The organism is Providencia sp. PROV004, assembly GCF_011045615.1.
Taxonomy (GTDB): domain Bacteria; phylum Pseudomonadota; class Gammaproteobacteria; order Enterobacterales; family Enterobacteriaceae; genus Providencia; species Providencia rettgeri.
Genome location: NZ_CP042859.1, coordinates 2,072,304 through 2,129,974 on the forward strand (window position 1 = coordinate 2,072,304; position 57,671 = coordinate 2,129,974).

At 40.6% G+C, this 57,671-nt stretch carries 53 protein-coding genes and 2 pseudogenes (2 of these 55 cut by a window edge); 38 read left to right on the plus strand and 17 right to left on the minus strand.

Going from position 1 to position 57,671, the window contains the following annotated elements:
* The 3 genes in view from FVA69_RS09090 to FVA69_RS09100 are tightly spaced (at most 2 nt apart) and all read left to right on the plus strand, a layout consistent with a single transcriptional unit that may run on beyond the window.
* Positions 1-306 carry the end of a molybdopterin-containing oxidoreductase family protein gene (locus FVA69_RS09090; protein WP_004911861.1) on the plus strand. It extends 2,025 nt beyond the left edge of the window, so the window shows 306 of its 2,331 coding nt (coding positions 2,026-2,331); its start codon lies off the left edge, out of view; it ends in the stop codon at positions 304-306.
* Between the two features lie 2 nt (positions 307-308).
* On the plus strand, positions 309-857 hold the full coding sequence (locus FVA69_RS09095; RefSeq protein ID WP_004911860.1) for a 4Fe-4S dicluster domain-containing protein: 549 nt from the start codon (positions 309-311) through the stop codon (positions 855-857).
* A gap of 2 nt (positions 858-859) precedes the next feature.
* Entirely contained in the window at positions 860-1,675 is an 816-nt protein-coding gene (locus FVA69_RS09100) for a dimethyl sulfoxide reductase anchor subunit family protein (RefSeq protein ID WP_196719448.1), read from the plus strand.
* A 349-nt stretch (positions 1,676-2,024) separates the two neighbouring features.
* Here FVA69_RS09100 and FVA69_RS09105 read toward each other — a convergent pair whose 3' ends face one another.
* Positions 2,025-2,315, minus strand: a complete 291-nt coding sequence (locus FVA69_RS09105; RefSeq protein WP_004253191.1) for a putative quinol monooxygenase — start codon at positions 2,313-2,315, stop codon at positions 2,025-2,027.
* Positions 2,316-2,513: 198 nt separating this feature from the next.
* A complete protein-coding gene (rne, locus tag FVA69_RS09110; RefSeq protein ID WP_164528738.1) occupies positions 2,514-5,801 on the minus strand; it encodes a ribonuclease E in 3,288 nt (1,095 codons plus the stop codon).
* 543 nt (positions 5,802-6,344) lie between these two features.
* Between rne and rluC the strand changes: the two genes are divergently transcribed.
* Entirely contained in the window at positions 6,345-7,304 is a 960-nt protein-coding gene (rluC, locus tag FVA69_RS09115; RefSeq protein WP_109911596.1) for a 23S rRNA pseudouridine(955/2504/2580) synthase RluC, read from the plus strand.
* 43 nt (positions 7,305-7,347) lie between these two features.
* Here the strand turns inward: rluC and FVA69_RS09120 are convergent, their stop codons facing one another.
* Complete coding sequence (locus FVA69_RS09120; RefSeq protein ID WP_164528739.1) at positions 7,348-7,935, minus strand: Maf family protein; 588 nt, start codon at positions 7,933-7,935, stop codon at positions 7,348-7,350.
* Positions 7,936-8,078: 143 nt separating this feature from the next.
* On the opposite strand from FVA69_RS09120, the gene yceD reads away from it, so the two are divergent.
* The 22 genes from yceD (at position 8,079) to umoD (ending at position 29,323) form a co-directional block, all read left to right on the plus strand.
* Complete coding sequence (yceD, locus tag FVA69_RS09125; RefSeq protein ID WP_004911841.1) at positions 8,079-8,603, plus strand: 23S rRNA accumulation protein YceD; 525 nt, start codon at positions 8,079-8,081, stop codon at positions 8,601-8,603.
* 12 nt (positions 8,604-8,615) lie between these two features.
* Entirely contained in the window at positions 8,616-8,786 is a 171-nt protein-coding gene (gene rpmF / locus FVA69_RS09130) for a 50S ribosomal protein L32 (RefSeq protein ID WP_004253223.1), read from the plus strand.
* A 12-nt stretch (positions 8,787-8,798) separates the two neighbouring features.
* On the plus strand, positions 8,799-9,839 hold the full coding sequence (plsX, locus tag FVA69_RS09135; RefSeq protein ID WP_004911832.1) for a phosphate acyltransferase PlsX: 1,041 nt from the start codon (positions 8,799-8,801) through the stop codon (positions 9,837-9,839).
* 9 nt (positions 9,840-9,848) lie between these two features.
* Entirely contained in the window at positions 9,849-10,799 is a 951-nt protein-coding gene (locus tag FVA69_RS09140; RefSeq protein ID WP_164529340.1) for a beta-ketoacyl-ACP synthase III, read from the plus strand.
* An 18-nt stretch (positions 10,800-10,817) separates the two neighbouring features.
* Positions 10,818-11,750 carry an ACP S-malonyltransferase gene (gene fabD / locus FVA69_RS09145; protein ID WP_117162363.1) on the plus strand — a complete coding sequence of 311 codons (933 nt, stop codon included), beginning with the start codon at positions 10,818-10,820 and terminating at the stop codon, positions 11,748-11,750.
* A 7-nt stretch (positions 11,751-11,757) separates the two neighbouring features.
* Entirely contained in the window at positions 11,758-12,492 is a 735-nt protein-coding gene (gene fabG, locus FVA69_RS09150; RefSeq protein ID WP_109911597.1) for a 3-oxoacyl-ACP reductase FabG, read from the plus strand.
* A 155-nt stretch (positions 12,493-12,647) separates the two neighbouring features.
* Positions 12,648-12,884 carry an acyl carrier protein gene (gene acpP / locus FVA69_RS09155; protein WP_004253236.1) on the plus strand — a complete coding sequence of 79 codons (237 nt, stop codon included), beginning with the start codon at positions 12,648-12,650 and terminating at the stop codon, positions 12,882-12,884.
* A gap of 78 nt (positions 12,885-12,962) precedes the next feature.
* Positions 12,963-14,213 (plus strand): beta-ketoacyl-ACP synthase II, encoded by a 1,251-nt coding sequence (fabF, locus tag FVA69_RS09160; RefSeq protein WP_004911823.1) that lies wholly within the window; start codon positions 12,963-12,965, stop codon positions 14,211-14,213.
* A 150-nt stretch (positions 14,214-14,363) separates the two neighbouring features.
* Complete coding sequence (gene pabC / locus FVA69_RS09165) at positions 14,364-15,194, plus strand: aminodeoxychorismate lyase (protein WP_109911598.1); 831 nt, start codon at positions 14,364-14,366, stop codon at positions 15,192-15,194.
* Between the two features lie 52 nt (positions 15,195-15,246).
* On the plus strand, positions 15,247-16,269 hold the full coding sequence (gene mltG / locus FVA69_RS09170; protein ID WP_004911817.1) for an endolytic transglycosylase MltG: 1,023 nt from the start codon (positions 15,247-15,249) through the stop codon (positions 16,267-16,269).
* A gap of 5 nt (positions 16,270-16,274) precedes the next feature.
* On the plus strand, positions 16,275-16,904 hold the full coding sequence (tmk, locus tag FVA69_RS09175; protein WP_164528740.1) for a dTMP kinase: 630 nt from the start codon (positions 16,275-16,277) through the stop codon (positions 16,902-16,904).
* Between the two features lie 24 nt (positions 16,905-16,928).
* Positions 16,929-17,921 (plus strand): DNA polymerase III subunit delta', encoded by a 993-nt coding sequence (gene holB / locus FVA69_RS09180; RefSeq protein ID WP_004911812.1) that lies wholly within the window; start codon positions 16,929-16,931, stop codon positions 17,919-17,921.
* A 12-nt stretch (positions 17,922-17,933) separates the two neighbouring features.
* On the plus strand, positions 17,934-18,725 hold the full coding sequence (locus FVA69_RS09185) for a metal-dependent hydrolase (protein WP_109911601.1): 792 nt from the start codon (positions 17,934-17,936) through the stop codon (positions 18,723-18,725).
* A gap of 40 nt (positions 18,726-18,765) precedes the next feature.
* A complete protein-coding gene (gene hinT, locus FVA69_RS09190; protein ID WP_004911802.1) occupies positions 18,766-19,116 on the plus strand; it encodes a purine nucleoside phosphoramidase in 351 nt (116 codons plus the stop codon).
* 19 nt (positions 19,117-19,135) lie between these two features.
* Positions 19,136-19,528 (plus strand): YcfL family protein, encoded by a 393-nt coding sequence (locus FVA69_RS09195; protein WP_004911800.1) that lies wholly within the window; start codon positions 19,136-19,138, stop codon positions 19,526-19,528.
* Between the two features lie 2 nt (positions 19,529-19,530).
* Complete coding sequence (gene lpoB, locus FVA69_RS09200) at positions 19,531-20,109, plus strand: penicillin-binding protein activator LpoB (protein ID WP_004911798.1); 579 nt, start codon at positions 19,531-19,533, stop codon at positions 20,107-20,109.
* On the plus strand, positions 20,072-20,974 hold the full coding sequence (locus tag FVA69_RS09205; protein WP_226537901.1) for a phosphotransferase: 903 nt from the start codon (positions 20,072-20,074) through the stop codon (positions 20,972-20,974). The genes lpoB and FVA69_RS09205 overlap by 38 nt, the downstream gene beginning before the upstream one ends.
* Before the next feature lie 64 nt (positions 20,975-21,038).
* Positions 21,039-22,058 (plus strand): beta-N-acetylhexosaminidase, encoded by a 1,020-nt coding sequence (nagZ, locus tag FVA69_RS09210; protein ID WP_004911794.1) that lies wholly within the window; start codon positions 21,039-21,041, stop codon positions 22,056-22,058.
* Between the two features lie 1,347 nt (positions 22,059-23,405).
* Positions 23,406-24,758 (plus strand): OprD family outer membrane porin, encoded by a 1,353-nt coding sequence (locus FVA69_RS09215; RefSeq protein ID WP_004911792.1) that lies wholly within the window; start codon positions 23,406-23,408, stop codon positions 24,756-24,758.
* 36 nt (positions 24,759-24,794) lie between these two features.
* Positions 24,795-26,414: a bifunctional metallophosphatase/5'-nucleotidase gene (locus FVA69_RS09220; RefSeq protein ID WP_110731989.1), complete on the plus strand. Its 1,620-nt coding sequence runs from the start codon at positions 24,795-24,797 to the stop codon at positions 26,412-26,414.
* A gap of 424 nt (positions 26,415-26,838) precedes the next feature.
* Positions 26,839-28,143, plus strand: coding sequence for an NAD(P)/FAD-dependent oxidoreductase (locus tag FVA69_RS09225; RefSeq protein WP_004911786.1), 1,305 nt, complete (start codon positions 26,839-26,841; stop codon positions 28,141-28,143).
* A gap of 583 nt (positions 28,144-28,726) precedes the next feature.
* Positions 28,727-29,323, plus strand: coding sequence for a UmoD family flagellar biogenesis regulator (gene umoD / locus FVA69_RS09230; protein WP_004911784.1), 597 nt, complete (start codon positions 28,727-28,729; stop codon positions 29,321-29,323).
* Positions 29,324-29,393: 70 nt separating this feature from the next.
* On the opposite strand, the gene mfd is transcribed toward umoD, so the two are convergent.
* Positions 29,394-32,837, minus strand: a complete 3,444-nt coding sequence (gene mfd, locus FVA69_RS09235; protein ID WP_164528741.1) for a transcription-repair coupling factor — start codon at positions 32,835-32,837, stop codon at positions 29,394-29,396.
* Positions 32,838-33,113: 276 nt separating this feature from the next.
* Between mfd and lolC the strand changes: the two genes are divergently transcribed.
* From lolC to lolE, 3 genes are read left to right on the plus strand one after another with little or no spacing between them, the layout of a single operon-like run.
* The gene (lolC, locus tag FVA69_RS09240) at positions 33,114-34,316 is read left to right on the plus strand and encodes a lipoprotein-releasing ABC transporter permease subunit LolC (protein ID WP_004911780.1); all 1,203 of its coding nucleotides are present in this window, start codon (positions 33,114-33,116) and stop codon (positions 34,314-34,316) included.
* On the plus strand, positions 34,309-35,010 hold the full coding sequence (gene lolD / locus FVA69_RS09245; RefSeq protein WP_004911778.1) for a lipoprotein-releasing ABC transporter ATP-binding protein LolD: 702 nt from the start codon (positions 34,309-34,311) through the stop codon (positions 35,008-35,010). Before lolC ends, lolD begins: the two co-directional genes overlap by 8 nt.
* Positions 35,010-36,257 carry a lipoprotein-releasing ABC transporter permease subunit LolE gene (gene lolE / locus FVA69_RS09250; RefSeq protein ID WP_117162358.1) on the plus strand — a complete coding sequence of 416 codons (1,248 nt, stop codon included), beginning with the start codon at positions 35,010-35,012 and terminating at the stop codon, positions 36,255-36,257. Before lolD ends, lolE begins: the two co-directional genes overlap by 1 nt.
* A 67-nt stretch (positions 36,258-36,324) precedes the next feature.
* On the opposite strand, the gene FVA69_RS09255 is transcribed toward lolE, so the two are convergent.
* Both FVA69_RS09255 and FVA69_RS09260 read right to left on the minus strand, forming a co-directional pair.
* Positions 36,325-36,870: a class IV adenylate cyclase gene (locus FVA69_RS09255; protein WP_109911608.1), complete on the minus strand. Its 546-nt coding sequence runs from the start codon at positions 36,868-36,870 to the stop codon at positions 36,325-36,327.
* A gap of 140 nt (positions 36,871-37,010) precedes the next feature.
* Positions 37,011-37,499, minus strand: coding sequence for a TIGR00645 family protein (locus tag FVA69_RS09260; protein ID WP_004911769.1), 489 nt, complete (start codon positions 37,497-37,499; stop codon positions 37,011-37,013).
* A gap of 420 nt (positions 37,500-37,919) precedes the next feature.
* Between FVA69_RS09260 and cobB the strand changes: the two genes are divergently transcribed.
* Complete coding sequence (gene cobB / locus FVA69_RS09265; protein ID WP_042851854.1) at positions 37,920-38,753, plus strand: Sir2 family NAD+-dependent deacetylase; 834 nt, start codon at positions 37,920-37,922, stop codon at positions 38,751-38,753.
* Between the two features lie 51 nt (positions 38,754-38,804).
* Here cobB and FVA69_RS09270 read toward each other — a convergent pair whose 3' ends face one another.
* Positions 38,805-39,515, minus strand: coding sequence for an SDR family oxidoreductase (locus FVA69_RS09270; RefSeq protein WP_110731988.1), 711 nt, complete (start codon positions 39,513-39,515; stop codon positions 38,805-38,807).
* A gap of 386 nt (positions 39,516-39,901) precedes the next feature.
* On the opposite strand from FVA69_RS09270, the gene pepT reads away from it, so the two are divergent.
* Positions 39,902-41,137: a peptidase T gene (pepT, locus tag FVA69_RS09275; RefSeq protein ID WP_004911762.1), complete on the plus strand. Its 1,236-nt coding sequence runs from the start codon at positions 39,902-39,904 to the stop codon at positions 41,135-41,137.
* Between the two features lie 50 nt (positions 41,138-41,187).
* On the opposite strand, the gene FVA69_RS09280 is transcribed toward pepT, so the two are convergent.
* The 9 genes from FVA69_RS09280 to rluE all read right to left on the minus strand — a co-directional run bounded on the left by FVA69_RS09280 (position 41,188) and on the right by rluE (position 50,226).
* Positions 41,188-41,787: a LysE family translocator gene (locus tag FVA69_RS09280; RefSeq protein WP_164528742.1), complete on the minus strand. Its 600-nt coding sequence runs from the start codon at positions 41,785-41,787 to the stop codon at positions 41,188-41,190.
* Positions 41,788-42,117: 330 nt separating this feature from the next.
* Positions 42,118-43,242, minus strand: coding sequence for a cupin domain-containing protein (locus FVA69_RS09285; protein ID WP_004911758.1), 1,125 nt, complete (start codon positions 43,240-43,242; stop codon positions 42,118-42,120).
* Between the two features lie 251 nt (positions 43,243-43,493).
* A complete protein-coding gene (phoQ, locus tag FVA69_RS09290; protein ID WP_181937042.1) occupies positions 43,494-44,951 on the minus strand; it encodes a two-component system sensor histidine kinase PhoQ in 1,458 nt (485 codons plus the stop codon).
* A gap of 1 nt (position 44,952) precedes the next feature.
* Positions 44,953-45,627 carry a two-component system response regulator PhoP gene (phoP, locus tag FVA69_RS09295; RefSeq protein ID WP_004911754.1) on the minus strand — a complete coding sequence of 225 codons (675 nt, stop codon included), beginning with the start codon at positions 45,625-45,627 and terminating at the stop codon, positions 44,953-44,955.
* Positions 45,628-45,867: 240 nt separating this feature from the next.
* Entirely contained in the window at positions 45,868-47,238 is a 1,371-nt protein-coding gene (gene purB, locus FVA69_RS09300) for an adenylosuccinate lyase (RefSeq protein ID WP_164528743.1), read from the minus strand.
* A gap of 17 nt (positions 47,239-47,255) precedes the next feature.
* Positions 47,256-47,882 carry a high frequency lysogenization protein HflD gene (gene hflD / locus FVA69_RS09305; protein ID WP_004911750.1) on the minus strand — a complete coding sequence of 209 codons (627 nt, stop codon included), beginning with the start codon at positions 47,880-47,882 and terminating at the stop codon, positions 47,256-47,258.
* 2 nt (positions 47,883-47,884) lie between these two features.
* A complete protein-coding gene (gene mnmA, locus FVA69_RS09310) occupies positions 47,885-48,988 on the minus strand; it encodes a tRNA 2-thiouridine(34) synthase MnmA (protein ID WP_117162510.1) in 1,104 nt (367 codons plus the stop codon).
* A 139-nt stretch (positions 48,989-49,127) separates the two neighbouring features.
* Positions 49,128-49,577 (minus strand): NUDIX hydrolase, encoded by a 450-nt coding sequence (locus FVA69_RS09315; RefSeq protein WP_117162357.1) that lies wholly within the window; start codon positions 49,575-49,577, stop codon positions 49,128-49,130.
* On the minus strand, positions 49,570-50,226 hold the full coding sequence (gene rluE, locus FVA69_RS09320) for a 23S rRNA pseudouridine(2457) synthase RluE (RefSeq protein ID WP_004911743.1): 657 nt from the start codon (positions 50,224-50,226) through the stop codon (positions 49,570-49,572). Before rluE ends, FVA69_RS09315 begins: the two co-directional genes overlap by 8 nt.
* Positions 50,227-50,760: 534 nt before the next feature.
* On the opposite strand from rluE, the gene icd reads away from it, so the two are divergent.
* Positions 50,761-52,014 (plus strand): NADP-dependent isocitrate dehydrogenase, encoded by a 1,254-nt coding sequence (icd, locus tag FVA69_RS09325; RefSeq protein ID WP_004911741.1) that lies wholly within the window; start codon positions 50,761-50,763, stop codon positions 52,012-52,014.
* A gap of 121 nt (positions 52,015-52,135) precedes the next feature.
* Here the strand turns inward: icd and FVA69_RS09330 are convergent.
* Positions 52,136-52,642: pseudogene (locus tag FVA69_RS09330) on the minus strand (tyrosine-type recombinase/integrase); the annotation flags it as partial.
* Between the two features lie 92 nt (positions 52,643-52,734).
* Here FVA69_RS09330 and FVA69_RS09335 point away from each other — a divergent pair.
* The 6 genes and pseudogenes from FVA69_RS09335 to FVA69_RS09360 all read left to right on the plus strand — a co-directional run.
* On the plus strand, positions 52,735-52,881 hold the full coding sequence (locus tag FVA69_RS09335) for a hypothetical protein (RefSeq protein ID WP_164528744.1): 147 nt from the start codon (positions 52,735-52,737) through the stop codon (positions 52,879-52,881).
* A gap of 63 nt (positions 52,882-52,944) precedes the next feature.
* Positions 52,945-53,361, plus strand: coding sequence for a translesion error-prone DNA polymerase V autoproteolytic subunit (gene umuD / locus FVA69_RS09340; protein WP_164528745.1), 417 nt, complete (start codon positions 52,945-52,947; stop codon positions 53,359-53,361).
* Positions 53,361-53,588 (plus strand): annotated as a pseudogene (locus FVA69_RS09345) (translesion error-prone DNA polymerase V subunit UmuC); the annotation flags it as partial. The gene umuD and the pseudogene FVA69_RS09345, both read left to right, overlap by 1 nt.
* A 177-nt stretch (positions 53,589-53,765) precedes the next feature.
* The gene (locus FVA69_RS09350) at positions 53,766-55,175 is read left to right on the plus strand and encodes a tyrosine-type recombinase/integrase (RefSeq protein ID WP_024008851.1); all 1,410 of its coding nucleotides are present in this window, start codon (positions 53,766-53,768) and stop codon (positions 55,173-55,175) included.
* Positions 55,176-55,179: 4 nt separating this feature from the next.
* Complete coding sequence (locus FVA69_RS09355) at positions 55,180-57,648, plus strand: hypothetical protein (protein ID WP_109938055.1); 2,469 nt, start codon at positions 55,180-55,182, stop codon at positions 57,646-57,648.
* A gap of 11 nt (positions 57,649-57,659) precedes the next feature.
* Positions 57,660-57,671: the start of a hypothetical protein gene (locus FVA69_RS09360; RefSeq protein WP_024008854.1), read on the plus strand. The gene runs 2,178 nt beyond the window's last position; 12 of the gene's 2,190 nt are visible here — the first part of the coding sequence; the start codon lies at positions 57,660-57,662; the stop codon falls past the right edge of the window.

Genomic DNA, 57,671 nt, shown 5'->3' on the forward strand with positions numbered 1-57,671 from the left:
CATGGAATGAATGAATGGATCCTTGAAGTACAACGAAACCAGCCGAATGTCTTGATTCACCCTGAAGATGCTAAATCCAGAGGTATTAAGAATGGGGAATGGGCAATCACCTTTAATGACCGAGGAGAACACCGAGCCATTGCTGTCGTGACAACGCATATTAAAAAAGGCGTAATTTCACTGGATAACGGCTGGTGGGAACAACAGGGGGGGAGCAGCAGTCATGTCACGAATGACCAAGTTGAACATTTGGGAACGGGACACTGCTGTAATAGTACGTTAGTTGATGTAAGAAGGGAGGCTTAATCATGGTCAAGCAATATGGTTTCTTAATAAATACAAAAGATTGCTATGGTTGCCGCACTTGTTCAATGGCTTGTAAATCTGAGAATGTGACCCCGCCGGGCGTCTTGTGGCGTCGAGTTCGTGAATTCAATGATGATTCACCGAATACTCAAGCATTTATTACGATGTCTTGTAACCATTGTGATGACCCACAGTGTTTAAAAGTTTGCCCAGCAGACACCTATACCAAACGGGCGGACGGTATTGTCGTTCAAGATCATGAGAAATGTATTGGTTGCCAGATGTGTATTATGGCTTGTCCATATCATGCTCCTGTCTTTGACCCAGCAGAAGGGAAAACCAGCAAGTGTAATATGTGTGCGGAACGGTTAGATGAAGGCCTACTGCCAAGGTGTGTGGAGTCTTGCCCTACGGGTGCCATTGAGTTTGGTGATATCACTGAACTACGTAAAAAGCACACGACGAACTGGGCGGTACTAGAACAGCGTTACAACATGCCCGATCACACAATCAGTCATCCAAATATTGTGATCATTGGGATGGAGGATTAATTATGGATATTAAACATATGGAACTCCCACTAGTATTTTTTACAGTGATGAGCCAATGGGGGATTGGTGCTGTTCTCGCATTAACCATTTACCAAATGAAAGCCTGTCAGGGCTCCTTATTATCAGGCTCTGTATTACGTCGCGCAGTGCTATTGATATGGCTGATTGAAGTTATTGGTTCATCTATGTCAATGGGGCATTTAGGTGTGCCTCTCGAAGCATACCGTTCCGTTCTGGGGCTAAGTCATTCATGGCTAAGTCGCGAGGCTGTGACATTTGTATTATTAAATGGTGTTATCACTTTGTGGGCTCTATCTTGCTGGTTGCAACCCACAGTAAACACGCGCAATACGATATTAGGCTGGATCAGTGGGATTGGTGGATTAGCCGCTATACTTGTCACAGCACAAGTCTATTATCAAATGGTTGCTCACCCATTATGGCATACACCGGCAACCCAAATCGCGTTTATAGGCAGTGCAATTGTCCTTGGTTTTAGTCTAGTAGCCTTATTTGTTATTGGGCAAGGCAAGTTATTACCCTCGACCATTAAAGTTGGCGTGCTGATAGGCGTTGCATTGGTATTAATTGCACAGATTATTCGCTTACAATTACCTGCAAGCCAAGGCGGGAGCTACTTGCTATGGTGGCAAGTAGTGATGAGTATGATATTGCCTTGCATTATGGTGATAAAAGCATACAAGGAGCGACCATCCGCCGTCTTACTTGTATTGATAATGTTGGCGATGTTTAGCGGAGAGTTAGCTGGCAGAGCCTTGTTTTATGGTTCGGTGATGACCCAAGCTCCTTGGTTCTAAAAATCCTCGTCATATTTCGCCCTGTCGCGTTGTTGGCATCGCACACTCGCCCTAGTCACATACTCGTGTATGCTCCTAGGGTCTTGTTTAGCTCGCCGCCTAGCGACAGGCCGAACTATTTAGAGGATTATGTATTCATCATATTTCAGTCTGTCGTGTTGCGGGCGTCGCACACTCGCCCTAGTCACATACTCGTGTATGCTCCTAGGGTCTTGTTTAGCTTGCCGCCTAGCGACAGGCAGAAATATTTAGAGGATTATGTAGGTTTTTTTGTCGATATCAGAATTCGGCCTGTAGTGTTGTGTATGGGTACTAGTTATATGCTTGGGGGCACGTTTAGTTAATGTGCTTATTCAAAAGCACCATTCATCAGTTTGATAATAGGGTCCGAACGCTTATAGCTGTTGATTAGAGGAACGAGGCGTTTGAAATGTTCGCTGGCACAGTGAATATCGAGCGCTTCTTGATTCGGCCACTCCTCGATAAAAATAAAGTGCCCAGGATCTTTTTGGTCAACGTAAAGGTCATAACTGATACACAATGGTTCTTGTTTAGTTGCAGCGACCAATTCACGGTATAGCGGCATAACAATCTCAATCGCTTCGCTTTGAATAAAATCTTCCGCAATGACTTTTAACATATATTTCCCTTTTCTTTATAAAATAACTGTGTATAAACACAGCAATACAAACACAAATTCGTTGAGAGCTCAATGTAAAAAACTGGCGAGATGATGAGTTTTTTTTAATTAAAAAATTTATTATTCATGAAATGTATTGTAATAAAAAAGCCCTGATAGTTTCCTATCAAGGCTTTTATGTTTACAGCTAGCGAGTTGTTAGAAATCAGCAGGTTTTGCCATTTCAGAGGTTGCGACGTTTGAAGCAACGTGGCCACCTGCGCCACCTTTACCTTCAAAGGTAGAGGCTTCACGCTGGAATTCTGTTATCTCAAATGGTGCAGCAGCAACTGCAGGGGCTGGTGCTTTTGTCATTGGAGAATAAGCATGACGTTTATGTAAGCTGACCGCTGGGCTGCTTGCTACCGTTGCTGGTTCAGCTACGGCAACAGGTTCGATAACTTCCTCGACACTGACTACTTCAGTTGAAGCCGTGATAGTAACTTGAGGAAGCTGCGTTTCTTCAACGACGTCATTAACCTCTTCATTGACAATAACAGGCGCCGTTTGTTCGTCTACGATAGTAACGCTTTCAACCGTTTCTGTTTGAGCTATTTCAACTTGCGGTTCAATAATCTCAGCCGCTATTTCTACAGTCTCTTTTATTACTTCGACGGTTTCAACTTCCTGTGTACCGTTAGTTTCATCGATGGCAATTGGTGCTGATTCAACCATGTGATCGACAGTGGTTGCTTCGTTAACTAAAGATGTTTCTTCAGTATTAACGGTTTCCACTGGAGTGTCATGCGACTCTTGCTTAACTTCCTCAGCCACGACAGGAGTGACGGCCACGCTACTTTGTGACGGGGTAACATTTGTCGTTTCTGCTACAGGAGCATTATTAATACTTTGTTGTTCAAGCATTTCTTCATTAGTGATGATTGCCATGCTTTCTTGTTGAGGCTGGGCAATTGGGTAATGAATAAATACTTTGCCAGACGCCAGCTCAGGTGAGGCAACGGCAGCGATTAATGGCATTGGTGATTTAGTTAGATGGCGTTCATCACGATAACGACGGCGACGTTGCCCACTGACACGTAAGTGACGTGGTGAACGACGTGAGCGTCGTGGAATGATGGTGTCTTGCTTTTCTTCGCCTTCTGCTTGAGTGTTTAACTCTTGCAGGTCGTCAGTTTGTGCGTCACTTTCAACTGGGGTAGTAGGGGCAACGAGTGCTGGTAATGCAGCAACAGGCATTGCCTCCGCGACTTCAGTCACTTCAGCCACTTGTTCGTTGTCTGTTACACGGATTTTTTGTGTCAATTGACGACGTTGGCGACGTGGCGTAACAGGACGTTGTTCTTCTTCCTTTTCAGCCGCATTCTCTACATTGTCTTGCTGAACATCTTGTTGTGATTTAGCAACTTGCTGTTGACGTTTTTCATCTTGACGACGGCGACGTTCAGCGCGTTGTTCACGACGTTGTTGCTGATTATCACGATTCGCATTGTCAGTTGTTTGCTCGTCTTGCGTGTTCGTATTCTTATTGTTGCGACCTTTATTGCGATTATTCGTTTCATCCGCTGATGCATTACGATTATTGCGATCATTACGGTTGTCGCGATTATCACGGTTATCACGATTATCAGTATCATCGCGGTCACGACGATTATTATTACGACGGTTATTGTTGCGACGATCATTATTCCGACGGCGCTCATTATTATTGCGGTTTTTCGGCGCTGGTTTCTCAACCACTTTTTCTTCTTCGCCAAACAGGCCTTTAAAGAATGCCGCAATTTTGCTGAACAAACTAGGGGATGCAGGTTCAGCCGCCGCTGATTTAACAGGTGCTTTTGTTACAGTTTCTTTTGGTTTCACTGTAGACATGTCTACAGGCTCTTGCAGTGCAAAAGCAGAAATTGCAGGTTGCTCAGGTGTTTTACGTTCAGATGTCGTTTCATCAATCTGATTTAACGTCTCTGTTTCGTGATATTGCGCTAAGTTATAGCTTAACGTATTGACTTCTTCACCTTTACGAATGCGGATCACATGGAAGTGAGGCGTTTGCATTTGGTCATTAGGAACAACAACAACACGGACATGGCTTTGACGTTGTTCGATATCACTGACCGCTTTGCGTTTTTCGTTCAGCAGGTAAGAGGCGATTTGTACGGGGACAATGGCATGCACTTCATGGGTATTTTCTTTCAGTGCTTCTTCTTCAATAAGACGAAGAACGGACAGAGAAAGTGATTCGTTGTCACGAATGGTTCCGGTTCCTGAACAGCGAGGACACACATGGTGGCTTGACTCACCTAAAGAAGGGCTCAAACGTTGACGAGACATCTCCAATAACCCAAAGCGTGAGATGCGTGCAATTTGAATGCGTGCACGGTCTTGACGTACCGCTTCACGTAGGCGGTTTTCAACTTCACGTTGATGCCTAACGGGTGTCATATCGATAAAGTCGATAACAATCAAACCACCCAAGTCGCGAAGACGCAATTGGCGTGCAATTTCATCAGCCGCTTCTAAGTTAGTGTTGAACGCAGTTTCTTCGATATCGCCACCACGTGTTGAACGTGAAGAGTTGATATCGATAGCGGTCAATGCTTCAGTGGTATCAATTACTAATGCACCGCCTGATGGCAAGCGAACTTCACGTTGGAACGCAGATTCGATTTGTGATTCAATTTGGTAGTGGCTAAAGAGTGGAACATCACCACTGTAGTGTTTGATTTTGCTTGCAAAATCACCACGGCCGATAGCTTCGATATGGTTGCGTGCCATTTCGACAACTTTTGGGTTGTCAATCAAAATTTCGCCGATATCTGGGCGCAGATAATCGCGGAATGCGCGGACAATAACGTTACTTTCTTGGTGAATCAAGAACGGTGCAGGGCGATTTTCAGCGGCTTTTTGGATCGCTTCCCAGTGACGTAAACGGTAGAGTAAATCTTGTTGCAGCGATTCTGCAGATTTACCCACACCTGCGGTACGAACGATTAAGCCCATGCCGTCTGGAATTTGTAAAGAAGACAGTGCTTCTTTTAGTTCAGTTCGATCTTCGCCTTCGATACGACGTGAAATGCCCCCCGCACGTGGGTTATTTGGCATTAAAACGAGGTAACTTCCTGCCAAGCTAATGAAGGTGGTTAGCGCCGCACCTTTATTGCCACGCTCTTCTTTATCCACTTGAACGATAACTTCTTGGCCTTCTTTTAACACATCTTTGATGTTAGGACGGCCTTGAGAGTGATAGTTGCTTGGGAAATATTCACGAGCGATTTCTTTGATAGGAAGGAAACCGTGTCTTTCAGCGCCGTAGTCAACAAAAGCAGCTTCAAGACTAGGTTCGATACGAGTGATTTTACCTTTATAGATGTTGGCCTTTTTTTGCTCATGACCGGGACTTTCAATATCCAAATCATAGAGACGTTGCCCGTCAACAAGGGCAACACGCAACTCTTCCTGTTGAGTTGCGTTTATTAGCATTCTTTTCATGTTATTACTTACTCATTATTTTCTTTTAAATAAAGAGCAGCGAAAGAAAGAGCTACTGTAAACCGATGGCCTCGTGATTTTTACAAAACCGTCTGCCTCGCGGCAGTCGTTCGTATAGAGACGCGCAGTATTCGGTGAACCTGATTTTTAGATTAAAAATTCAGCGTTCTTAATCAGGATGCCGTAAGTTATTAAAGAAAACGGAAGTTCCTAACCCAATAAGCCAAAATTCGTTGCTCGCTAATTTATTTGATGTTGCTAAATGTCTTACGCCATTGCTGCATTGTTACGCCATCAAATAAGAAATCCTATAAAACGTTAACTTTCGTTTTTTAAACATCTCAGCAACTTCATATTATTCCATTGCCATAGCTATTATAGCAAGTCGATACGGAAGTTATATGGAAATTTTATTTAGAAATAGGATAAATCATGCAGAAAATAACCAAATTAAAAAAAAACATAAAAAATTTTGTGGAGTCGGTATGATAGGGAAAGCAAATAAGCGCATATTTTAATCAATTAGAGTTAACGCATTCCCGAATGAATACACAAAATCAAGTTCAATTTATTGACATCAGCGATGACGAAGCTGGGCAACGTATCGATAACTTTTTGCTCACTAAACTTAAAGGTGTGCCAAAGAGTATGATTTATCGCATTATCCGCAAAGGGGAAGTGCGTGTTAACAAGGGGCGGATAAAGCCTGAATATAAATTAGTCGAAGGGGACCAAGTGCGCGTTCCTCCCGTTAGGGTTGCTGAGCGTGAAACCGCACCGGTTTCAGCCAAACTGGATAAAGTCGCTGCATTAGCGAATTGCATTTTATTTGAAGATGACGTTCTTTTAGTACTGAATAAACCATCGGGAACTGCTGTTCATGGTGGGAGTGGTTTAAGCTTTGGTGTTATTGAAGGTTTAAGAGCACTACGCCCAGAAGCGCGTTTCCTTGAGTTAGTTCATCGTCTTGATAGAGACACCTCAGGTATTTTATTGGTGGCTAAAAAGCGCTCAGCACTTCGAGCGTTACACGAACAATTGCGTTTGAAACAAATGCAAAAGGATTATTTAGCACTCGTAAGAGGCAACTGGCAGTCGCACATGAAAGTTATTCAAGCCCCTTTACTTAAAAACATTCTACAAAGTGGCGAGCGAGTCGTTAAAGTGAGCAGTGAAGGAAAACCGTCAGAGACGCGTTTTAAAGTGGAAGAACGGTTTGATAATGCAACTTTGGTAAAAGCGAGCCCTGTCACGGGGCGGACACATCAAATACGTGTTCATACACTTTATGCAGGGCATCCTATTGCATTTGATGACCGGTACGGTGACAAGCAATTTGATAGCCAACTGGCAGGGACAGGTTTAAATCGCTTATTTTTGCATGCGAGTGCATTGAAATTTACGCACCCTAAAACGGGTGAAGAGATGCGTTTGCAAGCCCCTTTAGATAACCAATTGAATCACTGCCTAAAAATATTACGTAGCCGTAAAGCAGAAAAGTAAGTCATTTGATTAACTGGCAGGTTTTCCCTGCCAGTATAAAGGATTAATTATCAAATAATGGGCTAACTTGGTGTGGACGTAACATTTCGAGTAATAAAATAAGCGGAAGCCCAACTAACGTATTGGGGTCACGCCCTTCTAAACGCTCAAATAAACTAATTCCTAGTCCTTCTGATTTAAAGCTCCCTGCGCATTGATAAGGTTCATCTTTAAGTAGGTAATTCGTTATTTCTGCATCAGATAGTTGCCTGAAATGAACGTGAAACAATTCACACTGCACATTAAATTTATCTGTTTCAGTATCAAGCAGGCATAGTCCAGTATAAAAAGTGACCTTATTACCTGACGCGGATTTAAGCTGCTGAAAAGCGTTTTCAAAATTATGTGGTTTCCCCATAATTTTATTATCAATAACACAAACTTGATCAGAGCCAATAATCAAGTGCTGAGAGTATTGAGCTGAGAGTGCGTTAGCCTTTGCATGAGATAAACGCATAACTAAAGCCTGAGCCGACTCATTCAAAATGGGGGACTCATCAATATTGGGGGCCACTGCTAAAAAAGGTAATCCCAGTTTTTTTAGTAGGGCTTGTCGGTAGGTTGAAGTTGACGCCAAAATAATCGATTTCATGATTTTTCTCGAAACTCGTAGCCAAAAGGGTTAACTCATTTTAAACTATAAAACGTAAAACCTACGGTTTTTTGGTGAAAAGGCGAGTTTACCCCGCCTTTTTCTTTGACTATAGCTCATTACAAAGTTAATATGCGCGCCTTATGCAAAAGGTAAAATTACCCCTGACTATCGATGCGCAGCGTGCAGCTCAGAAAAACCTCGACTATGTCGGGAGTTATACACCTGAGCAAGTTGCACGTCTTGCAGAATCAGTAGTCAGTGTAGACAGTGATGTAGAAACCGAATTATCATTTAATATTGATAAACAACGTCTCACGGTTATCGAAGGGAAATCCGATGTGGATCTCACCCTCCAATGCCAACGTTGCGGAAAAAATTTCAAGCATCATGCCTACGTATCGTATTGTTTTAGTCCTGTCGTCAATGACGAAAAGGCCGAAGCATTACCGGAGCTCTACGAACCGATTCAAATTGATGAATTTGGTGAAATAGATTTGCTGGGAATGATAGAAGATGAAATAATTCTATCCTTACCAGTTGTTCCGGTTCATGATTCTGAACACTGTGAAGTGTCCGAAGCGGACATGGTGTATGGTGAACTGCCTCCCGAGGCAGAAAAACCAAACCCATTTGCCGTATTAGCCAGTTTAAAGAAAAGTACTTAAGGAGTAAGGTCAATGGCCGTACAACAGAATAAACCAACTCGTTCAAAACGCGGTATGCGTCGTTCACATGATGCACTGACTGCTACCCTAGTTTCTGTAGATAAAACTTCCGGTGAAACTCACCTGCGTCACCATGTGACTGCAGATGGTTACTACCGTGGCCGTAAGGTTATCAACAAGTAATTTGTTGTTACCTTGGCTAATCTAACCATTGCGTTAGATGCTATGGGCGGGGATGTTGGTCCCCGCGTCACGGTGCCTGCTGCATTGCAGGCACTGGCATCTAATCCAGCACTCAAATTACTGCTTGTCGGTCAACCCGAAGCCATTCAACCTTTGCTTGCACACCAAAGTGCTGAGCAAATTTCGCGTGTCGAAATTATTCCTGCGGACGGTATTATCGCAAACGATGCAAAACCATCAAATGCGATAAGACAAAGCAAAGGAACCTCGATGCGAGTGGCCTTAGAGTTAGTGAAGACAGGGCAGGCACAAGCGTGCGTGAGTGCGGGGAATACGGGTGCGCTGATGGGGCTAGCAAAATTAATGCTAAAGTCTATAGAGGGGATTGAGCGCCCAGCGCTAATGACCATCTTACCTAATCAGCAAAAAAGCCAAACAGTTGTGCTAGATTTAGGCGCTAATGTTAACTGTAGTAGTGATATGCTAGTCCAATTTGCCGTAATGGGTTCCGTGATGGCAGAAGAAGTGGTTAACATTTCTAAACCGAGAGTCGCGTTACTGAATATTGGCGAAGAAGAGAGTAAAGGTCTGGATAATATCCGCGAAGCCGCCTCAGTATTAAAAGAAACATCATCAATTAATTACATTGGTTATGTAGAAGGTAACGAATTACTGACAGGTAAAACCGATGTGTTAGTGTGTGACGGCTTCGCAGGTAATGTCTCATTGAAGACGATGGAAGGCGTAATACGCGTCATCCTTTCATTGATAAAATCGACCGGTGATCAACATAAAAAAAGCAGTTGGTTTATGCAACTGGCGAAAAAATGGTTAAAAAAACGTTTAATGAAACGTTTTGGGGACATGAACCCCGACCAGTATAACGGTGCGACTCTGTTAGGATTAAAAGGTATTGTCATCAAGAGTCATGGTGCAGCGAATGAAGGCGCTTTCAAAGCGGCTATTGACCGCGCAGTACAAGCTGTTGAAAAACAAGTCCCAGAAAGAATAACAGCGCGACTAAATATTGTTTTACCCAGGAGTGATCAATAACCTATGGCTATGTACAGTAAAATCTTAGGAACAGGCAGCTACTTACCAGCACAAGTACGTACCAATGCTGATCTGGAAAAAATGGTTGATACTTCTGATGAGTGGATTGTAACACGCACTGGCATACATGAAAGAAGAATTGCCAACGAAGATGAAAGTGTCTCAGTGATGGGTTTTCAAGCTGCCAAAAATGCGTTAGACATGGCGCAAGTCGATGCAACTGACATTGGTTTGATTATCGTTGCAACCACATCAGCAACTCACGCTTTTCCTAGCGCTGCTTGCCAAATTCAACAGATGCTAGGTATTCAAGATTGTGCGGCATTCGATGTCGCAGCAGCATGTGCAGGTTTTACCTATGCGATTAGTATTGCTGATCAATTCGTCAAAACAGGTATGACCAAAAAAGCATTAGTTATTGGTGCTGATGCTTTATCTAAAACATTAGACCCAGCAGATCGTGGCACGATTATTTTATTTGGTGATGCGGCAGGGGCTGTTGTTATCGGCGAATCTGAAGAGCCGGGTATTATTTCGACGCATTTACATGCCGATGGCCGTTATGGGGATTTACTCACATTACCTAATCGTAGCCGTTGCTCTGAAGCCCCTGCCTATTTGACCATGACAGGTAATGAAGTCTTTAAAGTTGCAGTGCGCGAATTAGCACATATTGTTGATGAGACACTGGCACAAAGCGGTATAGCCAAAGAAGAACTTGATTGGTTGGTCCCACATCAAGCAAATTTAAGAATTATCTCTGCGACGGCGAAAAAATTAGATATGACAATGGATAAAGTCGTTGTCACATTAGACCGTCACGGTAATACTTCAGCAGCATCAGTTCCTACAGCGTTGGATGAAGCGGTGCGTGATGGTCGTATTCAGCGTGGTCAACTTGTGCTTTTAGAAGCCTTCGGTGGCGGTTTCACTTGGGGCTCTGCATTGGTTCGTTTTTAATTAACTGAGAAAATAGACATGACACAATTTGCTATGGTATTTCCCGGACAGGGTTCTCAGTCTTTAGGGATGTTAGCGGCATTGGCTGAAGAAAATCAGCTTGTTGAGCAAACATTCGCTGAAGCATCGGAAGCATTGGGTTACGATCTCTGGGCGTTAGTACAAAATGGGCCAGAAGAAGAATTAAACAAAACATGGCAAACACAGCCTGCTTTATTGGCAGCTTCTGTGGCTATTTTCCGTGTTTGGAAAGACAAAAATGGCGCGATGCCTACGATCATGGCGGGTCACAGCCTTGGTGAATATTCTGCTTTAGTTTGCGCGGGTGTTATCGACTTTAAACAAGCGATTAAACTGGTTGAATTGCGCGGAAAACTCATGCAAGAAGCCGTTCCTGAAGGCACTGGTGCGATGTATGCCATTATTGGTTTGGATAACGAATCAATTGAAAAAGCTTGCCAAGAAGCTTCTCAAGGCCAAGTTGTTTCACCGGTTAATTTTAACTCACCGGGCCAAGTCGTGATTGCGGGTGAAAAAGCCGCAGTTGAACGTGCGGGTATCGCATGTAAAGAAGCGGGGGCTAAACGTGCGTTGCCATTATCTGTTAGCGTCCCGTCTCATTGTGCATTAATGAAGCCAGCTGCTGATAAATTAGCCGAAGCGTTAGAAAAAATTGATTTTTGTGAGCCAGACTATCCAGTTATTAACAATGTTGATGTTAAAATTGAGAAATCGGCACAAAATATTCGTGATGCTTTAGTCCGTCAACTGTATAATCCAGTACGCTGGACGGAAACAGTAGAATTAATGGCAGATCAAGGTGTTGAACATCTTATTGAAGTAGGCCCAGGAAAAGTATTGACTGGTCTTACCAAGCGAATTGTCTCTAATTTAACTGCCGTCGCAGTCAATGATCCTGTATCATTAAGCACTGCTTTAGAAAATAGCTGAGGACGACATGGGCTTTGAAGGAAAAATTGCACTGGTAACAGGCGCGAGTCGTGGAATTGGTAAAGCTATTGCTTTAACATTAATTGCTCGTGGTGCTACCGTTATCGGAACAGCAACCAGCGAAAAAGGCGCAGAAGCCATTACCGCTTATCTTGATGGTAAAGGTAAAGGTTTAGCGTTAAACGTGACTGATGCAGCATCAATCGAAGAAACTTTGACCAAAATCCGTGAAGAATTTGGTGAAATTGATATTTTGATTAATAATGCAGGTATCACTCGTGATAACCTATTGATGCGTATGAAAGAAGATGAATGGCAAGATATTATTGACACCAATCTTTCATCCGTTTACCGTTTGTCTAAATCCGTTTTGCGTGCCATGATGAAAAAACGTTGTGGACGTATTATTTCAATTGCATCCGTTGTCGGTGTGATGGGAAATGCGGGGCAAACTAACTATGCAGCAGCGAAAGCAGGGTTAATTGGTTTTAGTAAATCATTGGCTCGTGAAGTCGCTTCTCGTGGTATCACTGTCAACGTCGTTGCACCTGGTTTTATCGAAACTGATATGACTAAAGCATTGACAGATGAACAGCGTGCAGGCATTTTATCTCAGGTTCCTGCGGATAGACTGGGTGATGCACAAGAAATTGCCAGTGCTGTAGCGTTTTTAGCTTCTGATGAAGCTGCTTACATCACAGGTGAAACATTGCATGTCAATGGTGGCATGTACATGATCTAAAGAAATGATGGAACTATTTGCATTATTAGTGTTATCTAACGCTAAATAATGCAAAATAATAGTTCCAACAGCCGGGATTGGGTTGTATCTTTTCCTGTATTTCATAAACTACGAAAACCATCGCGAAAGCGAGTTTTGATAGGAATTTTAATAGTATGAGCACTATCGAAGAACGCGTTAAGAAAATCATCGTTGAACAACTGGGTGTTAAAGAGGAAGAAGTTGTAAATACAGCTTCATTTGTTGATGACTTGGGCGCTGATTCTCTTGACACAGTTGAGCTGGTTATGGCTCTGGAAGAAGAGTTCGATTGCGAAATCCCTGACGAAGAAGCTGAAAAGATCACAACAGTACAGGCTGCGATTGACTACGTCGAGAACGCATCTAAATAATTGTACGAAAAACTTATCTAGGCGATCACTCGATCGCCTATGTTCCTTTTGTAACTTTTCCCTCCTTGGAGGAAATACGTGTCTAAGCGTCGTGTAGTCGTAACCGGACTGGGCATGTTATCTCCTGTCGGCAACACAGTTGAGTCATCATGGAAAGCTGTTTGTGACGGACAGAGTGGTATCAGCCTAATCGATCATTTTGATACTACTAACCACGCAACTAAATTTGCTGGCTTAGTAAAAGATTTCAATTACGAAGAATTTGGCATCTCCCGTAAAGATGCTAAGAAAATGGACCCATTTATCCAATATGGTATCGCCGCGGGCTTTCAAGCCTTTAAAGATGCTGGATTGGAAGTAACAGAAGCCAATGCTACTCGAATTGGTGCAGCGATTGGTTCTGGTATTGGTGGGTTAGGCTTAATTCAGGACAACTGTGAGTCATTACTGCACGGTGGACCTCGCAAGGTAAGCCCATTCTTCGTACCATCGACCATCATTAATATGGTGGCTGGTCATTTAAGCATTATGTACGGTTTCCGTGGCCCAAGTATTTCAATTGCAACAGCCTGTACATCAGGTGTGCATAATATTGGCCATGCAGCACGTATGATTGCTTACGGTGACGCCGATGTAATGGTTGCAGGCGGTGCTGAAAAAGCGACTACACCACTCGGTGTGGCCGGTTTTGGTGCAGCGCGTGCATTATCGACTCGCAACGATGACCCGCAAGCGGCAAGTCGCCCATGGGATAAAGACCGTGATGGTTTTGTTCTGGGAGATGGCGCAGGTATTATTATTCTTGAAGAATATGAACATGCGAAAGCGCGCGGTGCAAAAATTTATGCTGAAATTGCAGGGTTTGGGATGAGCAGTGATGCTTATCATATGACATCACCACCTGAAAATGGTGCGGGTGCTGCACTTGCGATGGAAAATGCACTGAAAGATGCAGGCATTAAAGCCAGTGACGTGGGGTATATCAATGCTCACGGTACTTCAACTCCTGCCGGTGATTTGGCAGAAGCACAAGCGGTTGTTAATGTATTTGGTGAAGGCACAGAGGTATTAGTTAGCTCAACCAAATCAATGACAGGTCACTTACTGGGTGCTGCGGGTGCTATTGAGTCAATTTTTACCATTTTGTCATTGTGCGATCAAATTGTACCGCCAACCATTAATCTGGATAACCCAGATGAAGCGTGCAAACTGGACTTTGTTCCAGGTGAAGCACGTAAAGTTGAGAACATGGAGTTCGCTCTGTGTAATTCATTTGGTTTTGGTGGCACCAACGGTTCATTAATTTTCCGTCGTTATCACGGCGAATAATTAATCTATTACCGTTATTAATTAGCCCTAGTCACGTAATGTGGCTGGGGCTTTATTTTGTCCAGTTCTTTGCACAGTTCTTCGCTTTAGTTTATGATAATCCCACTTGATTAATGTCTGATTTATCAGCTTTTATTATAAGTATTATCAATGTCATATTGGGTTAATGGGCAACTTTGCCAGCAAATAAGTGTTACTGATCGCGCAGTCTCTTTTGGGGACGGCTGTTTTACGACCATACATGGCGTTAATCAGCAAGCTAAAATGTTAAATGAGCATATTGCCCGGTTACAGCATGATAGCCAAAGATTAAAAATTGCACAGCCAGATTGGAAAAGCTTAGTAGACCATCTAAAGCAGATTTGTGCAGAGCAAACTCAAGATGAGTTTGTGATTAAAGTTATCCTAAGTCGTGGTGCAGGCGGTAGAGGATATAGCGCGAAAGGTTTTACCTCGCCGACGGTGATAGTCAGTGTTTCTCCCTTCCCAAATAATTATGTTCAGCTACAGTGTAAAGGGGCACGCCTCGTTCTCAGCCAAATTCCGTTAGCTCGTAACCCATTACTAGCAGGAATGAAACACCTCAACCGTCTGGAGCAAGTTCTTATCAAACAAGAGGTTGATGAACTTGATGCAGATGAAGCGATTGTGCTAGACACCGACGGTATTATTGTTGAATGTTGTAGTGCGAATGTTTTCTGGCGAGTTGGGCAAGTAGTATACACCCCAGTTTTATCTCATAGTGGGGTAAATGGATTAATGAGACAAAAGATCATATCACTACTAGAGGATAGCCAGTACCATCTTCAGCAGGTCGAACGCTTTGCTAACGTGTTAACTCATTGTGATGAAGTGATTATTTGTAATACGTTGATGCCAGTTTTACCAGTACAAAGCATTCAAATGAGTCAACAGTGTCCGCCATTGCAATTTGCGTCTCGTGAGTTGTTTGAGTATTTATTTTTGCGTTGCAAAATTTAGTTTTTATAAATGAATTAATTATTACCAACACACGCATTGAAATGGTCAATAAATGAAATTAGCCAAAAAAATCATTCTCATCGCCGTTACCTTGGCTGCTATTGTTGCAGTCGCTGTCTATTGGCAATACCGTCAGGTATTGAACTATGCCAAAACGCCTATCAGTATCACACAAGAAAAAATCTTCACAGTTCCTGCAGGAACTGGGCGTGTTGCATTTGAAGGGTTACTTATTGAAGATAAAATTCTTGAAAAAGGGAATGAATTCCAATGGTTGCTCAAGCTACGTCCTGAACTGGCTCAGCTAAAAGCGGGAACTTACCGCCTGCAACCGGGAATGAACGTTGAACAGCTCCTACAATTAATTGTGAGTGGTAAAGAAGCACAGTTTTCAATCCGTTTTATTGAAGGTAATCGCTTGAGTGATTGGGGTAATATTTTACGAGATGCGCCTTATTTAGAGCATAAAACCACCAACTTAACCCCGACAGAACTGCATGCGCTTATTGGGTTTAACGAGGAAGGTACTTTAGAAGGATGGTTGTATCCTGATACCTATTTATACACAGCGGGAACAACAGATGCTGAAATCCTGAAACGTGCTTATAAACGTATGCAAAACAGCCTTGATGAAGAGTGGAAAGGGCGAGATAGGGATTTACCCTATAAAAATGCCTATGAAATGCTTATTATGGCTTCGATTATTGAAAAAGAAACCGGTGTTGATAGTGAAAGGGCCCAAGTTGCTTCCGTGTTTGTTAACCGCCTAAAGAAAAATATGCGTTTGCAAACCGACCCAACCGTCATCTATGGGTTAGGCGACAAGTATCGCGGTAAAATTTATCGTAGTGATTTAGATAATTATACTCCGTACAATACTTATAAGATTGATGGTTTGCCACCCACACCGATTGCGATGCCAAGCCTTGCATCGTTAAAAGCTGCAGCACATCCAGCTAAAACGGATTACATATTCTTTGTCGCAGATGGTAAAGGTGGGCATACTTTTAGTCGTAATTTAAACGACCACAATCGTGCCGTTAAAGTTTACCGCCAATTTGAACAGCAAAACTGATAAAAATGAAAAACCAATTTATTGTTATTGAAGGTCTTGAAGGCGCTGGTAAAACGACAGCAATCAACACGGTTGTCGATACGTTGAACCAAGCCGGGATCACAGATATTGTATTCACTCGTGAGCCTGGGGGCACCCCACTGGCAGAAAAATTACGCGAGCTAGTAAAGCAAGGCATTGCGGGTGATAAGGTCACTGATAAGGCTGAGTTGCTCATGCTTTATGCTGCCCGTGTACAACTGGTTGAAACAGTGATTCGTCCTGCATTAGCGGCGGGCAAATGGGTGGTCGGTGACCGTCATGATTTATCTTCCCAAGCGTATCAGGGTGGTGGACGTGAAATTGACCGTCATTTGATGCAATCATTACGTGACTTAGTGTTGGGGGATTTCAAACCTTCATTAACGTTATACCTTGATTTACCACCTGAATTAGGTTTGCAGCGAGCAAGGTCTAGAGGTGAATTAGATAGAATTGAAAAAGAGTCGTTAGCATTTTTCGAAAGAACACGCCGCCGTTATCTTGAGTTGGCCGCGGGTGATGAAACGATACTCACTATTGATGCAAGCCAAAACATCGAGCAAGTGCAGCATGATATTGGCCAAACGTTGACCGAATGGCTAGCGCGTGCTTGATAAACCACATAAGGTATTAATCCCATGAATTGGTATCCTTGGTTAAATGAACCTTACCGACAAATCATTACTGCGTACCAAAGCGGTCGAGGCCACCACGCGTTACTGCTTCATTCAATGCCGGGAAATGGTGCGCAAGCGCTATGCTATGGAATTAGTCGTTGGCTTATTTGCCAAGAAAGAGACGGGCTAAAAAGCTGTGGACAATGCCACAGTTGCCGTTTGATGCTTGCAGGCAATCATCCTGATTATCATATTCTTGAGGTAGAGAAAGGAAAGTCGACTGTTAGTGTCGATGCGGTTAGGAAATTAATTGAAACCTTGAGTCGCCATGCCCAACAAAGTGGTAATAAAGTGGTGTATATTCCACAAGTTGAGGCATTGACAGATGCGGCAGCTAATGCGTTATTGAAAACATTGGAAGAGCCAGCAAAAGACACTTATTTTTTATTAGGAAGTGATAAACAAGAGGATTTGCTTGCAACTATTCGCAGCCGTTGTCTAAGTCATTTCTTACCTGCACCCGATTTACAAATAGCACTCTATTGGCTGCAAAAGCAAAAACCAGGTATTGCTACTGAAAATGCGATAACGGCATTAAAAATATGCCAAGGTGCACCGGTTTCTGCGCTAGCTTTATTGGACGAACAACGTTGGCAAAAACGTAATGCACTATGTCATAGTTTAAGCCATGCATTGCAAACGGGTGATATGTTGAGTTTGCTGCCTAGTTTGAATATCGATGAGGTGCCTGATGCCTTAAATTGGCTACTCAGCTTATTTGCGGATGCCATTAAAATTCAACAAGGTGCGGGGGCTTTTTGCATCAACCAAGATCAGCAGTCTCAAGTCCTACAATTAGCCGGTGCTATGAATCGTACTCAGTTAATAAATATGTATGATAAGTGGTTATATTGCCGTCATCAATTACTGACAGTTCCTGCATTGAATCAGGAACTGATTCTGACAAATCAATTATTACAATGGGAAGCTTCATTGGCTGTCCCTACATTTTAAAAAGAGTTAAATATGTTTGTTGTTGATTCACACTGTCATCTCGACTGTTTAGATTATGAAAAGTTACACACGAATGTCGATGATGTTATCGCAAAGGCCTCGGCTCGTGATGTTCGCTTCATGTTAGCGGTTGCAACGACGTTGCACGGTTTTGAAAGCATGAAGAAAATGATTGGCCTGCGTGACAATATCGCTTTTTCATGTGGTATTCATCCCCTTAATTTAGACGAGGGATATGATTTTGCACGACTAGCACAATTAGCGGCAGGAAACGAAGTCGTTGCGCTAGGAGAAACTGGGCTGGATTACTATTACCAGCAAGAAAATGCTGCACTACAACAAGAGTCTTTTCGTCAGCACATTCGTATCGGTCGTGAAGTGAATAAACCGGTTATTGTACATACTCGTGCGGCACGAGAAGATACGTTATCTATTTTACGCGAAGAAAACGTGATGGATTGTGGCGGGGTATTACACTGCTTTACTGAAGATAAAGATACGGCAGTGGAACTACTCGATTTGGGCATGTATATCTCATTTTCAGGGATCGTCACATTTCGCAATGCGGAACAAATTAGAGAAGCCGCCCGAGTTGTTCCTTTAGATCGCATTTTAGTCGAAACCGACTCGCCATACTTGGCACCAGTTCCTCATCGTGGTAGGGAAAACCAACCTGCGTACGTTCGGGATGTTATTGAGTACATGGCCGTGCTGAAGGGCGTTAGTGTTGAGCAGCTTGCTGAAATTACGACGCAAAACTTCAATCGTTTGTTTCATTTAAATGTTGGTACAAATAACGTATAAATTAGTTCACAAGAACGATTAAATGACTAAGGAAATTGAAATGGCAGAAGAAACGATTTTCAGTAAAATTATCCGTCGCGAGATCCCGGCAGATGTGGTTTACCAAGACGAACTTGTCACGGCATTTCGTGACATTTCACCACAAGCACCATCACATATTCTTATCATCCCTAATAAATTAATTCCGACTGTGAATGATGTTACTGCGGATGACGAACTAGCGTTAGGCCGTTTGTTTACTGTAGCGGCTAAAATTGCCAAAGAAGAAGGTATTGCAGAGAATGGTTACCGTTTAATCATGAACTGTAATGAACATTCAGGCCAAGAAGTGTTTCATATCCACATGCATCTAGTGGGTGGTCGCCCATTAGGCCCTCTATTGGCGAAATAATAAGGTATAGGGGTCGACGATGAACCGTATTGCATTACTTGCTTTGGTAACCGTGTTGCTAAGTGGTTGCGTATTTAAAAAGACACAAGGACTGGTTTTTAATGAGCAACAGCGCATCATTATGGAGCCAGCAGTACTTGCACAAGGGGTCATTGTCGAAAACCCAGTGATAGGTAATGAAAATCACCAAACTATCGCCACAATCAATATGAGTAATTCGCAATCTGAAGTGGTCAATATTGCTTATCGTTTATATTGGTATGATAAGCAAGGGTTAAAAGTAGACACTTCAAATATTATGCATCAGCAAATTGCGGCGAATTCTGTTGCGAAAGTTCGTGCCGTGACTTCCTCTCCACGTGCAACAAATGTACGTGTTCATGTATTTTTATCGCCAAAGGCCGGAGAATAATAATGAAACGCATTTTAATGGTTGCTGCCGCGACATTAATTTTGGCTGGCTGCCCTTCATATCCACCTCAACAACCAGGTACACAACCCCCGATAGTGCCCGTCGAGCCTGAAAAACAACCGGAAGTGACTCCGCCACCCGTTGATGTTGTGCCAACTCCACCAAAACAACAAACTATAGATTGGTCAGCTTCCATTACGCCTTTAGTTAATCAAATGGTGAGTGCGGATGGGGTAGAAAGTGGCAAAGTATTGTTAGTTGACTCAGTGAAAAATAATACGAATGGCTCACTGCCTGTGCAGGCTGTGACATCAGTTATGACAACCGCGGTTGAAAATACGAATCGCTTTAAAGTTGTTCCTGCCAGTGTGGTGAGTTCTGCACGTAAAACACTCGGTTTATCACAAGAAGACAGCTTAGTAACCCGTAGCAAAGCGATAGGGTTAGGCCGCTATGTTCAAGCAGAGTATGTGATCTACAGCGTGATGTCAGGTTCCAACAAAGAAAGAAGCCTTGAAATGCAATTGATGGAAGTGCAAACAGGTGAAATTATTTGGACTGGAAAGCACAATATTGAGTAACCCGCAGTCGCTTTTTCGGCTGTTAGCGTTGTGTTTTCCAACAATCTCTGTCCATGATTGGAAAATATCTTCGCTAACAGGGCTATCAGGTGGAAGCTTTTTGTTGCAATGTTCCTTATCTGGTAGTGAAATAAAGCTTATCGCGCGCGCTGATGGAAATGCACAAACTGCTTTGTATGTTGACCGAAAGAAAGAAGCGCGGATATTGCAGCAATTACGCGCTTATTCATTTACACCTAAAGTGATTGGCCGAAATGCGCAATGGTTATTATTAGGGTGGTGTGAAGGACAACACCCTGATAATAATACTTTTCTGTTACCTAGTTTTCAGTGCGAGCTTGCAAATATAGTCACACAATTACATCGCGCTCCACTGCTGGGGTATCATTTACAACTACGCGATGAAATATCACATTATGGCTATTTAATTGATAAAAAAAGGTTTTCGCCTCGCTGGAAAAAATTACATCGTCATTTTACCTCTGATGCATTTCCCAAAACGCTGAAACTGGCTCCTGCCCATATGGATATTCATGCAAAAAATATTGTTCGTACATCAACAGGGCAGTTAATGCTATTGGATTGGGAATATGCAGCCAATACAGATATCGCTTTTTCTTTAGAAACCTATTTTCAATTTAATGGTCTGACTGACATTCAGCGAGATTTTTTCTTAACGCAATATTGTGATATTCACGGTGCTTATCGTGACAAACAGCAATTGGCGAAAAGCTGTCAATCATGGGCACCTTGGGTAAAATATATGACATTAATGTGGTATGAAGTGCAGTGGAATGAAAGCCAGTCATCTGACTTTTTGTTACACTCACAGTCATTAAGACAATATTTTGGTTTATTAGGTTGATGGCTGAAAGCTATCAGAAAACAGTATCGAATTGAGATAATTTGTTTAATAAGTGAGGCATGTTATGGGCCCTATAATGCTAGATGTTCAGGGTTATGAATTGGACAATGAAGAGCGCGAAATATTAGCACACCCATCCGTGGGCGGCTTAATATTATTTACCCGTAACTTTCATGATGCAGCGCAATTACGAGAGCTTGTTCGCCAAATTCGTGACGCATCAAGACACCGGTTGTTGATAGCCGTTGACCAAGAAGGTGGTCGAGTACAGCGTTTTCGTGATGGTTTCACCGCATTGCCTTCTGCTCAGGCATTTGCCGCGCTCAATAGTGAAATGGATGGCGCCAAGCTTGCTGAAGAGGCGGGCTGGTTAATGGCATCAGAGATGATAGCCATGGATATTGATATTAGTTTCGCACCTGTTCTGGACCTTGGCCATCAAAGTATTGCGATAGGCGAACGCTCATTCCACGAAGATCCTGAAATTGCCATGGTTATGGCGGAGCGTTTTATTAAAGGCATGCGCAGTGCGGGAATGAAAACAACAGGAAAACACTTTCCTGGTCATGGCGCTGTGAAAGCTGACTCACACAAAGAAACACCACGCGATGACCGCACTTTAGAGAAGATCCGTGGTAAAGATATGTTGATATTTAAAGATTTTATTCAACGAGAGCTACTCGATGCGGTTATGCCTGCCCATGTTATTTATACTCAAGCTGATGACCGTCCGGCGAGTGGATCGCCATTTTGGTTAAAATCAGTATTGAGAGAACAACTTGGGTTTCAGGGGGTTATCTTCTCTGATGATTTATCGATGGAAGGTGCGGCGGTTATGGGAAGTTATCCCGAGAGAGCACAGGCTTCATTGAATGCTGGGTGTGACATGATTTTAGTCTGTAATAATCGTGAAGGTGCTGTCAGTGTTTTAGATAATTTACCAAAACAACATGATAGCCAAGCTTCTAAGCTATATCATAGTGGTCGACAATATAGCTTAACAGAATTACAAGCCGTTGGGCGTTGGAAAGAAAGTCATCGTCAACTGGTTGACTTGCATTCACGTTGGCAAGAACATCGCTAATAATTTCAATGATATCTAAAGGGCCAGTATTTTATTTACTGGCCTTTTTTGTATCAATACACATCATAAAGCCCATGATTATGCATAAATAAAATAATAAAATTATTGCCCACAGTAAAAGTTACCCGTAACTTCATTAATAATTGCACAGTTAATCTCAATGTTATTTGAAATTGCTTTAGATAAAATGAATCAATACTTATTTCACTATTAAAAATAATTAGATGATTTTTTATTGAAATAAAAAAATGAAAATATTAATAATTATATTTATTGTTAATTGTATTTTGAGTTTACTTAAAATAAATAACTGGAAATTTGGATTATGGTCTGTTTTTTCATTTAGTTGGAATTATTAAATATGATTATGATACTTTTAATCATGAAATCGATTATCTTCAAAAGTTAAGATAATTTTAAATAAATGAAACATAAGATGAGTTAAAGGGGGAAGGGAATCACTAAGTCATGCTTATCATTTACTCAAATGTTACTTAATTGAAATTGAACGCTAGGGAATAATGCTTTCTTCTATGAGGAATTAAATAAAACATTCATAGATTGGTTATACACCTATCAGCAATATGCATTTATATGTGAAATTTTATTAGGTTATATTTTATTCATAAGTCTTTATATGTATCAAGCTGATTACAAATATCCATTTAAATCTGTGTTTTAACCAGATATAAATGAATTATTTATTAAATCCTATCCAAATGAAAGATTTATACATTAAGAACCCCTTAAGATAAAACGTGATCAATATCACTATTAGTGGGTAGTTTAATGCAACCGATGTAACGTGTTGTGACAGCGATCGTTTTAATTGACATAAAATTACGATAGCATTCGTATTATTAAAGATTTATGACAATTTAGAGTGATAAGTAATCAATTAAAAAAAACAGCAATTTAGAAGTTGTATTTTAAGTTAAATATTCAAATTTGTTTGAGATGATTATTTCTCAGGGGCATCTTTTGTCATAAAAAATAGATAAGGAATAGAGTGGTAATTATTTTTTAATGGGTAAGTGTAGCGTCATTGCTTGAATTTTAAGTTAAATAAACGCGCAATGTGAGTAGTGTGTCATTATCGATTAAATAATATATTTATGTAATCCCTATAAGGGATACCTCTATTCATAGAAATAAGTAAACACAAATGCAGACGAATACTGTATTAAATTTTTTTAAAAATGACTTATGTGTTTGAAATGGATGTATCTGTTTGTCTTTAAGTGAAATTATTTTATTAAGCTAAAAATAAAAATGGTGTTTTGTTGTTCATGGAAACATGGCACAGCATAAAATTAATTCAAATAATCATTAACTAGGTTAATTCCAATGAAAGTTAAAAATATTGCGTTATTAATGCTTTCTCCTTGCTATTTAGCTGTAGCAATGGCAAATGCCAGTAACTGGGAAGATTCTATCAAGGAAAATTCATTCATTGCGGATTCGGAGCTAGAGCTGTCAACCCGTAACATGTGGAAATACTTAAAAACAGAAAACCGTTTTGATAAAGACGAAAACCGTTATAGAAAACAAGTAGCGAATGCTTGGGGTCAAAACTTTCAAGCGGATTTCAAATCAGGTTATTTCGCTGACATCATTGGTTTTGACGCTTCCTACTATGGTGGTATCAAGTTAGGCGCAAGTAAAGACTTCGCCTCCCGTGCAATTTTATATAATGATGATGGCCATGCGAAAGGGTACAACAAAATTGGTCAACGTTATGCAAAAGTGAAACTAGACCTTGAGCCAGTGAAATTTAATGCCAAAGCAGGTTGGTTTACACTGAAAAATACGGGTATTTTCACGAATTCACAGCGTTTATCATTGAATAGCTATAGCGGTTACTATACGAATACTGCGATCAGTGATTGGAGTTTGGATTTATTATATCTCGATAAAAAAGTTATGCGTCGTGATAGCCCAAATATTGATGCCATGTATTTTACTGATGCTAACGGCGTTCGACACAATGTTAATCATGTCATCACGGGTGGAATTAACTACAATACTAAACCATTGAAAGTTTACTATTTCTATGGTCAAGCCGATGATTTATTTCGTCAGCAAGGTTTAGAAGCGAAATATAAACTAACTTCAGATGTCACTTTAGGTACGCAGATCTATAACCATGAATATGGTAGTGACGGTAAGCGTACTGAGACCGATAAACAAAAAGGTAAGCGTAATTTTGACAAGCGTGCTTGGCACTATGCAGGAACGGCAGAATGGCGTATCCCTGAATCGCCTTGGACGCTAAGCACAGGCTTAACTTACACCCAAGCGAAAAAAGCGAACGGTGTCGGACAATTTGCGCGTAACCCAATTGGTAACACGCGTGGCCGTTTTAACTCTCCAGCTTATGCAGATATCGACTACGTACGTGATGGCGAAACCATGATTGCAATGGCGGCTGAATATCGTATCAGCAAAGAACTGTCTGTTGGTGCCCGTACCAACTATTCAGAATTTAAATATGAAGGTGAAAGATTAAAGCAAGGCCAATTTGGTCTGTTTAGCTATTGGAAACCAACTGAGAATCTATCCGTGTCATTAAGTGGTGGTTTGGGTTGGCACCACCAGCAAGAAAACGACTACACAACGCCAAAATTATATGATGGGCACTCACGTCGTGCACATTCGTTATCTGGATCAATGACAACGACTTACCGTTTTAAAATGTAGTCGATAATTGAAAAAGATTAAAAAAAGGTAGGATAAATGAAACATAAAATTGGATTACTCACACTGCTTATCTCTGGTGCACTCTTGGCGGGTTGTGCTCCCAAAAATACAGATACTGTAAAAGTACAAGTCATAGGTATTAATGATTTCCATGGTGCTTTACAAGCTCCGGGTGATGGTAAATTAGGCGGAATTGAGTCAATTGCAACACTGGTTAATCAATTAAGAGCACAAAACGATAAAACTATCGTGGTTGGCGCTGGTGACTTAGTAGGGGCTAGCCCATTACTGTCATCAATGTTCTATGACGAACCCACAATTGAAGCGCTAAGCGCGATTGGTATGGAAACCAGCGCAGTTGGTAACCATGAGTTTGATAAAGGTAAAGAAGAGCTGCTGAGAAAACAAAACGGTGGCTGTCACCCAACCGCAGGTTGCGTGGGTAAAGATTCCTTTGCGGGTGCTGATTTTAACTACTTAGCAGCTAACGTTATTGTTAAAGAAACAGGTGAAACTCTGTTCCCATCTTACTTTATTAAAGAGTTTGATGGCATTCCAATGGCATTTATTGGTTTAACGTTAGAAGGTACACCTGCTATCGTAACGCCAAGTGGAACGGCAGGGTTAGAATTCAAAAATGAAGTTGAAACTATCAATAACCAAGTTAAGTTATTAAAAGCACAGGGTATTAATAGTATCGGTGTTTTGATCCATGAAGGCGCAACACAACAAGTTGACACTAAAGTTAAAGATATTAACCGTTGTGATAATATCAAAGGCCCAATTGTTGATATCGTTAAACAGTTAGATACTAATGTAGACTTTGTTGTTAGTGGCCATACGCACCAAGCATATAATTGTGAAATCAATGGAATGACAGTAATTTCTGCTCAATCTAATGGGACTTTATTGTCTCAATTAAATATTGAGATTGATAGAAATACGAAAGATATTGTTAGCATCAATGCAAAAAATATCCCCGTTGAAACCAGCCGTTATGAGAAAAACCCTGAGTTAACCACCTTCGTACAAAAATACGAAAAAATTGCCTTACCTATTTCACAGCAAGTGATGGGGTCTTTGACGGCTAATGTGGATAAAAAATTATTACCAGCAGGGGATTCTACCTTAGGTAAGATTATTGCAGATGGTCAATTATATGCAGCCTCCAGTAAAGAAGCGGGCGGTGCACAAATTGCATTTATGAACAGTGGCGGTATTCGCGCTGACATGAAAGCAGGGGAATTGACTTATGGTGACATTTTCACGGTGCAACCGTTCTCTAATGTGGTTGTCACACAGTCACTGACAGGTGCTCAAATCAAGCAAGCACTTGAGCAACAATGGGATCGTGCTCGTCCGCAAGTTATGCCTGTTTCTAAAGGTTTTTACTACGAGTGGGATGACAGCCGCCCAGTGGGTGACAAAGTTATTCAAAAATCAATGAAATTAAACGGTAAGCCGTTAGACATGAATAAAAGCTATCGTGTTGCTGCAAATGAATTCTTAGCAACTGGTGGTAGCCGTTTCTCTGCCTTTAATCAAGGTAAAGACCGTGTTTATAGCCTTCCAGACAACGAAGCATTAATGCAATACTTTAAAGATAACTCGCCAGTTTCAGTTCCAACTGATGTGCGTATCAAGAAAATTAAATAATAAAATTTAATATTTCATGAAAAACTCTGAGGGTGTTTATCATCCTTGGAGTTTTTTTTGTGCTTTATTGCTTTATTTAGAGGTATGTTGAAAATGAGAAGAGGGTAATTGATTATGCGCAACAAATAAAAAATGATAGAATAATGATTCTCATTATCACCATTCTATCTGTGGAATTAAACAATTGATTGATATAAATACCAAAAAGCTGACTCGATTCATTTGGTGGAAAAAATGATTTGACGAATGTGATCGTAGTCATAATAATCAACTAAATTGATGTGAATCAATATTTGGTATTACCAATAGACCACTCATGATATTCTAGTTGGTATGGAAGGAGCTGTGGCTAATTATTGTTATATAAGGCTTTTCTAGATGAGAAGCCTTAAATAACATTAATATATTTTGTTTCGAGGGATTTATGACCTTATCTCAACCCAAAATCATCGTTGTAGGCGGCGGTGCTGGTGGATTAGAACTGGCAACACGTTTAGGCCGTAAGTTGGGCCGTAAGAAACGTGCACAAATTACGTTGGTTGACCGCAACCCGAGTCATTTATGGAAACCGCTATTGCATGAAGTTGCGACAGGTTCTTTAGATGATGGCGTCGATGCGATAAGCTATCTGGCTCATGCTCGCCATAATGCGTTCAATTTCCAACTGGGTTCACTAACGAATATTGACCGTGAAAATAAAACAGTCGTTCTCGGTGAACTTTATGATAAGCATGGTGAATTATTAGTTCCTTTGCGTGAGCTTGAGTACGATATTTTAGTCATGGCATTAGGCAGTACTTCGAATGATTTTGGTACACCGGGTGTTAAAGAACATTGTATTTTCCTAGATAACCCACACCAAGCGCACCGTTTTCACGATGAAATGTTAAATCTATTTTTACGTTATTCAGTACGCGATAACGCAGAAGAGAGCGTTAATATTGCCATTGTTGGGGGGGGAGCTACGGGGGTTGAGTTATCTGCTGAACTCTATAATGCGGTTGAGCAATTAACCAGTTATGGTTTTAAAGGGTTAGACACAGATGCACTGAATGTCACATTAGTTGAAGCAGGCGAGCGTATCCTACCCGCTTTACCTCCGCGAATTTCAAGTGCCGCACACCAAGAACTTAATAAGCTAGGTGTAAATGTATTGACGAAAACTATGGTAACCAGTGCTGATGCAGATGGTTTGAATACGAAAGAAGATGGTAAAATTCATGCAGACCTAATGGTTTGGGCAGCGGGGATTAAAGCACCTGATTTCATGAAAGATATCGCTGGATTAGAAACAAACCGTATTAACCAATTGGTAGTAAAGCCGACATTGCAAACGTCTCGTGATGATATGATTTTTGCTATTGGCGATTGCGCATCTTGTGCTAAGCCAGAAGGGGGCTTTGTTCCTCCAAGAGCACAGTCAGCCCACCAAATGGCCAGCCTTTGTTATGACAATATTGTTGCTTTAATGAAAGGCAAACCTTTAAAAGAGTATGTATATAAAGACCATGGCTCATTAGTTTCACTATCTCGATTTAGTACAGTTGGTAGCTTAATGGGGAATTTAATGCGTGGGGATATGATGGTAGAAGGGCGAATTGCGCGTTTTGTATACATTTCTTTATATCGTATGCACCAAATTGCATTACATGGTTACATTAAGACAGGGCTAATGATGCTTGTTGGCAGTATTAACAGAATTATTCGACCAAAGTTAAAACTGCATTAATCTACGAGTAGTTACTGGTTTAATTTGGTTTGATGATCGCCATGCACCTGTGTATTTATATAACAGGTGCATGTTTTTTTGTATTTTATAATGATAAATAGGTATGCTAATAAAGTATATTAACTGAATCTGTCAAGGTTTATTTATGTTAAATATTACTTGGAAAAACTATTTAGATCAAATTTAAGAGATTGAATATCGATTATATTGCCACTATTACTTATATATTCTATTTAAATGAAATTAAAAACTACAAATTAATATATATTGAGTCAATATAATTTAGCTTACCTTAAGTTTAAAATAATTTAAGTATAAATGTATTTATATAACGAAAAGTTATCATGGAAATCACTCCATCTATCTTATTGATTATTAATTATAAAATAACGCATTCAATTGAGGTGATATGTGAAGTTGCACTAATGGTGAAACTTATGGTTTCTAATACAGTTATAATAAATACTTGTTTTGATGATAAATTAAGATAATTCCAAAAAACAATACAAATAGTACGTAATTATCGAATTATTTTAGATTGTGGTTACAATAGATGCGGCATATTTTAATAAGGGTTAATACAATGAAGCTAAAATTTAAGTTGTTATTAGCAACTGTAGTGGCATTCGTTATTGTATTGCTCGTGACTTTATTCAACCAAGAACCTGAAACGAAATTGGCGACAGTGTTATCTGTCGAGCCGATCAAAGCTAATCGCCTTGTTGAGTACCAAAATTGTACAGTAACAGGAGTCTTAGGCACGTTTAACCAACAATCCCTTTCTCGGTTTCATCCTGCACAAAGCGAATGCAAAATGATTTTCATGATTGAAGCATTACAAGGGAAAGGCTTTCCATCTCTGTTTGATATGCAAAATCAAACCTGTGTTAACACACAAAAAATGGAATTAGTTATTGTTGGATATGACGTCGTTTACCAAATTGATAAAAGCATTGGGAAAGTTAGAACATCCTATGAACCATCAATGTTTATTCCTTTGGATGACAAAGGGCGCTTAGTGCTAACATCATCTAATTCAGTGTGTGAAACCATGCGCAGTGATATAAAAGAATTATTACCATTTTATTGTTTGCAACAAAATGAATTGCCAATCACCAGAAACTCATCAACAATCTTAGAACTGCAACCGAACAAAAATACATTTGGCTTTATGGAATAATAATTATATAAAAATTATAGAGATAAAAGGCTACACGAAAGTAGCCTTTTATCATTTTATAGCTTTAAACCTAGATAATTTGGTGTTCTTCAAATCCGATAAGTAACTGCTTAATAAATTCTAGTCGAGAGGCTCGTTCTGTTAAATCGTGGAAAAATTTTAGTCGAACAGGGCCATCTAACCGATAAGTTTGTGGCTGGTTTTGTAATAAGCTGATTAAGAAACTTGGATCGACTTTATTTTTATCACTAAATTCAATAAAACCACCTTTTTCATGGGCTTCAATACGTTTAATACCAAGGGATTGCGCTTGTAATCGAATAGCTGCGTTAGCTAACAGGAATTTACCTGCGTCAGGTAAGCTGCCAAAGCGGTCGATTAGCTCTGTACGCAATTCGTCGAGCTCCTGACTATTTTTAGCACTGGCTATTCGTTTATAGAAAGATAAGCGAATGTTCACATCGTGAATATAGTCGTCTGGCAGCAGAACAGGCATGCGTAATTCAACTTCGGTTTGTTGGCTAGTTAAATCTTCCAATGAAGGCTCGCGCCCCTCTTTTAGCGCATCAACAGCACTTTCTAGCAGTTCCATATAGAGGGTAAAACCAATCGTGGTCATTTGGCCACTTTGATCTTCACCAAGTAATTCACCTGCACCGCGAATTTCTAAATCGTGAGTTGCTAGAGCAAACCCCGCACCTAAATCCTCCAGTGAAGAAAGGGCTTCAAGGCGTTTATGAGCATCAGTGGTCATCGCTTTTGGATGTGGTGTGAGCAAGTATGCATAAGCTTGGTGGTGAGAACGTCCTACTCGGCCACGCAGTTGATGGAGTTGAGCTAACCCGAAATGGTCAGCACGCTCAATAATAATAGTATTCGCTGTTGGTATATCAATACCCGTTTCAATAATTGTAGTGCATATCAATACATTAAAACGTTGATGATGGAAATCCGTCATAACGCGCTCTAATTCACGTTCACGCATTTGACCATGGCCAACAACAAAGCGTGCCTCAGGAACTAACTCTTCAAGGCGTGCCTTTGCCTTTTCAATATTTTCAACATCATTGTAAAGGTAATAAACTTGGCCGCCACGTAAAGTTTCTCGTAAAATTGCTTCACGGACAACTAAGTCATCATATTGGCGAACAAAGGTTTTCACAGCCAAACGGCGAGCTGGTGGTGTGGCGATAATCGATAAATCACGCATGCCACTCATGGCCATGTTAAGAGTACGAGGGATCGGTGTGGCTGTCAGTGTTAGGATATCAACGTCTGCACGCATAGCTTTGATGCGTTCTTTATGGCGGACACCAAAGCGGTGCTCTTCATCGACGACGAGTAAGCCTAAATCTTTCCATACTAAGTCACTTTGCAGTAACTTATGGGTACCAATTAGAATATCAACTTTACCTTCAGCAGTTTGTGCAATAATTTGTTGTTGCTCTTTCGCTGTTTTAAAGCGTGATAACATTTCGATGCGGACAGGCCAGTTAGCAAACCTATCTTTAAAATTATCGTAATGCTGTTGGGCAAGTAGTGTCGTGGGCACTAAAACGGCAACTTGCTTGTTATTATTAATCGCCAAGAATGCGGCTCGCATTGCCACTTCGGTTTTACCAAAGCCTACATCGCCACAAACCAATCGGTCCATGGCTAAGGGTTGGCACATATCGCTGAGAACGGCATTGATAGCGACTTCTTGGTCAGGTGTCGTTTCGAAAGGAAAGCCTTGGCAAAATTCTTGGTATTGTTGTTTATCATGCTTGAAAGCAAAGCCCGCTTTAGCTGCACGTTGTGCATAGATATCAAGAAGTTCAGCCGCAACATCGCGCACTTTTTCTGCGGCTTTTTGACGGGCTCGCCCCCAGCTATCACTACCTAATTTATGCAATGGGGCGTTTTCATCAGCGCCACCCGCATAACGGCTAATTAAATGGAGTGAAGAAACTGGAACATACAGTTTATCATTGCCCGCATAGGTTAAAATTAAATATTCAGCTTTAATACCACCCGCTTCTAACGTAATCAAACCTTGATAACGACCTACACCGTGTTCAATATGAACAACGGGTTGCCCAGGGCGCAATTCAGCTAAATTGCGAATGAGGGTATCTGTATTAATGGTGCGGCGATTATCTGTTCGGCGGCGAACAACACGTTCCCCAAGTAAATCACTTTCGCAAATTAATGCCCTATGGATATCGGATTGAATAAAGCCATGCTCAGCGGCCCCAATCGTGATGGCAAATCGGCTGTCAGTAGGGTGAGTATAGCTTTGAATAATATCAGGCCGAATTTTTAAACGTGCTAAGAGCTCGGTAACAGTTTCACGCCGGCCTTCACTTTCCACAGAAAAGACGATAGTTCCATCAAACTGTTCAGTAAACTGCCGCAATTTTTCGAGCGGTGTTTTACTTTGCCCCTGTGTGCTGATATCCGGTAATGGCAGGTAATCTAAATTGGTATTTGCCGCTTTTTTGGGCAGAGACTCGGATGATAATTGAATACGAGGCCATTTTTTTAACGATTGATTCAGTTGTTCAACAGTTAGCCATAGCTCTGAAGGTGGGAGCAATGGGCGCATTGGGTCGACACCACGGCTTTCATACCGCTGCTGAGTATCAACCTGAAAGCGTTCAGCCGCTTCTTGTAAGCTCTGCGAAACAATTAAACTTGATGGTGGTAAATACTCAAATAACGATGGCAGTGGCTGCGCGAAGAATAAAGGCTGCCAATACTCTATACCTGTTGGTAAGGTATTCTTACTGACCTGCTGGTAAATATGTTCTGGATCACGGCGAACTTCAAAGCGCTCGCGCCATTGGCTGCGAAAACGTTCAATAGCGTCTTTATCGGTCGGAAATTCATGAGCTGGCAGTAAATTAATTTGTTCTACTTCTTCGAGTGTTCTTTGCGAGTCAACGTCAAAAGTTCGCAAGCTATCAATTTCATCATCGAAGAAATCAATACGAAATGGCAATGAACTTCCCATAGGAAATAAATCGAGTAAAGCGCCACGTGTGGCATATTCACCATGTTCTAAAACTTGTTCTACATGGCGATAACCAGCGTTATCGAGTTCATTACGTAAGTTATCTCGGGAAAGTTTGTCACCTTTTGCCATCACTAAGGCATGGCTGGTTAAAAAGTCGGCAGGACAGACTTTTTGCATCAGTGTATTGACGGGAAGAATTAACGCGCCTTTTTGTAAACTGGATAAGCGGTACAGTGTCGATAAACGATGAGAAATAATTTCCTGATGGGGAGAGAAATTGTCATATGGCAATGTTTCCCAGTCAGAAAGTGTCTCTATAGGGTGTTTTGTAAACTGTTGAATTTCATCTCTTAAACGTAATGCATTTTGCATATCACGTGTCACGATGATAACAGGCCCTTGATGACGTTGTATTATTTCTCCACATTCAAGTGCACCAGCCGCCCCGATAAGGCAACCTAAATGGCGAACATCGCCACTACGACTAGGGAGTTCATAACGAAATTTTGACAACATAGAAATCTTCGGTATCTCACAGCGGTTAGTAAGCAGTTAAACAAGAGTTAGCACAAATATAGCCAATTTTTGTACGAAAAATAGTTAAGTTAATTAATGGATAGTTAAACTACAAAATTCGTAACAAAACAATCAGTTTTAACTCGTAATTCGTCTGAAAGTCAGACAAAAAGGCATTCAAAACAGAAAAAAAACCATCGAGTGGTTCCATTCATCAATCGTACCCTTTATTATCGCTGAACACTTCGCTTTGGCAACAGGGGCATCATAGATTTCATGCACCAATCTGTCTCATTATTTATAGGCCTACGTTATTTACGTGGGCGTGCTGCGGATAAATTTGGGCGTTTCGTTTCCAGTTTATCTGCTATTGGTATCACACTGGGGGTGGCGGCATTGATAACCGTCACTTCAGTGATGAATGGGTTCGAGCGATCTTTACAAGATAGCATACTTGCTTATATGCCGCAGGCAATTTTAACATCTGCCTCTGGAAATATAGACCCAGCAAAGTATCCAATAACTGGTCTACAACATTTAAACGGTGTCAGCCATATCGCACCTATTGTGCAATCTGACGTGGTATTACAAAGCCGAACCAATGTTGGCGTTGGCGTCATGGGGGGGATTGAACCTGAAGAACCTTCTCTGTTATTGGATAAACTGGTTGTTGGGCAACGCAGTGACCTTAAAGAAGGCAGTTATAATGTTTTTCTGGGGAATAAACTTGCAGAAACGCTCGGGGTAAAACGTGGTGATGAAGTTCGCTTAATTATACCTGGGGTGAGTCAACTAACACCAATGGGGCGCATTCCTAGCCAGCGCCTATTTACTGTGGCGGGTATTTTCCAAACAAATGGGGAAGCGGATACAAGTGAACTTGTCGTAGCACAACAAGATGCCGCACGCATGTTACGTTATCCTACAGGGCATATTACTGGGTGGCGTTTATATTTGGATGAGCCCCTAAAGGTTGATGTTCTAAGTCAGCAAGCGTTGCCGAATGGCTTAGTATGGAAAGATTGGCGAGAGCGTAAAGGGGAGTTTTTCCAAGCCGTTCGCATGGAAAAAAATATGATGGGCTTATTGCTCAGTTTAATTATTGCGGTGGCGGCATTCAACATTATTACTTCACTATCATTGTTAGTGATGGAAAAACAAGGTGAAGTCGCTATTTTAAAAACCCTTGGCCTCAAACGTTGGCGAATTTTAATGATTTTTATGATCCAAGGCGCTGGAGCGGGGGTGATTGGTTCACTCATTGGCACAATATTAGGTACGATACTTTCTAGCCAACTGAATGTCATTATGCCGCTGATTGGTTTATTACCAAAAGGTGTCTCTTTACCGATTGTGCTTGATTACTCTGGTATTTTAATTATTGCACTTAGTGCAATGCTGATTTCTCTGCTGGCAACGCTTTATCCTTCTTGGCGTGCAGCAGCGGTTCAACCTGCTGAGGCGTTACGTTATGAATAAACAACCACTTCTGGTCTGTGAAAATTTAAGTAAAACATATCAGGAAGGGACATTGTCGACGCAAGTGTTGAAAAATGTCAGTTTTTCCATGGGGCTGGGGGAAATGATGGCCATCGTGGGAAGTTCTGGTTCGGGTAAAAGTACCTTATTACATTTACTGGGTGGGTTAGATACTCCTTCAGAAGGGAATGTTATCTTTCGTGGCCAGCATATTAATCAATTATCTTCAGATGAGCGAGCTGCTATTCGTAATAAAGATTTAGGTTTTATTTATCAATTTCATCACCTTTTACCGGATTTTACCGCCCTTGAAAATGTGGCGATGCCTTTATTAATTGGTGGTATTGCGAAAGAAACTGCATTTTCGAAAGCCACTGAAATGCTAGAAGCAGTTGGACTAGCGCATCGGGCGGGGCATCGTCCTTCTGAATTATCAGGAGGGGAGCGCCAGCGTGTTGCTATTGCAAGGGCGTTAGTGAATGAGCCTGCACTGGTTTTAGCGGATGAGCCTACAGGTAACCTTGATTTACGTAATGCAGATGCCATTTTTGAATTGTTGGGGGAATTAAACCGAACACAGCGGACTGCATTTTTAGTGGTCACCCATGATATGACACTGGCTCGCCGGTTATCTCGCCAATTGGAAATGCGTGATGGGCATTTGCAGCAGGATATTACCTTGGGGGCGCGGTAATGTCTAAGTTGCCTCTTTCACTACTCACAGCGCTGCGTTTCAGCCGTGGTCGCCGCCGAACAGGGATGGTTTCGTTAGTTTCGATAGTTTCAACGTTGGGTATTGTTCTTGGGGTTGCGGTGTTAATTATTGGTTTGAGCGCGATGAATGGCTTTGAACGCGAATTAAATAACCGTGTGTTATCTGTTGTTCCCCATGGGCAAATTTATGCTGTTAAACCACCCTATAAGGATTTGGAGTTTGCTGAACAAGTTATCCGGAAAACGCCAGGGGTTGAAGGCGTTAGCCCTTACATTAACTTTACAGGGTTACTTGAGCGTGGTGCAAATTTAAAAGCAATCCAAGTGATGGGGGTTTCACGAGAAACTCAGCCACAAGTCAGTGCATTACCACAATTCATTCTTAATGATGCTTGGCAGCATTTTGAAGCGGGCAAACAATCGATTATTTTAGGCCAAGGTGTGGCTGATGCATTAAATGTGAAAGTTGGGGATTGGGTGACAATCATGATCCCAAATACCGATGCCAGCTTAAAGATTCAGCAGCCTAAGCGTATTCGTGTACAAGTGACGGGTATTTTTAAGCTTAGTGGCTTGCTTGATCACCAGCTAGCACTCGTTCCTCTCGCTGATGCACAAGAATATCTCGACTATGGTGATGGTGTGACGGGATTTGAAATCAAAGCCACAGACCCATTTATTGCCGATCAAGTCGTTTATGATGCAGGCTTGAAAACTATGCATCATGTTATTGTAAAAAGTTGGATAGGTGATTATGGTTATATGTACAATGATATCCAAATGGTTAGAAGTATCATGTACTTAGCTATGATATTGGTGATTGGCGTTGCGTGTTTTAATATTGTTTCTACTCTTGTTATGGCGGTTAAAGATAAAAGTAGTGATATCGCGGTATTGCGCACCTTAGGGGCAAAAGATAGGCAGATTCGTGCTATTTTCTTATGGTATGGTTTGTTGGGTGGGCTGGTTGGTTCTCTGATTGGTGCTGTACTTGGGGTCGTCATATCTTTAAATTTAACACCAATGATTAAGGTTATAGAGGCTATTGTTGGTCATCCAATTTTATCGGGTGATGTCTATTTTATTGACTTTTTACCTTCTGAATTGCATGTCATGGATGTGGTTTATGTTTTAATTACAACCATTGTATTAAGCTTACTAGCCAGTTGGTATCCTGCTCGCCGAGCGAGTAAGTTAGACCCTGCACGTATTCTCAGTGGGCAATAGTTATTAGGGTTAGAGAGCCAATGATTTTTAGGGTATAAATCCAAAAATTTATTGGCTCTTTATATAATCACTGTGCTGTTAAAAACATTTGTTTATAACTACGAGTTTCTACCATCGCTTCTGTAAAACCATACTGTTTGGCGGTCGCCATCAACGTTTGATATAAACTATCCAGTAAGTCCTGCTCATCAGTCATAATGGCAAACTCAGCAAACCAGCCGATCCCACTCAAGTGATCAATTGTGATGTGGATATCATTCAGAAAATAAATGCTTCTTATTTTAGTTGTGGTTAAGTAGCAATGATATCCCAATGTCGTTAACATGTTTTGCACATGGTTGCAGTCATCAATATTAATGGCTTTGCATTCAGAAGCTCCAGGGCCTTTGACTATCCACAACTTTATGCCTGATGGCACCATTTCACGTACGCACATACTGACGTCCTTGTCAGCCAGCGGTGAATGTAGGTTTTCATAGAAATAATCTGTCTCTGTATTATTTTCCGTAAATGGCTCAGCTAAATCGGCTCTTATTTTGTGTAAGAAGGTGTCGGGATCCGATAATTGAAATTTAATTTCAGCTTCATATTTACCGACAAAATGTTGGCTCATGTAGAGTTCCTTGGTACTAGTCTTTTAGACTATTGATGGTAACACAAAGCAGAAATCGACGAGGGAGATAAAGATGAAATTAGTGAATAGATAAGTGCCTAGATGTTTAAATTAGGCACTTTGAGTGTAAATTTTACCGTTTATTTCTTGGTCATTTTATCTAGATAGCCCATCACAAATGCAGATAATACAAAGGTTAAATGGATGATGACATACCACATCAGTTTGTCATTTGAGACGCTTTTTAAGTCCATGAAGATTTTTAATAGGTGAATAGAGGAAATTGCCACAATGGAGGCCGCGACTTTATTTTTTAATGATGATGCGTCCATTTTACCTAGCCAGCCTAGTTTTTCACTGCTGTCAGGGATATCCATTTGGGAGACAAAGTTCTCATAACCTGAAAACATTACCATCACCAATAAACCACCGACTAATGCCATATCAATCAATGATAATAGCGTCAAAATTAAGTCTGCTTCAGGAATTGAAAGGATATTTGGCAAAATATGGTATAGCTCTTGAAAGAACTTAATGGTTAAAGCCAATAGTGTCAGTGAAAGCCCAAAATAGATAGGCGCTAAAATCCAACGTGAAGCATACATTGCTCTTTCAAAAAACTTTTCCATGAAATCCCTTGTAGTGGTGAGTTAATAACACAGTAAAATCTGCGAGGCATATTTTAGCGGTAGCGCGAGTGAAGAAGAAAGGTTTTTTTATTGTTTTATCATTGTGGAAGTTTTATGGCGTATTTATGAAATAAAGATGTCATTTTTATGAATAAAAAGTGACAAAATCGATACCTTCGATATTTTTATTTGCATTCAGCAAGATGATGCGTTTTAGTATGTTAACATTTAGATAATGTCATCAGTTATGGTAAGGAAATAGTTAGTCTGCCAATAAAATAAGTACTTGGAGCTTGATTATTTTAATAATTTCACACAATCAGCATTTCTAAATTCATGTCATAATGACATGGTAAAAAGCAGTTAATATTTAATATGATATAAATTTATTGGTTATATGGATGAAAGGAAGCTTTGATGTTGCGATTTCGTTATAGGTTAAAAAAAGCTCGCAAGAATAAATGTATACGCCGCCAGCGACTTCGCAATCGGTCTTTTTATATAGATAATAGATTGGATAACATGAAAAAGGTCAATATTGTCGTTTTAACAGGAGCGGGTATTTCAGCTGAATCTGGGATCCAAACATTCCGTTCTGCGGATGGATTATGGGAAGAGCATCGCGTTGAAGATGTGGCAACACCTGAAGGTTTCGAACGTAACCCTGAATTAGTACAACGTTTTTATAATGAACGGCGTCGGCAGTTACAGCAAGAAAATATTAAGCCTAACGCCGCTCACTATGCACTTGCTCAGCTTGAAGAGCTTTTTGGTGACCGCTTTTTGTTAATTACGCAAAATATAGACAACTTGCATGAAAGAGCGGGAAGTCAGCGAGTTATCCATATGCATGGTGAACTATTAAAAGTTCGCTGCAACTGGTCAAATCAAGTATTGGAATGGAAAGGGGATTTATCTGCCGATGACCGCTGTCATTGTTGCCAGTTTCCTCAGCCGCTCAGACCCCACATTGTTTGGTTTGGTGAAATGCCAATTGGAATGGATTATATTTATCAATCCCTTGAATCTGCGACTATTTTTATTTCAATTGGGACATCTGGTCATGTATACCCTGCGGCAGGTTTTGTTCATGAGGCTAAATTACATGGGGCACATACGGTCGAACTTAATTTAGAGCCTAGCCAAGTGGAAAGTGAGTTTGATGAGAAACACTATGGTTTAGCCAGCAAAGTCGTTGTTGAATATATCAATAAGCTTATTACAGAGTTACAGGTTAAAAATACAGCGCAATAAGCTTTCAATACATAATAATATAAGGGGAAACGTATTGTTTTCTCTTATAGGTTAGACATTTGTATCCATCATGGCCGGCATCGTAATCTCTTTGACGCAGGTTGCATTGCTCGTACTGGTGATAAAGCGTACGGCATTGACAACATCTTGTAATGGGATTAGCTGTCCATTACTTTTTTCAATGACTTCGTCGGCAGGAACCGTTAATGGGTATTCAGTTGCTAGATAACCTAAGTTTATGACTGATATTGCTATTTTATCTTCACGCAGTGTTTCTCTTAATGACTGTGCTATGCCTCTGAGGGCATATTTCGTGGCGGAAAAGGCGACTTCTTTGCCATTATGGTTATCTAGGCCCCATGTGGAACCGATCAATATAATCTTGCTATTTTTCGCTAAACGTAAATTGGGTAATAGTGCTTTTAAATTTAATAAACAAGCACTGATATTGGTTTGAATCATATTGAGCAGCTCAATGTCATCAGTCGATTCAAATTGGTATTCTTCACTAAAAGCCAGTTTCTCCCAAATACCCACATTATAAATTAAGGTATGAATAGGTTGATCCTGAATAATCTGCTTAATGGCATTCGCGCTATGAATATCATTTAAATCAGCAGGGATCCACGTAAAGTTAATGTGTTCAAAAGGAGGCTTTGAGCGAGACACTCCATAAATATGGTCTGCTTTTTCAGGAAATCCTTCGACCAATGCTTTACCTAAGCCTTTACTAACACCATAAATTAAACATGTTTTTGACATGAATTTTCCTGTTAACGAGTAAAATTTCGTTTTGTTTATTAATTAGCTAATAAATAAAATAATAAGACTTCATATATAGCATACTATTTCAATTTAATGATTGATGATTCGTGTAGTGGGTGAGTGATATTTAACCAAATGAGAGGTAATTAGGTAACAAATAAATAATAACCTACTAATTAATACAATTTGATTATTACCCTTATTTATTATAGGTATTGATTGCCAGTGTAATAGGTAGCTTACAAAAATTACGCTAAAAAATAAATTTCACTAACGATTTCCTGCAAAAAATAGAGAGCATTAACAGGAAAGCTGATTTGAAACAATAATTGAATCTGTGATCTTTCCCATAATATGGACATTGATATTTTAGGGGGAAGGGTATGGACAAACTCTTAGAGCGGTTTTTTGAATATACCGCTTTCGATACACAATCAAAACTAAATGCCAAAACAGTGCCTAGCAGCGCAGGACAGCTAAAGTTTGCTCGTGCATTAGTTAACGAGCTGAATGAATTAGGTTTTGAAAAAATAACGCTTAGCGATCAAGGTTGTGTGATGGCTTATTTACCGTCAAACGTTGATTGGGATGTTCCTACTATTGGGTTTATTTCACATTTAGACACAGCACCTGATTTTTCAGGTAAAAATGTGAGTCCACAAGTACTCGAAAATTATCGAGGGGGAGATATCGCGTTAGGTATAGGTGATGAAGTGCTATCCCCAGTGATGTTTCCAGTGCTGCATGAAATGATTGGCAAAACCCTCATCATGACCGATGGCAAAACCTTACTCGGTGCCGATGATAAAGCGGGTATCGCAGAAATAATTACAGCTCTAGTACGTTTAAAGGGTAAGAACATTCCTCATGGTAAAATCTGTCTTGCATTTACCCCTGATGAAGAGATAGGGCGTGGGGCTCGTCATATCGATTTTAAACAATTTGATGCATTGTGGGCCTATACCGTCGATGGTGGTGGTGTTGGTGAGTTAGAGTATGAAAATTTTAATGCAGCTAACGTTTCTATTAAAATTGTTGGCAATAACACGCATCCCGGTACAGCTAAAGGCGTAATGGTGAATGCATTAGGGCTAGCGAACCGTATTCATTCGATGTTACCACCTGATGAAACACCTGAAAACACCGAAGGTTATGAAGGCTTTTATCATTTAACATCGTTAAAAGGGACAGTAGAAAAGGCAGAATTGAATTATATTATTCGTGATTTTGACTTAGCGGGCTTTGAAGCTAGGAAGAAAAATATCATTCGAATTGCTGAAAAAGTTGGGGAAGGGTTACATCCAAGCTGCTATATCGAACTGACACTTGATGATACCTATTATAATATGCATAAAGAGGTCATGAAGTACCCACATGTTATTGAATTAGCAAAGCAAGCAATGCTTGATTGTGGTATTGAGCCAATTATCCAACCCGTCCGGGGTGGTACTGACGGTGCGCAGCTTTCACATCGTGGTTTACCGTGCCCAAATATTTTCACAGGTGGCTATAACTTCCATAGTAAACATGAATTTATAACACAAGAGGGTATGGAGCAGGCAGTTAGTGTGATCATGCGTATTGCGGAATTAACGGCTATTCACGCAAGGCAATCATGATATTTCATGATAAACAAGCGTGCTTATAACAATAAGCACGCGTAAATTTGCTATTGAAATAATACAGAAACGCCACTAAGCGCCAGTAAAACACCCATGACTAAATTAAAGCGTTTTAATGTCTTAGGTTGTTTTAGCTTTTCTCTTAATTTACTGCCAAACATCGCCCAAATAGCAACACATGGCCAGTTGATGGCCGCAAATATAACGGCAACCTGTACCATTGATAAATAGGGGGCGTTTATATTGGTATACATCGCCATTCCTGAAATAGCCATCATCCATGCTTTAGGGTTTATCCATTGAAATAATGCTGCTTCTAAGAAAGTTAGCGGCTTAATTTCCTGGTTATTTGATTGTGCAACTGAATGGCTAATAGTCGTTTTCCATGCAAGCCAGAACAAATAAATAATTCCAAAATATTTTAATACTGAATAAGTTATAGGGGATGATTGGATCAATGCCCCGACTCCTAGCCCGATAGCAAACAGCATAATAAGAAAACCAATTGATACCCCAAATGAATGCGGTAATGTCTTGCTAAATCCAAAATTAATGCCTGAAGCAAGTAACATAATATTATTTGGACCTGGCGTTATGGATGTTACAAAGGAAAACAATGATAAAGCTAAAAGTGTTTCTAAGTTCATATTGTTATCATCTTTAAAATGGATAATTAATGCTGCGTGAGAATGATAATAGTGAAGTAAAAACAGTTTAGGGTTGAATTAAAGAATGTGCTTTATCTTTGCGTGCTTACGGGCACGTAAGGATCATAATATGAGTATGTAATTGGGAAATAAAATATATAAAAAAATAAATAAGTTAGTTATTAATAAGGGGGGGTAATTGGCAATTAGCGGTTTTCATCAATAGGGAGGAGAGCCTTGTCATATTATACTGAGAATATTATTTTTAATAAAAGGCCCATAATTAATGAGCCCTTACACAAAATACAAATTTAATATTAAAGGTATTGATTAATCATCAAAATACCAATAACCATTATTGACGAGTGCGGTAAGCAGTGCGATAAAATTAACGTCATCAATGGCATCAGCTAAAATTTGGCTATTAACGGCATCATAACGACATAAGCTATCAGCAGCCTCATAACACTCGGTTTCTAAGCATTCTCCATTAACAAAAAATTGGTCGCCAACGCGCAATGCTCTGAGACCATTTAATTTGTATAAGGTTTCTTGCTGAGTTTTCAGTAAATCATAAATTTCTTCTTGCTCATAAGGTGGTTCAGGTGGAGCAATGTCTAATTCATGACGTGATTGTGAGATAAACTCACCTAGCCATTTACGAAATAGCTCAGGGTCATTAATCAGTGATTCCATCATTTCGCGCAGTTTAATTTGTTCACCTTGCAAGATCTCAGCAGGGTTATCACGGAATGATAAATCAGGATCGCTATAACGATAACTGCCTAAGTCATTAGAAATTAGGTGATCGGCAAAACTACTGAGCAGCTCACGAGTATTTGGGGCACGGAAACCAACTGAGTAATTTAATGAAGGCTCAATGGCGTAACCTTCATGTGGAAACCCAGGTGGAATATATAAAATATCGCCGGGTTCCATTTCTTCGTCGATGATGGCGTCAAAAGGTTGAACTTGTAGTAAGTCAGGGTGCGGGCAATGTTGTTTCATTGGGATTTTTTCACCCACTCGCCAATGACGACGGCCTTCACCTTGAATAATAAACACATCGTATTGGTCTAGGTGAGGACCTACACCACCGCCGGGGACTGAGTAGGAAATCATTAAGTCGTCCATCCGCCAGTCCGAAAGGACGCGAAATGGTTTCATTAATGCAGAGCTTGGATGATGCCAGTGGTCAACTGCTTGAACTAAAATAGACCAATTCTCTTCGCCAAGGTGGTCATAGCTTTCAAATGGTCCGTGACCAACCTGCCAAATCCCTTCTTTATGGCTAACCAAACGGCTATCAACCTCATCTTCCATCGCCAAACCTGCAAGTTCATCAGGCGAGATAGGATCAATAAAATTTGCAAACCCTTTTTTGATAAGCAGTGGGCGCTTCTGCCAGTGACTGTCGAGGAAACTCTGCCAGTCGAGATTTAGTTTGTAATCCATCTTATTGTCCCTTGGAGCTGCTAAGTATTGCTAATCAGTTTATTACAATATACCCGGTTCCAATACTGCAAAATGACCTATATGTGTGTAATGGTATGCTGTTAAATAAACTTTCTGAGAAACGGGTATTAAAGGTTTATCTTGAGAGTGATCCAAGTACATTACCCTAAATTACTATTTATAAAACACTTCATAAATAGTATACCGGAAATGGTTTGTAAAATAGGGGACAAGTGGACGCATATCACAGATTAACTATCTTCAATCATAGATTGCTGCCTAAATGTGACGGATAAACGAGCACCACCAAGCGGGCTGTCACTAATTGTGATATCTCCCTCGTATTGGTCGATAATATCCACTGCAATGGACAAACCTAAACCTTGACCTGGACGAAGGGTGTCTGCACGTTGCCCACGAAGGAAAATCAAACTACGTTTGCTTTCGGGCACGCCTGGGCCATCATCATCAACAACCAATGTTAAGCTATCAGTTCCGGCAATAGCACTAACTTCGACGAATTCAAGGCAATATTTACACGCGTTTTCCATGATATTACCCATCACTTCCATAAAGTCATTTGGTTGACCCAGCCAAGTTGTTTCAGGAGAAACATTAACCGTAATAGAAACACCTTTGTGTTGGTAAACTTTATGGAGGGCACTCGCAAGGCTGTCTAATATTGATGGAACAGATGAAATTTCGCGCAGCATCATATTTTCATCACCTTGCGTTGATGCGCGGTGCAAATAATAACCCACCTGTTGAGATATACGGCCAATTTGTTCGAGCATGATGGGTTCAGCCTGCTCAATATTCATTTGCTTACCTGAACGAAGAAGCCGCAGTGTTGACTGTAAAACGGCTAAAGGCGTCTTTAAACTGTGTGTTAAATCAGAAAGTGTCGTGCGGTATTTGCTGTAACGCTTACGTTCATTCGTTAATAAAATATTAAGATTACGTACTAGCCCACGAAGCTCATACGGAGGGTTCTCATCCAGTGTATCTCGTTCACCTTTTTCTAAGCTACTTAGTTGTGATACTAATGATTTAATTGGCCGTAGGCTCCAATAGGCCGCTAACCATAATAGTGGGATAACTAAGATTAAGTTAGCTAGTAACACATAACCGAACCACTCCCAAACTAAACCCGTATTTTGTAAGTCTTGTGGTAGTGTATCAACAACGACAATGGTGAGCGGAGGCAGGTTTTCACTAGCTGCATATTGGTTGACGGACACGGAGTGAGTAAGCGGTTCATCGTCGTTATCCATGTCATCTAATTTTGTATTGAATTCGGGGTTGTCATCTAGAAGTTGGCGAGTTTCGCGAATGTCTGTATCAATTTCATATAAGCCTTCTTTTTTAAGCCAGTCATTACGGATCAGCCGTTCAACGCTAGGTACATCACGTTGGCGCCATAACACGAGCCCTTGTTCATCATAAATAATGACCAAAGTCGGGTTGTTTAACGTGAAATTTGGGGGGACGCGAATGTCAATTTTATGGTTTTGCCATTGGGCTAGGCTATAAATTAAATTACTTTGGCTACGTAATAGGGTGTAAGTGGTTTTATCGAAACTAATCAAATACCCCAAAATCGCGACGATGCCGTAGGATAAGGTGAGTGCCAAGATCACCGCGGATGTTGCACAGAGAAAACGTGCTCGTAGCGAAAGGGGTTTGAACTTAAATTTACGTAGCTTCATGTTAGCCATTCACATCAAAACGGTAGCCTTGACCACGCACTGTGACAATTACATCATCACTATGAAATTGTTGGATTTTTTTTCGTAAACGGCCCATTAAAACATCAATGGTATGACTTTCTCTGAGCTCAGCATCTGGGTAAAGCTGGCGCATTAACGAGTCTTTGCTAACCACTTTCCCATTGTTGCGTAGTAGCGTTTCAATGATAGTGTATTCAAAAGCGGTTAATTTGACGGTTTCGCCATTAACGGTAAATTCTTTGCGTGATAGGTCAATCACGAAATTGCCTAATTCGAGTACTTGTGAAGCAAGACCACTATTTCTGCGCATCAAAGCTTGCATACGGGCGACCAGTTCTTCTAACTGGAAAGGTTTAGTCACGTAGTCATCAGCACCACTGTTTAGCGCTTGTACTTTTTCTTGCCAACTTTCCCGAGCAGTTAATACTAATAGTGGAATATTGACGTGCTCGCTACGCCAGCGTTTGATCATAGAAAGCCCGTCTTCATCAGGTAAGCCCAAATCGACAACTGCGATATCTGGACAGCTTTCGTGCAAAAAGTAATCAGCTTCTTTTGCGTCTTCAGCTGAATCAACCTGATGGCCAAGCTCTTTAAGCTGGACGGTTAAATGGTGACGAAGTAACGCATTGTCTTCGACAATAAGAATACGCATCGGAAACCCTCATATTGAAAAGAGATAGCTACAACTTATCAGATAGTAGCACTAGATACGCTATGGTAAAAAGAGTTCTGAATAACGACAAGGGATTAAGTAAATATAAATCAAACGAAGCGGAAATATAATTTATCTATATTTAGCTTTGAATAGCTTAGTATGATAGATAGAGCAGGGAATTCAAAATGATAATTAAAAATGGCGACTTATAAGCCGCCTAATTTGAAAACATGGAAGCTATTTTAGCTCGTCGATGAAAGTGACAGCGTAACCGATGTAGTTTGCAGGCGTCATTTCTTTCAAACGTGATTTTTCGTGCTCTGGTAGGTCTAAACTATCAATAAATTGTTTCATACCTTCAGCGGTAACACGTTTACCGCGGGTCAATTCTTTGAGCTTTTCATACGGCTTTTCAATACCATAACGGCGCATTACAGTTTGAATTGGCTCAGCCAATACTTCCCAGTTTTGGTCTAATTCATCCAGTAAATGTTGCTCATTCACTTCTAATTTGTTCAAACCTTTCATGGTTGATTGATAAGCAATCAATGCATAACCTAAGCCGACACCGAGATTACGTAATACTGTCGAGTCAGTTAAGTCGCGCTGCCAGCGAGAAACAGGGAGTTTGCTAGCTAAATGACCTAAGACGGCATTGGCTAAGCCTAAATTACCTTCAGAGTTTTCGAAATCAATCGGGTTGACTTTGTGTGGCATGGTAGAGGAACCAATTTCACCTGCGATTGTTTTTTGTTTGAAGTGATTTAATGCGATGTAGCCCCAAATATCACGGTCGAAGTCTAACACGATAGTGTTAAAGCGAGCGACGCAATCAAATAACTCAGCAATATAGTCATGAGGTTCAATTTGCGTAGTGAATGGGTTCCATTGAATGCCTAAAGAGGTAACAAAGGTTTCGCTGAATTCGTGCCAGTTAACTTCAGGATAAGCGACCATATGTGCATTATAGTTACCGACTGCGCCATTGATTTTACCTAGAATTTCAACTTGTTGTAGCTGGCGGAATTGGCGCTCTAAACGATAAGCAACGTTCGCAAACTCTTTACCAATGGTGGACGGGGTTGCAGGTTGACCGTGAGTACGTGAAAGTAACGGTAAATTGCGGTACTCATGAGCCATTGTTTTGATTTTATCAATGATTTGACGCCATTGTGGCAGCAAGACTTCTTCACGAGCAGTTTTCAGCATTAATGCGTGAGAGAGGTTATTGATATCTTCTGAAGTACAAGCAAAGTGAATAAATTCAGAAACTGCATGAAGAGCAGGGATGTCCGCTACCTTTTCTTTTAGAAAGTATTCTACAGCTTTCACATCATGGTTAGTTGTGCGTTCAATTTCTTTGATACGCATTGCGTCTTTTTCACAGAAGTTCGCGACAATTTCATCCAAGTAAGCGATTGCGTCAGCGTCAAATGCAGGAACTTCTTTGATTTGAGCGGTTGCAGCCAGTTTTTGTAGCCAGCGAACTTCAACTTGTACGCGAAATTTCAGTAAACCAAACTCACTAAAAATAGTGCGTAACGTGCTGACTTTATCACCGTAACGGCCGTCAATCGGGGATACAGCGGTCAGTGAGGATAATTCCATTGGTAGCAACTCCAGATTTAAAGGTGAGACAAAATATCTTTCGCCTGATTAGCCAGACGATTGCGAGAGAACATGAGTTGAATGCGACTTCCACCAACTTGTTGCCAAAGCACTGCGCAACGAATGCCAGCGAGCAAGGTGGCTCTAACTTTTGCTTGAACGAGTGTGTTTTTTAGGATATCAGGGGAACCAGTGACCTGAATTCGCGGTCCAGCTGGGCTGACTACATCTACATAAATACCCGCAAGTGCGTTAAACACGCCTTCAGAAAGTGGTTCAAAATAACCCGCTTGGCGTTCAAATTGCTCAATACGTTGGCCCAGCTGGTTCATCGCTTCTTGGTTTTTATTGAGGCGACGTTCAAGCGTCATAATGCTTAACATATATCGCGTCATTTCAGCCGATAAACCACTGTTACCGCCAGTCAGCATACCTAACATGGCACTGAGGCCCGTCTTTAAATTTTCGGCATCATTACCAAATACATCCAAAGTGGATTTTGGATTCATATTGGTGAGGCTATTGACCATGGTTTCAGTGTCTTTCTCAAGACAAACACCTTCATGTGCGAGTTTTTGAACCATCGCGCTTGCTTGGCAGATACCCGCTAAAGCAAGCGTAATGTCATAATAGTTTTTTGCCACATTTACTCCTGAATACGGGCTTCAATAATACCGCCACCGAGACAAACTTCATCGATATAAAATACAGCGGATTGACCTGGAGTGACAGCCGCGACAGGGTAGTCAAAAGCCACTTCAATGCGATCATCACTTAATGGGGTGATCGTACAAGGGATATCCGCTTGACGATAACGTGTTTTTACTACGCAACGTAGCGGCTCAGTCATGGTTTTCCGGTCAACCCAATGTAATTGCTGAGCAATTAACCCAACAGACATCAAACGAGGGTGTTCATGGCCTTGAGCTACGATAAGAATGTTGTTTTCGACGTCTTTATCGACAACATACCAAGGTTCTTCGGAGCCTTCTTTTGTACCACCGATACCGAGACCTTTTCGTTGCCCTAAAGTGTGGTACATCAAACCTTCATGTTGACCAATTGTTTCGCCATCAACAGTGACGATAGGGCCAGGCTGAGCGGGTAAGTAGCGGCCTAAAAAGTCGCGAAACTTACGCTCACCAATGAAACAGATCCCCGTGGAGTCTTTTTTCTTTGCAGTAACTAAGCCAATTTCTTCTGCAATACGGCGTACTTCAGGTTTTTCGAGTTCACCAACGGGGAAAAGGCTTTTAGCTACTTGTTCGTGGCTCAGAGTATATAAAAAATAGCTTTGGTCTTTGTTGTTATCTAAACCACGTAATAATTGGCTTTTACCATTGACATCACGGCGGCGCACATAGTGACCAGTAGCAATGTAATCTGCGCCTAAATCTTCAGCCGCAAATTCTAAGAAAGCTTTAAACTTGATTTCTTTGTTGCAGAGAATATCTGGGTTCGGTGTGCGGCCTGCTTTGTATTCAGTTAAGAAATGTTCGAAAACATTGTCCCAATATTCAGCAGCGAAATTAATGGTATGAAGTTCAATACCCAGTTTGTCACACACAGCTTGTGCATCGGCAAGGTCAGTAGCAGCTGAACAATATTCTGTGTCGTCATCTTCTTCCCAGTTCTTCATAAACAGACCAGCAACCTGATACCCTTGTTGCTGTAGCAAGTAAGCGGATACAGAGGAGTCAACACCACCGGACATCCCGACGATGACTTTTTTTTGGCTGTTATCTGACATGGTACTATTATTTGACATGGAAATATCTCACTGCGGAAAAATCAAGCCCCATACTTTAGCATGTTGTTCCCGCATTACACCAGAGTTAGCAGGGAATATTATTGCTTGGTGAAATCTTCACCAAGCAGAAGTTAAGTACTTAAAGATAATGGTCGCCGTAAGCGGTTAAAATATCGAGAGGATAATGCTTTCCTGTGAGAAAACAGCGCAAACTTTCGGCCACTAATGGTGAACGCAGGCAGTTGCTATTTAGAATTTCTTGGGCAGTCAGCCAATGGCATTTGCTAATATCACTGTCTTGTGGCTGTGTCTCACAAATGGATTCAAGTTCTACGGCAAATAAAAAACGGATAAACTGAGTTTTATCTGGGGCAATCCATTGATGAATTTTAATTAATTGTGTTGGTGTGGCTTTGATTCCAGTTTCTTCTAGTAATTCACGTTCGGCGGCTTGCAAAATAGTTTCATTAGCTTCTAAATGCCCAGCTGGTTGATTCCAAGTGGGTTTATCATTTATCCACTCTTCCACGACTAAAAATTTGCCTTGAGCATGCACAACAGTTGCTACAGTCACATTAGGTTTAAACAACAGTTACCTCCTTCCATTCGCCAACTGAAAGATTTCCCAAATTAAATTCACCAATTTGATAACGAATTAGCCTAAGCGTTGGAAAACCTATATTTGCCGTCATACGACGGACTTGCCGATTACGTCCTTCATATAATGTAATTTTTAACCAGCTAGTCGGGATATTTTTGCGTTCCCGTATTGGCGGAGTTCTTTGCCATAGCCATTCAGGTTCGCCAACTAACTCGATTCCCGCAGGGAGTGTTGGACCATCATTTAATATTAACCCTTGCCGAAATTTTAGTAGTGCATCTTCATCGGGAATACCTTCTACCTGAGCATAGTATATTTTCCCTGTTTTTTTCTGTGGTTGAGTTAAACGTGCCTGTAGTTTTCCATCATTGGTTAAAATTAATAGCCCTTCACTGTCCCTATCAAGACGTCCTGCGGCGTATACATCGTTGATTGGAATATATTTTTTTAGTGTGTCGCGACCTTGTTCATCAGTAAATTGAGGAAGAACATCAAAGGGTTTGTTAAATAAAATGATTTTAGTTGATATTTGCTGTCTTACCGAAACACGCTTAGCGTTATGCTTTAAAGCAGTCGAGGGTGGCGAGTAACGATTTTTCTTCGGAACTGATTTTTTGTTCGGTCTGTTCATGGTCATTCAATGAGAATTTATTGGTTTTAATTTGCGGCGACTTATTTCATCTAGTGTAGGAGATTTAACGGTTTGATCCTAGAACGTATTTTTCATGGCGATGTAATATTTAATTAACAACTTTAAAAACATTTAAATCAATAAAAACAATTTTCCATTTAAAAATAAGTACATATGGATTTGTTTGGATGGTGATAGTGTGAGCAAAACGTATTTTTAATTTGAGTTAACTTGCTAATATTATTTTTTGTGAGGGAAGTATTTTAACAAAAGTTGTGTCGTTCCCTCAAATGGGTTATTGACAACTTTTCATCGCGGTTTGATTTATTTCTAATAATGGAATGCTTAAATTAATTTATTGATTTAACAGTGTTTATAAATAGATATTCGATTAACTTACAAGGTAAAACAGTACGTTAAATGCGATCGGCATTGAAGCTTAGATGAGTAATCATTGGCGTTCGACGCAGATTGAAGTAGTATTGACACGTCTCTTACAAAAAATTAACAAGCAAAATACGCAAGTGAAAGGAGAGGTTAATGGAAAGCAAAGTAGTAGTTCCGGCAGAAGGCGCTAAAATTACCATTGATGCAAAAGGCAAACTAAACGTTCCGAACAACCCAATTATCCCTTTTATCGAAGGTGACGGCATTGGTATCGATGTCACACCAGCAATGTTGAAAGTGGTTGATGCGGCAGTGAAAAAAGCCTACAACGGTGAGCGCAAAATTTCTTGGATGGAAGTTTACACCGGTGAAAAATCTACACAAATTTATGGTAAAGATGTTTGGTTACCAGAAGAAACTCTCGATTTAATCCGTGATTACCGTGTTTCAATTAAAGGCCCTTTAACAACTCCTGTTGGTGGTGGTATTCGTTCTCTGAACGTTGCATTGCGTCAACAACTTGACCTGTATATCTGTTTACGTCCTGTTCGCTACTACAAAGGCACTCCAAGCCCAGTTAAACAACCTGAACTGACTGATATGGTTATTTTCCGTGAAAACTCTGAAGATATCTATGCGGGTATCGAGTGGAAAGCGGGTAGTGCAGAAGCAGATAAAGTTATTAAATTCCTGAAAGATGAAATGGGTGTGACTAAAATCCGTTTCCCACAAGACTGTGGTATTGGTATTAAGCCTTGTTCAGAAGAGGGCACAAAACGTTTAGTTCGTGCTGCTATTGAATATGCTATTGATAACGGCCGTGATTCAGTGACTTTAGTTCATAAAGGTAACATTATGAAATTCACTGAAGGTGCATTTAAAGATTGGGGATACCAATTAGCACAAGAGGAATTTGGCGGCGAATTATTAGATGGCGGCCCATGGGTTAAAATTAAAAACCCTAAAACTGGTAAAGATATTATCGTTAAAGATGTTATCGCAGATGCTTTCTTACAACAAATCCTGCTACGCCCAGCAGAATACGATGTTATCGCTTGTATGAACCTAAATGGTGACTACATTTCTGATGCATTAGCAGCGCAGGTCGGTGGTATTGGTATCGCTCCTGGTGCAAATATTGGTTCTGAGTGCGCATTATTCGAAGCAACTCACGGTACTGCACCAAAATATGCAGGCCAAGATAAAGTTAACCCAGGCTCTATTATCCTTTCTGCTGAGATGATGCTGCGCCATATGGGCTGGACTGAAGCTGCTGACCTAATCGTTAAAGGTATGGAAGGCGCAATCGAAGCTAAGACTGTAACCTATGACTTCGAACGTCAATTAGAAGGCGCTAAATTACTGAAATGTAGCGAGTTCGGTGACGCAATCATTAAGCACATGTAATTTATTACGTGGTGTTATTAGTAACGGGAGCTTAATAGTTCCCGTTTTTTATTATCACTTCTGAAACGGTTATCAAAAAGTTATCAAAACGAATTATCAAAATCTATCTATATTCCGACTATTAAATAACAACTCTCACCCAATCCTTACCCCGATCATCATTATATTTATCGGTCATTTTTTGCGATTTATGACCCAGTAAATCTTTAGTGTTAATTCCTTGTTCTCGATAGAGTCTTTCTGATAAAGATCGTTGTTCATGAAATGAAGCTGGTGTTCCTTCACCCCAATCAATATCAGTTTTATTTCGCGCCTTCTTGAAGTTTGTTGTTATTGTATTTGCTGTAACTTGCTCACCTCTATTTGCTTGAGATGTTGTTCTAAAATAATGAATCAGATACGGACTGAGAACACGGTCACGGCATCTAGAAACAACATCTCTCAGCGACATGTTTAATGCATCAGATCTTAACGCCAGTGGAATAGCCAGTTTACTTCCTGTTTTTTCTTGCGTTACATGTAAATGGTCATCCCAAATATCACTAAATTTCATTGCTGAAATATCGCCAAGTCGTTGTCCTGTAATGACAGCTAATAACATCGCATTGCCTAAGTACTTATGTTGTTTACCCGGAGTTTCTTGATGAAAACGACATTGAGCGTGAAGATTACGACTACTGCGATATTCCAAACGGCCACTGGATTGACGTGCGTGTAAATATGCCATCCAATTCTATCTACAATCAAAAGCAAGCTGAAGCTGAGATACTCGCTAAGCTAGAAGCAGAGCGATTAGCGCAAGAAGAAGCGGAAAGGGCAGAGCAGGAAGCTACGGAACGTGAACAAAATGAAACTATAGAAAATTGATCTTTACATACGCATAAAATGATCAAATAATACTGTTTATGCATACAGTATTATTGGTGTCGTATGAAACTAAGATTAATTGAAACAGATGATTTACTAGCAAGCTTCCCCCTCTTTCTTGACCGAGTGCCAGCAGGCTTTCCATCACCCGCTGCGGACTATGTTGAAGACCGCATAAATTTAAATAGCGCCCTCATTAAGCACCCTGAAAGCACATATATGCTCAGGGTGGAAGGGAATTCAATGATTGATGCGAATATCAATGATGGTGATGTTGTTATTGTTGACAGCGCGGTCACAGCAAAAGAGGGAGATATCGTTATAGCTAGCTTTGAGGGGGAGTTTACGGTTAAGAAACTACACCTCAACCCACCTATGTTACTTCCAATGAATCCCGCTTATTCACCAATCATTATCAACGATGGGCAGGATTTTCAAATATTTGGTGTTGTTACCTATATTATTCATCGGGCGCAATAATGTTTGCGCTGGTTGATGTAAATAGTTTTTATGCAAGTTGTGAGAAAGTCTTTAGGCCAGATCTGGCAGGGAAGCCAGTAATTGTTTTAAGTAATAACGATGGCTGCGTGATTGCACGTTCATCAGAAGCGAAAAAACTTGGCGTAAAGATGGGGGAACTGTATTACGAGCGCCACAGTTTTTATAGACAAAACAACATTAATATATTTAGTTCTAACTACGTACTTACAGTTGGAAAATATTTTAGATGCCACATGTTGTAATTTTTTATGCTATATAAATGAGGTGTCGAGGAAAAAAGTGGTTACAGTTTTACTGTTGGTCAAGGACATCTTGAAAAGCAAATGAATGAACGCGCAGCTCCTGACTTATCAGTGTGAATAACAGATGATTTAGGTATTAATATGATTGAGCAGAATAGGTCGTTTCCAGATGACTTTGGCTTTGACTACTGTCTTATGTGGATTAGTACGGATAAATACCCCTCATTTATCAGCAGGCCACACCCTGACAGTGGTGAGATTATCCATGAAGTTAAGGATAACTCAAAACCTTTTGCTCATGAACTTCCAATTTTAATCGACTCCGATGGCCTCAATGTAATACCGGTTAATCTATATCTTCACTCTTTGCTAGCAGACCCAGATATATCCTCGGATAAAACACTCCAATCCCATGCAGTTGCGCTCTTGAGCTTTTATCGGTGGTTGAACACGGAAATCCCTGAGCATACCCACCCAAGAACTGGCCTGCTGGTTGATAAAAAATCTCCGTTAACAATATACGACTGCACCGACAAGGTAGAGGAAAGTCCAATCGTGAGATATCGAGACTATTTACTGGAGAACCTTTATACCAAGGATGAAGGTGGAAAAGTCGGTGGTTCTCCAAGTACCGCTTCTAACTATGTTTTGAAGGTTGTTAATTACTTCATTTTCCTTCATCGCCAGGGGATCATTTCAATCAGAAAAACCTTTCGACCATTTGAGTTTAAGGCAAAGACGGTTCACATAAGCAGTAAAGGAAACAGATCACAGCATGAAATGCTCTCACATATCAACCGCTGTCACAGTAAGGAAATTACTGTATATACTACAGGTCTCACTAGACCATTTAAAAACATCAAAAAACCTCAAGGTGCTGATATAAGAGAACTTAATCCACTTCGTGAAAATGAAAAGCAAGAGTTTTATAAACACCTTGATGTTGAAAACTCAACTGATACTAAAGCCCTCATGCTGTACTTAAAAACTGAAACAGGATTGAGATTGGAGGAATTGATAACATTTCCAGCATCTGCCGTGGACAAGCCAAAATCTAAAGTAGTTAAAGTGCAAATTGGTGAGAATATTAACGGTTGTTTAACCAAGTTTAAAAAAAACAGAACAATTGAAATCCCAGCTAAGGTCATGGAACTGCTGTACGAGTACAAATTGAGTAACGAGAGAAAGAGGGCTATTCAAAATGGACTACTTCGCCATAACCACTTATTCGTAAAATCAAATGGCAATATCTATGCTCCAAACACCATTCAAAAGTATGTAGAAACTATCCGTAACGATTTAGCACACAGTGGGCTTAATATTTATTTTTCCTCTCATGATTTACGTGCCACTTTCGCAACCGACTGGCTGTACAGCAAACATATGGAAACAGCTAAGCCCTTCGAAGCCCTGTTACAGGAGTTGGCTGATTTGATGGGGCATGAAAGCACATCTACCACCCAAAAATACGTTAACTACATGAATGATAATAAAACATGGTTGGAATTCGCTCAGCGAAAAAATGAATTCGCACAACAATCGTTGAGGTAATTTCATGGCCAAAAGTCGATTAGCAGCGTCAAGAAATCAAAATGCATCCCCCATTCCGCCAATGGCTCAGAATAATGTTACTTCATTAGATTTGAACGTTGATATACGGCCTGAAGGGGAACTAAACAGCACAAAACACAATTTTCTTTATTGGTGTCATGAACAGTGTGATCCAAAAAAAACATTAGCTAAACCCTCTCGATTAGAAAAAATGCAAAAGCTAAAAAGATGGGTTGATCAAGAGAAGAAAAATGAAACCAATGCATGGTCTCTAGTGGTTAAATTAAGCGTCTTAAAGGCTTATATAGCATTTTGCGACATTAAGAAGTTCGACCCTTTTAGCCAGGCTGGATACCTTTCTTACGCTGGTAACTCAGGAGAGTTACGCCGCTTAGTTGATATTGCTAATGAGCCTAAAAAATACCAGTTTCAATATCATAATGGCGAAGAGTTTGGTTTGTTGGAATCTTCAGCTCTTCAAAAAAAGATGAATCTCGACTCGCTGCTTCCAGTACTTGGTTTTGATGTATCAGACATGCAAGCCACGCTCAAGAGCTTTAATGGTGAGGTTGCAGATTTTACTACACAACCTTACACATCAAGCGAATGGTATGCACTAGTCAGACGTACTCAGCTTTTCTTTTTCTCTTTAGTAGCTCAACTTATTGCATATAAAGAAGAAAACCCTGACTCTCCCCCCCCTCAACACCTTGATAATATTGTGGTTGAAAGAAAAGATAATCGCGACATCACGATTACACTTGGGAGAAAAAATGGTTCAGCGTCAGATGGTTTAGCGAGTCCTTTTAATCAATGTATGGCAGCAGCTTACACTTTGTTTGCCTATTACACTGCATTTAACGATTCAGTGATTAAACAAGTTCGCCGCCCAATTAAAATGGTTACGTCAAATAAAGATGGTCGGACATCAAAGGTTGCTCAAGTTCGCGCCTATAAAGGCCGCGCTTCAAAAGATGTAAAAGCGTTATTTTCAGGAGCAGAAGAAAGCTCTCATCCCGAAGCCAAAGATGATGAGGCTGGATTTATTGTCGCTGACATCAATAAGCGCGACTCTGTTGGAGAAACTGACGGAATCACCTTTCTTCGAGCACTCGAACTCCTCTCGAAAACCTACAGTAAAGACCCTTATGACACTTTGATATATTTCCTCAATAGCGAAGGTGATAAAGGCAAAGTTAATGTATCTGGAGCTTCATTCCAATTATCAAAGAACCTAAATTTGCTTTCTGATAGTAGAGCTGAGTTGATCGAGCATCTAGTAAAAACCTATACCGACATTGTTGAAGATCATACGATGACCACGTTTAACAGGATTAGACGAGATGATGGTGCACACACGATGGAAGCAAAAGTCACCGCTCTCAAAAAGCAAGTTGTAACAATAAGAGCAATGCCGATTGCTTACGCAGCGCTGTCATGTATAACTGATGTTTCACTGCGAAACGCACTGATACCTCTTCATTATTCAGGGAAAGATTCCGATGGTTCTATCACCGTTTCTTTCAAATACGCTGATGGCTCGTTAGGTGAGTTCATTGTTGCAGCTAAATACCGACCTTTTCTTCAATTGGTCGAACGCTATGCTGCGAGCAAAAACCCTTTACCTAGAAAAAATTATGGTTTTGGAGGCGGGAGTTCAACAACCAGACTTCCGTACTTACTACCGCTGGGTGGTAAGCATGTTACTTATCAGTGGTCAGAGGGTGAGGTTCCGATTCGAAAAACTTTATTAAATTTGTGTGGTATTGGTCGCGGTGATTATTTTCTAAATATTACCGCCAGTAGGATTCGTATTACTCATTCTAACTTAGAATATAAAGCAGAAGAAAGGGGGTGGACAGCCCGAAAAATCTTGCAGCACAATATTGAAACAACAGAAAGATATTACCCCAACGGCCACCCTGTTTCAAACAACAAGCAAATATCACAAGGAATGATGGGGTTAGTCTACATAGTCCAGGGCAAGAGCCGCAGTGAAGCTATAGAATCGGTTAAGAAAGAATTGAAAATTCCCGTCTTAGAATACGATGCTTGGAAACAACGTAATGTACCGACAAACCCCAATGGCATTAGCTGCGGTGGGGAAATTGATTTGGTGTCAGAGAAAGATTGGCACTATGCAGCACGCAAGTTCGCAGAAAAAAAAGGAATTATTGAAGAAGGTCAAGATATTACCTGCTATCAATACGATCTTTGTGTCTTTTGCAAAAGTGCCAAACTCGTTGATGCTCCCTACGCTATTTATAAACTATTGAGCTTTCTCGATGCGTTACGTGAAGCCATTGACCAATACCCAGAACGCGCTTCGGTAATTCAATTAAAGATAAATCGCTTTCAAGCTAATCTTGACGGCCTCCCACTAGAAACTATTGAACAAGCTGAATATTTGCTCGAAGAAAAAGGACGTTATCCACTTTTCAACTCGTTACCTTCCATTACCCAATTTCTATAAGGATTATATCTATGCTGTCTTTT

Bases quoted from the DNA above. Each gene is read 5' to 3' on its own strand.
- FVA69_RS09095 (WP_004911860.1), top strand. From the start codon at position 309: ATGGTCAAGCAATATGGTTTCTTAATAAATACAAAAGATTGCTATGGT.
- FVA69_RS09100 (WP_196719448.1), top strand. From the start codon at position 860: ATGGATATTAAACATATGGAACTCCCACTAGTATTTTTTACAGTGATG.
- FVA69_RS09105 (WP_004253191.1), bottom strand. From the start codon at position 2,315: ATGTTAAAAGTCATTGCGGAAGATTTTATTCAAAGCGAAGCGATTGAG.
- rne (WP_164528738.1), bottom strand. From the start codon at position 5,801: ATGAAAAGAATGCTAATAAACGCAACTCAACAGGAAGAGTTGCGTGTT.
- rluC (WP_109911596.1), top strand. From the start codon at position 6,345: ATGAATACACAAAATCAAGTTCAATTTATTGACATCAGCGATGACGAA.
- FVA69_RS09120 (WP_164528739.1), bottom strand. From the start codon at position 7,935: ATGAAATCGATTATTTTGGCGTCAACTTCAACCTACCGACAAGCCCTA.
- yceD (WP_004911841.1), top strand. From the start codon at position 8,079: ATGCAAAAGGTAAAATTACCCCTGACTATCGATGCGCAGCGTGCAGCT.
- rpmF (WP_004253223.1), top strand. From the start codon at position 8,616: ATGGCCGTACAACAGAATAAACCAACTCGTTCAAAACGCGGTATGCGT.
- FVA69_RS09140 (WP_164529340.1), top strand. From the start codon at position 9,849: ATGTACAGTAAAATCTTAGGAACAGGCAGCTACTTACCAGCACAAGTA.
- fabD (WP_117162363.1), top strand. From the start codon at position 10,818: ATGACACAATTTGCTATGGTATTTCCCGGACAGGGTTCTCAGTCTTTA.
- fabG (WP_109911597.1), top strand. From the start codon at position 11,758: ATGGGCTTTGAAGGAAAAATTGCACTGGTAACAGGCGCGAGTCGTGGA.
- acpP (WP_004253236.1), top strand. From the start codon at position 12,648: ATGAGCACTATCGAAGAACGCGTTAAGAAAATCATCGTTGAACAACTG.
- pabC (WP_109911598.1), top strand. From the start codon at position 14,364: ATGTCATATTGGGTTAATGGGCAACTTTGCCAGCAAATAAGTGTTACT.
- mltG (WP_004911817.1), top strand. From the start codon at position 15,247: ATGAAATTAGCCAAAAAAATCATTCTCATCGCCGTTACCTTGGCTGCT.
- tmk (WP_164528740.1), top strand. From the start codon at position 16,275: ATGAAAAACCAATTTATTGTTATTGAAGGTCTTGAAGGCGCTGGTAAA.
- holB (WP_004911812.1), top strand. From the start codon at position 16,929: ATGAATTGGTATCCTTGGTTAAATGAACCTTACCGACAAATCATTACT.
- FVA69_RS09185 (WP_109911601.1), top strand. From the start codon at position 17,934: ATGTTTGTTGTTGATTCACACTGTCATCTCGACTGTTTAGATTATGAA.
- hinT (WP_004911802.1), top strand. From the start codon at position 18,766: ATGGCAGAAGAAACGATTTTCAGTAAAATTATCCGTCGCGAGATCCCG.
- FVA69_RS09195 (WP_004911800.1), top strand. From the start codon at position 19,136: ATGAACCGTATTGCATTACTTGCTTTGGTAACCGTGTTGCTAAGTGGT.
- lpoB (WP_004911798.1), top strand. From the start codon at position 19,531: ATGAAACGCATTTTAATGGTTGCTGCCGCGACATTAATTTTGGCTGGC.
- nagZ (WP_004911794.1), top strand. From the start codon at position 21,039: ATGGGCCCTATAATGCTAGATGTTCAGGGTTATGAATTGGACAATGAA.
- FVA69_RS09215 (WP_004911792.1), top strand. From the start codon at position 23,406: ATGAAAGTTAAAAATATTGCGTTATTAATGCTTTCTCCTTGCTATTTA.
- FVA69_RS09220 (WP_110731989.1), top strand. From the start codon at position 24,795: ATGAAACATAAAATTGGATTACTCACACTGCTTATCTCTGGTGCACTC.
- FVA69_RS09225 (WP_004911786.1), top strand. From the start codon at position 26,839: ATGACCTTATCTCAACCCAAAATCATCGTTGTAGGCGGCGGTGCTGGT.
- umoD (WP_004911784.1), top strand. From the start codon at position 28,727: ATGAAGCTAAAATTTAAGTTGTTATTAGCAACTGTAGTGGCATTCGTT.
- mfd (WP_164528741.1), bottom strand. From the start codon at position 32,837: ATGTTGTCAAAATTTCGTTATGAACTCCCTAGTCGTAGTGGCGATGTT.
- lolC (WP_004911780.1), top strand. From the start codon at position 33,114: ATGCACCAATCTGTCTCATTATTTATAGGCCTACGTTATTTACGTGGG.
- lolD (WP_004911778.1), top strand. From the start codon at position 34,309: ATGAATAAACAACCACTTCTGGTCTGTGAAAATTTAAGTAAAACATAT.
- lolE (WP_117162358.1), top strand. From the start codon at position 35,010: ATGTCTAAGTTGCCTCTTTCACTACTCACAGCGCTGCGTTTCAGCCGT.
- FVA69_RS09255 (WP_109911608.1), bottom strand. From the start codon at position 36,870: ATGAGCCAACATTTTGTCGGTAAATATGAAGCTGAAATTAAATTTCAA.
- FVA69_RS09260 (WP_004911769.1), bottom strand. From the start codon at position 37,499: ATGGAAAAGTTTTTTGAAAGAGCAATGTATGCTTCACGTTGGATTTTA.
- FVA69_RS09270 (WP_110731988.1), bottom strand. From the start codon at position 39,515: ATGTCAAAAACATGTTTAATTTATGGTGTTAGTAAAGGCTTAGGTAAA.
- pepT (WP_004911762.1), top strand. From the start codon at position 39,902: ATGGACAAACTCTTAGAGCGGTTTTTTGAATATACCGCTTTCGATACA.
- FVA69_RS09280 (WP_164528742.1), bottom strand. From the start codon at position 41,787: ATGAACTTAGAAACACTTTTAGCTTTATCATTGTTTTCCTTTGTAACA.
- FVA69_RS09285 (WP_004911758.1), bottom strand. From the start codon at position 43,242: ATGGATTACAAACTAAATCTCGACTGGCAGAGTTTCCTCGACAGTCAC.
- phoQ (WP_181937042.1), bottom strand. From the start codon at position 44,951: ATGAAGCTACGTAAATTTAAGTTCAAACCCCTTTCGCTACGAGCACGT.
- phoP (WP_004911754.1), bottom strand. From the start codon at position 45,627: ATGCGTATTCTTATTGTCGAAGACAATGCGTTACTTCGTCACCATTTA.
- purB (WP_164528743.1), bottom strand. From the start codon at position 47,238: ATGGAATTATCCTCACTGACCGCTGTATCCCCGATTGACGGCCGTTAC.
- mnmA (WP_117162510.1), bottom strand. From the start codon at position 48,988: ATGTCAGATAACAGCCAAAAAAAAGTCATCGTCGGGATGTCCGGTGGT.
- rluE (WP_004911743.1), bottom strand. From the start codon at position 50,226: ATGACCATGAACAGACCGAACAAAAAATCAGTTCCGAAGAAAAATCGT.
- icd (WP_004911741.1), top strand. From the start codon at position 50,761: ATGGAAAGCAAAGTAGTAGTTCCGGCAGAAGGCGCTAAAATTACCATT.
- FVA69_RS09335 (WP_164528744.1), top strand. From the start codon at position 52,735: ATGCCATCCAATTCTATCTACAATCAAAAGCAAGCTGAAGCTGAGATA.
- umuD (WP_164528745.1), top strand. From the start codon at position 52,945: ATGAAACTAAGATTAATTGAAACAGATGATTTACTAGCAAGCTTCCCC.
- FVA69_RS09350 (WP_024008851.1), top strand. From the start codon at position 53,766: ATGATTGAGCAGAATAGGTCGTTTCCAGATGACTTTGGCTTTGACTAC.
- FVA69_RS09355 (WP_109938055.1), top strand. From the start codon at position 55,180: ATGGCCAAAAGTCGATTAGCAGCGTCAAGAAATCAAAATGCATCCCCC.